The sequence below is a fragment of the Paramagnetospirillum sp. genome (assembly GCF_058402745.1).
In genome coordinates this window covers 1-54,328 of record NZ_JBZVFI010000015.1, presented here as the reverse complement: position 1 = coordinate 54,328, position 54,328 = coordinate 1, and the positions used below count along the sequence as shown (strand labels likewise).

Annotated in this window: 56 protein-coding genes (1 of these 56 cut by a window edge); 34 read left to right on the top strand and 22 right to left on the bottom strand. The window is 66.1% G+C overall.

The genetic code is table 11. The features are described from left to right. From bioB to ACV4UZ_RS12235, 3 genes are all read left to right on the top strand, one after another. Window positions 1–914 carry the 3' portion of a biotin synthase BioB gene (bioB, locus tag ACV4UZ_RS12245; protein WP_491601103.1) on the top strand. Its footprint begins 43 nt before the window's first position, so the window shows 914 of its 957 coding nt (coding positions 44–957); the start codon falls outside the window, past its left edge; its stop codon occupies window positions 912–914. 388 nt (window positions 915–1,302) lie between these two features. After that, entirely contained in the window at window positions 1,303–2,157 is an 855-nt protein-coding gene (locus tag ACV4UZ_RS12240) for a restriction endonuclease (RefSeq protein ID WP_491601102.1), read from the top strand. 64 nt (window positions 2,158–2,221) lie between these two features. Further along, a complete protein-coding gene (locus ACV4UZ_RS12235; protein WP_491601101.1) occupies window positions 2,222–2,623 on the top strand; it encodes a bacteriohemerythrin in 402 nt (133 codons plus the stop codon). Window positions 2,624–2,644: 21 nt separating this feature from the next. On the opposite strand, the gene paaK is transcribed toward ACV4UZ_RS12235, so the two are convergent. The 3 genes from paaK to paaI are packed head-to-tail and all read right to left on the bottom strand — an operon-like array spanning window position 2,645 to window position 5,692. Then, window positions 2,645–3,973, bottom strand: coding sequence for a phenylacetate--CoA ligase PaaK (paaK, locus tag ACV4UZ_RS12230; RefSeq protein ID WP_491601100.1), 1,329 nt, complete (start codon window positions 3,971–3,973; stop codon window positions 2,645–2,647). Between the two features lie 60 nt (window positions 3,974–4,033). Continuing rightward, on the bottom strand, window positions 4,034–5,236 hold the full coding sequence (pcaF, locus tag ACV4UZ_RS12225; protein ID WP_491601099.1) for a 3-oxoadipyl-CoA thiolase: 1,203 nt from the start codon (window positions 5,234–5,236) through the stop codon (window positions 4,034–4,036). Beyond that, on the bottom strand, window positions 5,237–5,692 hold the full coding sequence (gene paaI, locus ACV4UZ_RS12220) for a hydroxyphenylacetyl-CoA thioesterase PaaI (protein WP_491601098.1): 456 nt from the start codon (window positions 5,690–5,692) through the stop codon (window positions 5,237–5,239). 274 nt (window positions 5,693–5,966) lie between these two features. Here paaI and ACV4UZ_RS12215 point away from each other — a divergent pair, with 274 nt between their 5' ends. Further along, window positions 5,967–7,088 carry a GGDEF domain-containing protein gene (locus ACV4UZ_RS12215; protein WP_491601097.1) on the top strand — a complete coding sequence of 374 codons (1,122 nt, stop codon included), beginning with the start codon at window positions 5,967–5,969 and terminating at the stop codon, window positions 7,086–7,088. A gap of 19 nt (window positions 7,089–7,107) precedes the next feature. Here ACV4UZ_RS12215 and ACV4UZ_RS12210 read toward each other — a convergent pair whose 3' ends face one another. After that, entirely contained in the window at window positions 7,108–7,575 is a 468-nt protein-coding gene (locus ACV4UZ_RS12210) for a RidA family protein (RefSeq protein WP_491601096.1), read from the bottom strand. Between the two features lie 165 nt (window positions 7,576–7,740). Between ACV4UZ_RS12210 and ACV4UZ_RS12205 the strand changes: the two genes are divergently transcribed. Beyond that, window positions 7,741–7,974, top strand: a complete 234-nt coding sequence (locus tag ACV4UZ_RS12205; RefSeq protein ID WP_491601095.1) for a DUF1127 domain-containing protein — start codon at window positions 7,741–7,743, stop codon at window positions 7,972–7,974. Between the two features lie 134 nt (window positions 7,975–8,108). Then, window positions 8,109–8,867 carry a substrate-binding periplasmic protein gene (locus ACV4UZ_RS12200; protein WP_491601094.1) on the top strand — a complete coding sequence of 253 codons (759 nt, stop codon included), beginning with the start codon at window positions 8,109–8,111 and terminating at the stop codon, window positions 8,865–8,867. Here the strand turns inward: ACV4UZ_RS12200 and ACV4UZ_RS12195 are convergent. Beyond that, entirely contained in the window at window positions 8,860–10,326 is a 1,467-nt protein-coding gene (locus ACV4UZ_RS12195; protein WP_491601093.1) for a sensor histidine kinase, read from the bottom strand. The genes ACV4UZ_RS12200 and ACV4UZ_RS12195 overlap by 8 nt on opposite strands. Continuing rightward, window positions 10,326–11,060: a substrate-binding periplasmic protein gene (locus ACV4UZ_RS12190; protein ID WP_491601092.1), complete on the bottom strand. Its 735-nt coding sequence runs from the start codon at window positions 11,058–11,060 to the stop codon at window positions 10,326–10,328. Before ACV4UZ_RS12190 ends, ACV4UZ_RS12195 begins: the two co-directional genes overlap by 1 nt. Window positions 11,061–11,322: 262 nt before the next feature. On the opposite strand from ACV4UZ_RS12190, the gene ACV4UZ_RS12185 reads away from it, so the two are divergent. Then, the gene (locus ACV4UZ_RS12185) at window positions 11,323–11,502 is read left to right on the top strand and encodes a hypothetical protein (protein WP_491601091.1); all 180 of its coding nucleotides are present in this window, start codon (window positions 11,323–11,325) and stop codon (window positions 11,500–11,502) included. A gap of 434 nt (window positions 11,503–11,936) precedes the next feature. On the opposite strand, the gene ACV4UZ_RS12180 is transcribed toward ACV4UZ_RS12185, so the two are convergent. Next, window positions 11,937–12,401, bottom strand: coding sequence for a hypothetical protein (locus ACV4UZ_RS12180; protein WP_491601090.1), 465 nt, complete (start codon window positions 12,399–12,401; stop codon window positions 11,937–11,939). A 429-nt stretch (window positions 12,402–12,830) separates the two neighbouring features. Between ACV4UZ_RS12180 and ACV4UZ_RS12175 the strand changes: the two genes are divergently transcribed. Further along, window positions 12,831–13,211 (top strand): hypothetical protein, encoded by a 381-nt coding sequence (locus ACV4UZ_RS12175; RefSeq protein ID WP_491601089.1) that lies wholly within the window; start codon window positions 12,831–12,833, stop codon window positions 13,209–13,211. Between the two features lie 84 nt (window positions 13,212–13,295). On the opposite strand, the gene ACV4UZ_RS12170 is transcribed toward ACV4UZ_RS12175, so the two are convergent. The 4 genes from ACV4UZ_RS12170 to ACV4UZ_RS12155 all read right to left on the bottom strand — a co-directional run bounded on the left by ACV4UZ_RS12170 (window position 13,296) and on the right by ACV4UZ_RS12155 (window position 19,713). Next, a complete protein-coding gene (locus tag ACV4UZ_RS12170; protein WP_491601088.1) occupies window positions 13,296–14,126 on the bottom strand; it encodes a hypothetical protein in 831 nt (276 codons plus the stop codon). A gap of 118 nt (window positions 14,127–14,244) precedes the next feature. Further along, a complete protein-coding gene (locus ACV4UZ_RS12165; RefSeq protein WP_491601087.1) occupies window positions 14,245–15,078 on the bottom strand; it encodes a DUF5677 domain-containing protein in 834 nt (277 codons plus the stop codon). Further along, window positions 15,071–15,790, bottom strand: a complete 720-nt coding sequence (locus ACV4UZ_RS12160) for a hypothetical protein (protein ID WP_491601086.1) — start codon at window positions 15,788–15,790, stop codon at window positions 15,071–15,073. The genes ACV4UZ_RS12165 and ACV4UZ_RS12160 overlap by 8 nt, the downstream gene beginning before the upstream one ends. A 251-nt stretch (window positions 15,791–16,041) precedes the next feature. Then, complete coding sequence (locus ACV4UZ_RS12155; RefSeq protein ID WP_491601085.1) at window positions 16,042–19,713, bottom strand: vitamin B12-dependent ribonucleotide reductase; 3,672 nt, start codon at window positions 19,711–19,713, stop codon at window positions 16,042–16,044. Between the two features lie 357 nt (window positions 19,714–20,070). On the opposite strand from ACV4UZ_RS12155, the gene ACV4UZ_RS12150 reads away from it, so the two are divergent. From ACV4UZ_RS12150 to ACV4UZ_RS12135, 4 genes are read left to right on the top strand one after another with little or no spacing between them, the layout of a single operon-like run. Beyond that, entirely contained in the window at window positions 20,071–20,421 is a 351-nt protein-coding gene (locus ACV4UZ_RS12150; protein ID WP_491601084.1) for an NADH:ubiquinone oxidoreductase subunit NDUFA12, read from the top strand. A gap of 26 nt (window positions 20,422–20,447) precedes the next feature. Further along, window positions 20,448–20,939 (top strand): outer membrane lipid asymmetry maintenance protein MlaD, encoded by a 492-nt coding sequence (gene mlaD, locus ACV4UZ_RS12145; protein WP_491601083.1) that lies wholly within the window; start codon window positions 20,448–20,450, stop codon window positions 20,937–20,939. A gap of 11 nt (window positions 20,940–20,950) precedes the next feature. Beyond that, window positions 20,951–21,442 (top strand): MlaD family protein, encoded by a 492-nt coding sequence (locus tag ACV4UZ_RS12140; protein WP_491601082.1) that lies wholly within the window; start codon window positions 20,951–20,953, stop codon window positions 21,440–21,442. Further along, window positions 21,442–21,867, top strand: a complete 426-nt coding sequence (locus ACV4UZ_RS12135; RefSeq protein WP_491601081.1) for a DUF2155 domain-containing protein — start codon at window positions 21,442–21,444, stop codon at window positions 21,865–21,867. The genes ACV4UZ_RS12140 and ACV4UZ_RS12135 overlap by 1 nt, the downstream gene beginning before the upstream one ends. Here the strand turns inward: ACV4UZ_RS12135 and aat are convergent. After that, complete coding sequence (gene aat, locus ACV4UZ_RS12130) at window positions 21,864–22,496, bottom strand: leucyl/phenylalanyl-tRNA--protein transferase (protein ID WP_491601080.1); 633 nt, start codon at window positions 22,494–22,496, stop codon at window positions 21,864–21,866. The two genes, ACV4UZ_RS12135 and aat, sit on opposite strands and share 4 nt — an antisense overlap. Window positions 22,497–22,620: 124 nt before the next feature. Between aat and ACV4UZ_RS12125 the strand changes: the two genes are divergently transcribed. After that, window positions 22,621–23,076 carry a bacteriohemerythrin gene (locus ACV4UZ_RS12125; RefSeq protein WP_491601079.1) on the top strand — a complete coding sequence of 152 codons (456 nt, stop codon included), beginning with the start codon at window positions 22,621–22,623 and terminating at the stop codon, window positions 23,074–23,076. Then, window positions 23,073–24,479, top strand: a complete 1,407-nt coding sequence (locus ACV4UZ_RS12120; protein WP_491601078.1) for a nicotinate phosphoribosyltransferase — start codon at window positions 23,073–23,075, stop codon at window positions 24,477–24,479. The genes ACV4UZ_RS12125 and ACV4UZ_RS12120 overlap by 4 nt, the downstream gene beginning before the upstream one ends. Here ACV4UZ_RS12120 and ACV4UZ_RS12115 read toward each other — a convergent pair. Next, window positions 24,464–25,924 carry a hypothetical protein gene (locus tag ACV4UZ_RS12115; RefSeq protein ID WP_491601077.1) on the bottom strand — a complete coding sequence of 487 codons (1,461 nt, stop codon included), beginning with the start codon at window positions 25,922–25,924 and terminating at the stop codon, window positions 24,464–24,466. The two genes, ACV4UZ_RS12120 and ACV4UZ_RS12115, sit on opposite strands and share 16 nt — an antisense overlap. 188 nt (window positions 25,925–26,112) lie before the next feature. On the opposite strand from ACV4UZ_RS12115, the gene ACV4UZ_RS12110 reads away from it, so the two are divergent. Next, window positions 26,113–28,203, top strand: coding sequence for an ATP-binding protein (locus ACV4UZ_RS12110; RefSeq protein ID WP_491601076.1), 2,091 nt, complete (start codon window positions 26,113–26,115; stop codon window positions 28,201–28,203). Window positions 28,204–28,351: 148 nt separating this feature from the next. Here the strand turns inward: ACV4UZ_RS12110 and ACV4UZ_RS12105 are convergent, their stop codons facing one another. Then, window positions 28,352–29,629 carry an alpha-glucosidase/alpha-galactosidase gene (locus tag ACV4UZ_RS12105; RefSeq protein ID WP_491601075.1) on the bottom strand — a complete coding sequence of 426 codons (1,278 nt, stop codon included), beginning with the start codon at window positions 29,627–29,629 and terminating at the stop codon, window positions 28,352–28,354. Window positions 29,630–29,659: 30 nt separating this feature from the next. Next, entirely contained in the window at window positions 29,660–30,445 is a 786-nt protein-coding gene (locus tag ACV4UZ_RS12100) for a glucosamine-6-phosphate deaminase (protein WP_491601074.1), read from the bottom strand. A gap of 134 nt (window positions 30,446–30,579) precedes the next feature. Here ACV4UZ_RS12100 and ACV4UZ_RS12095 point away from each other — a divergent pair, with 134 nt between their 5' ends. The 4 genes from ACV4UZ_RS12095 (at window position 30,580) to ACV4UZ_RS12080 (ending at window position 34,149) form a co-directional block, all read left to right on the top strand. Further along, on the top strand, window positions 30,580–31,275 hold the full coding sequence (locus ACV4UZ_RS12095) for a class I SAM-dependent methyltransferase (protein WP_491601073.1): 696 nt from the start codon (window positions 30,580–30,582) through the stop codon (window positions 31,273–31,275). 95 nt (window positions 31,276–31,370) lie between these two features. After that, a complete protein-coding gene (locus ACV4UZ_RS12090) occupies window positions 31,371–31,604 on the top strand; it encodes a FeoA family protein (RefSeq protein WP_491601072.1) in 234 nt (77 codons plus the stop codon). A gap of 2 nt (window positions 31,605–31,606) precedes the next feature. Then, window positions 31,607–33,925, top strand: a complete 2,319-nt coding sequence (feoB, locus tag ACV4UZ_RS12085) for a Fe(2+) transporter permease subunit FeoB (protein WP_491601071.1) — start codon at window positions 31,607–31,609, stop codon at window positions 33,923–33,925. 8 nt (window positions 33,926–33,933) lie between these two features. Further along, on the top strand, window positions 33,934–34,149 hold the full coding sequence (locus ACV4UZ_RS12080) for a FeoC-like transcriptional regulator (protein WP_491601070.1): 216 nt from the start codon (window positions 33,934–33,936) through the stop codon (window positions 34,147–34,149). 37 nt (window positions 34,150–34,186) lie between these two features. Here ACV4UZ_RS12080 and ACV4UZ_RS12075 read toward each other — a convergent pair whose 3' ends face one another. Continuing rightward, entirely contained in the window at window positions 34,187–34,687 is a 501-nt protein-coding gene (locus ACV4UZ_RS12075) for a rubrerythrin family protein (protein ID WP_491601069.1), read from the bottom strand. A gap of 84 nt (window positions 34,688–34,771) precedes the next feature. Continuing rightward, a complete protein-coding gene (locus tag ACV4UZ_RS12070; protein WP_491601068.1) occupies window positions 34,772–35,545 on the bottom strand; it encodes a hypothetical protein in 774 nt (257 codons plus the stop codon). A gap of 125 nt (window positions 35,546–35,670) precedes the next feature. Here ACV4UZ_RS12070 and ACV4UZ_RS12065 point away from each other — a divergent pair, with 125 nt between their 5' ends. Then, entirely contained in the window at window positions 35,671–36,300 is a 630-nt protein-coding gene (locus ACV4UZ_RS12065; protein ID WP_491601067.1) for a ribonuclease T2, read from the top strand. Window positions 36,301–36,460: 160 nt separating this feature from the next. Beyond that, window positions 36,461–37,813 carry a sensor histidine kinase gene (locus tag ACV4UZ_RS12060; protein ID WP_491601066.1) on the top strand — a complete coding sequence of 451 codons (1,353 nt, stop codon included), beginning with the start codon at window positions 36,461–36,463 and terminating at the stop codon, window positions 37,811–37,813. On the opposite strand, the gene ACV4UZ_RS12055 is transcribed toward ACV4UZ_RS12060, so the two are convergent. Both ACV4UZ_RS12055 and thiS read right to left on the bottom strand, forming a co-directional pair. Then, entirely contained in the window at window positions 37,710–38,405 is a 696-nt protein-coding gene (locus tag ACV4UZ_RS12055; RefSeq protein WP_491601065.1) for an alpha/beta fold hydrolase, read from the bottom strand. The two genes, ACV4UZ_RS12060 and ACV4UZ_RS12055, sit on opposite strands and share 104 nt — an antisense overlap. Window positions 38,406–38,513: 108 nt before the next feature. Beyond that, the gene (gene thiS, locus ACV4UZ_RS12050) at window positions 38,514–39,515 is read right to left on the bottom strand and encodes a sulfur carrier protein ThiS (RefSeq protein WP_491601064.1); all 1,002 of its coding nucleotides are present in this window, start codon (window positions 39,513–39,515) and stop codon (window positions 38,514–38,516) included. 227 nt (window positions 39,516–39,742) lie between these two features. Here thiS and ACV4UZ_RS12045 point away from each other — a divergent pair, with 227 nt between their 5' ends. Continuing rightward, window positions 39,743–40,939: a hypothetical protein gene (locus ACV4UZ_RS12045; RefSeq protein ID WP_491601063.1), complete on the top strand. Its 1,197-nt coding sequence runs from the start codon at window positions 39,743–39,745 to the stop codon at window positions 40,937–40,939. On the opposite strand, the gene ACV4UZ_RS12040 is transcribed toward ACV4UZ_RS12045, so the two are convergent. Together ACV4UZ_RS12040 and ACV4UZ_RS12035 are read right to left on the bottom strand one after the other, a co-directional pair. Beyond that, entirely contained in the window at window positions 40,876–42,246 is a 1,371-nt protein-coding gene (locus ACV4UZ_RS12040) for a sensor histidine kinase (RefSeq protein WP_491601062.1), read from the bottom strand. The two genes, ACV4UZ_RS12045 and ACV4UZ_RS12040, sit on opposite strands and share 64 nt — an antisense overlap. Beyond that, window positions 42,246–43,025 (bottom strand): PstS family phosphate ABC transporter substrate-binding protein, encoded by a 780-nt coding sequence (locus tag ACV4UZ_RS12035; protein ID WP_491601332.1) that lies wholly within the window; start codon window positions 43,023–43,025, stop codon window positions 42,246–42,248. The genes ACV4UZ_RS12040 and ACV4UZ_RS12035 overlap by 1 nt, the downstream gene beginning before the upstream one ends. A gap of 184 nt (window positions 43,026–43,209) precedes the next feature. Between ACV4UZ_RS12035 and aroQ the strand changes: the two genes are divergently transcribed. The 10 genes from aroQ to ACV4UZ_RS11985 all read left to right on the top strand — a co-directional run bounded on the left by aroQ (window position 43,210) and on the right by ACV4UZ_RS11985 (window position 51,108). Then, on the top strand, window positions 43,210–43,677 hold the full coding sequence (gene aroQ, locus ACV4UZ_RS12030; RefSeq protein WP_491601061.1) for a type II 3-dehydroquinate dehydratase: 468 nt from the start codon (window positions 43,210–43,212) through the stop codon (window positions 43,675–43,677). Next, window positions 43,677–44,126, top strand: a complete 450-nt coding sequence (locus tag ACV4UZ_RS12025) for an acetyl-CoA carboxylase biotin carboxyl carrier protein (RefSeq protein ID WP_491601060.1) — start codon at window positions 43,677–43,679, stop codon at window positions 44,124–44,126. Before aroQ ends, ACV4UZ_RS12025 begins: the two co-directional genes overlap by 1 nt. 4 nt (window positions 44,127–44,130) lie before the next feature. Continuing rightward, on the top strand, window positions 44,131–45,474 hold the full coding sequence (accC, locus tag ACV4UZ_RS12020; protein ID WP_491601331.1) for an acetyl-CoA carboxylase biotin carboxylase subunit: 1,344 nt from the start codon (window positions 44,131–44,133) through the stop codon (window positions 45,472–45,474). Between the two features lie 169 nt (window positions 45,475–45,643). Continuing rightward, on the top strand, window positions 45,644–45,916 hold the full coding sequence (locus ACV4UZ_RS12015) for a hypothetical protein (RefSeq protein ID WP_491601059.1): 273 nt from the start codon (window positions 45,644–45,646) through the stop codon (window positions 45,914–45,916). A 94-nt stretch (window positions 45,917–46,010) separates the two neighbouring features. Continuing rightward, entirely contained in the window at window positions 46,011–47,366 is a 1,356-nt protein-coding gene (gene hemN / locus ACV4UZ_RS12010; protein WP_491601058.1) for an oxygen-independent coproporphyrinogen III oxidase, read from the top strand. A gap of 5 nt (window positions 47,367–47,371) precedes the next feature. Further along, window positions 47,372–47,794, top strand: coding sequence for a deoxycytidylate deaminase (locus ACV4UZ_RS12005; protein WP_491601057.1), 423 nt, complete (start codon window positions 47,372–47,374; stop codon window positions 47,792–47,794). A 422-nt stretch (window positions 47,795–48,216) separates the two neighbouring features. After that, entirely contained in the window at window positions 48,217–49,596 is a 1,380-nt protein-coding gene (locus tag ACV4UZ_RS12000; protein ID WP_491601056.1) for a ribulose-bisphosphate carboxylase, read from the top strand. Between the two features lie 12 nt (window positions 49,597–49,608). After that, entirely contained in the window at window positions 49,609–50,502 is an 894-nt protein-coding gene (locus ACV4UZ_RS11995; RefSeq protein WP_491601055.1) for a phosphoribulokinase, read from the top strand. Window positions 50,503–50,569: 67 nt separating this feature from the next. Next, a complete protein-coding gene (locus ACV4UZ_RS11990) occupies window positions 50,570–50,818 on the top strand; it encodes a CopG family ribbon-helix-helix protein (RefSeq protein WP_491601054.1) in 249 nt (82 codons plus the stop codon). Continuing rightward, on the top strand, window positions 50,815–51,108 hold the full coding sequence (locus ACV4UZ_RS11985) for a type II toxin-antitoxin system RelE/ParE family toxin (protein WP_491601053.1): 294 nt from the start codon (window positions 50,815–50,817) through the stop codon (window positions 51,106–51,108). The genes ACV4UZ_RS11990 and ACV4UZ_RS11985 overlap by 4 nt, the downstream gene beginning before the upstream one ends. Before the next feature lie 3 nt (window positions 51,109–51,111). Here the strand turns inward: ACV4UZ_RS11985 and nudC are convergent, their stop codons facing one another. Continuing rightward, window positions 51,112–52,032, bottom strand: coding sequence for an NAD(+) diphosphatase (gene nudC / locus ACV4UZ_RS11980; protein WP_491601052.1), 921 nt, complete (start codon window positions 52,030–52,032; stop codon window positions 51,112–51,114). A 90-nt stretch (window positions 52,033–52,122) separates the two neighbouring features. Here nudC and ACV4UZ_RS11975 point away from each other — a divergent pair, with 90 nt between their 5' ends. Beyond that, on the top strand, window positions 52,123–53,769 hold the full coding sequence (locus ACV4UZ_RS11975) for a putative bifunctional diguanylate cyclase/phosphodiesterase (protein ID WP_491601051.1): 1,647 nt from the start codon (window positions 52,123–52,125) through the stop codon (window positions 53,767–53,769). Window positions 53,770–53,912: 143 nt separating this feature from the next. Next, window positions 53,913–54,328 (top strand): 4Fe-4S dicluster domain-containing protein (locus ACV4UZ_RS11970; protein ID WP_491601050.1); only part of this gene is annotated, 416 nt, incomplete at its 3' end.

The window sequence follows — 54,328 nt, the reverse complement described above, 5'->3', positions numbered from 1 at the left end:
AGGAGATCGAGGCGCTGTTCGCGCTTCCCTTCAACGACCTGATGTTCCAGGCCCAGACGGTGCATCGCGCCCATTTCGACGCCAACCGCGTCCAGGTGTCGCGCCTGATCTCCATCAAGACCGGGTCCTGCCCCGAGGATTGCTCCTATTGCCCGCAAAGCGCCCACTACGCCACGGGGCTGGAAAAGGAAAAGCTCCTGGCGGTGGAGGAGGTGGTCGAATCCGCCCGCAAGGCCAAGGAGGAGGGCGCTTCCCGCTTCTGCATGGGCGCCGCCTGGCGCGGCCCCAAGGGCGACGATTTCGAGGTGGCGGTGGCCATGATCGAGGGCGTCAAGGCGCTGGGCATGGAAACCTGCGCCACCTTCGGCCTGCTGGATAAGTGGCAGGCCCAGCGCCTGAAGGAAGCCGGCCTCGACTATTACAACCACAACATCGACACCAGCCCCGAGCATTACGCCGAGGTGATCACCACCCGGACCTTCCAGGACCGCCTGGATACCCTGGACGTGGTGCGCGACGCCGGCCTGCACGTCTGTTCGGGCGGCATCGTCGGCCTGGGCGAGACGCGGACCGACCGCGCCCGTATGATCCAGACCCTGGCCAACATGCCCAAGCATCCCGACAGCGTGCCGATCAACCTCTTGATCCCCATCCAGGGCACGCCGCTGGCCAATGCCGAGCGTCCCGATAATTTCGACTTCATCCGCACCATCGCCGTGGCCCGCATCACCATGCCCAAATCCTTCGTCCGCCTGTCGGCCGGCCGCGAGGGCATGAGCGAGGAGATGCAGTCGCTGTGCTTCCTGGCCGGGGCCAATTCGGTGTTCTGCGGCCAGAAGCTGCTGACCGCCAGGAACGCCGCGCCGGGCCAGGACAAGAGCCTGTTCGGCAAGCTGGGCCTCACCCCCATGTAGCACCGCTTCCGCCTTGCTGCCGCGTCTAGACCCCGCCGGGGAATTCCCGGCGGGGTCTTGTTTTTGGGGTTGTGAAGTTGTCGTGTGGAAGGATGCGCGGCGGCGGCAATAATTGCTAAAAGATGATGTTGTTGTTTATCAATCATCTAATAATAGATTGCGTGTTTACCTTGCGTTGTTAACTCGCTTTATGCTGCAGCATCACCATAATTCCTTCGATATGGCGAAAATGTACTTTTGTCATATCTCGAATTCGTTCTGCGGTAACCTTCTGTTCGCCAAATTTGGTTTATAGAATGCCTTCCATGCATTTTTTGAGAGAAGGCGCATGTGCGGTGATTTGGTGGCCACCTCCCTCAGAAACTGGTTGGTGGAAATTTTCATCAAGATGATCAACGACTTATCCGAAAGTGGCCCGCGGGCCGAGGCGGTTTCGCGTCTGGGGCAGGCGGCGGAGATCCTTGCCTCCTCCGATGGGCCGCTGGAAAAGGCCCGCCATCTCGACCGGGTGCTGCGGTCGAGCCAAGCGGTGCGGCAGGTGGCCGACAGGGTGGGGCGGGCGCTGGGCGATTACCGGGCGCTGCCGTTGCCCCGGCCGGTCAGGGTGGCCTTGCCCATGGGGCTGCTGACCCTGCCGCTGGCGGGCGCCCACGGTCTGGGCATGGCCGCCCTGGGCGGCATCCTGGGCGGCTCCTCGCTGCTGCTGATGTTCCTAGGGGCGGCGGGGATCGTCGCCGTTCTGGACGGCGTGGCGGCGGCAAGCGGGGAACCGGCGGGACGGATGGTCAGCCCCTTGCCGCGCCGGACCGTGCCGGCCGGCCTGCTGGGGGCGGTCGGCCGCGAACTGCCCCGGGACGAGACCCAACTGCGCCGGGCCCTGCAGGCGATGAACCCGTTCGACTTCGAGTGCCACGTCATGAGCTTCTTTTCCCGCAGCGGCATGGAGGCCTGGGTAACGGCCAAGACCAACGACATGGGCGTGGACGGCTTCGCCCGTCATCCGCGCGGGCTGATCGTCGTCCAGTGCAAGCGCCACTCCGCCGGGAATCTGGTGGGACGGCCGGTGGTGCAGCAGATGAGGGGCGTGGTGGCCGAGCACAACGCCCTGCGCGGCTATCTGGTGACCACCTCGCGCTTTTCCGACAAGGCCCGCCACTCGGCGGAAATGACCGATCAGCTGGTGCTGGTGGACATGCCGGAACTGATCCGCTGGCACATGGAGCCGCCCAGCCTATGCGCATAGGCAGTGTTGGAATTGGCCGGGGCGAGGGCCATCTCTGCTATTGGATTCTTGCGGGGAGGTCTCCATGAACTCGGTATCCGGTATGGAGGATGGGCAGGCGGAAATGGACGGCGAGCACCGCGTCCAGGTCGGGCTGATCGCCGCCCTGGAACGTGCGCTGGAAGCGGGGGCCTCGGCCGACGAAATCCGGGCGCTGGTGGATCAGCTGCTGGATTTCACCGACGTGCATTTCATGTCGGAAATGGTGCTGATGCGCTTCGCCGCCTATCCCGACATCGGCGGCCATGAAACCGAGCATGACCGCCTGATGGAGCAGCTGCGCCGCATCCAGGCCGGATTCGACCTGGGCGATTCCGACGTGATGATGGCCGAATCCCAGGTGCTGCGGCATCTGCTGATCGAGCATATCCGCACCCATGACCTGCTGTTCTCGCAATACATGAGCAACCAGGCGGCGTCGGCCTGAGGCCGCGCCGCCCGGCCGGTCTCAGGCCTTGGGCCGCTTGTCGATCACCCGCTTGGCCTTGCCCATGGAGCGCTCGATGGAGTTGGGGGCGAGCACGTTCACCTTGGTGCTGATGCCGATATAGGACTTGATGTGGTGCTGCAGGTCCTTGGAGGCCGCCGCCAGGGCGCTGTCGTCGTAGGGCTGGTCGGCGCGCACCTCCACGTTGACCGTCACCGAGTCCAGGTGGCCGTCGCGGGTGACTTCCAGCTGGTAGTGAGGCGCCAGGCGGTAATCCTTGAGGATCAGCTCCTCGATCTGGGTCGGGAAGACGTTGACGCCGCGGATGATCAGCATGTCGTCCGACCGCCCGGTGATCTTGCCCATGCGCCGCATGGAGCGCGCCGTGCCCGGCAGCAGCTGGGTCAGGTCGCGGGTGCGGTAGCGGATGATGGGCAGCGCTTCCTTGGTCAGGCTGGTGAACACCAGCTCGCCCATGGAGCCGTCGGGCAGCACCTCGCCGGTGTGCGGGTCGATGATCTCGGGATAGAAGTGGTCTTCCCACAGATGCAGGCCGTCCTTGGTCTCGACGCATTCGCAGGCGACGCCGGGACCGATCACTTCCGACAGGCCGTAGATGTCCACCGCCTCGATGCCCATGCGGGCCTCGATCTCCTCGCGCATGGCCCCCGTCCAGGGCTCGGCGCCGAAGATCCCCACCTGCAGCGGGCAGGTCTTGGTGTCGATGCCCATGCGGTCCATCTCGTCGGCGATGGCCAGCATGTAGCTGGGGGTGACCATGATGATCTCGGGCTTGAAGTCCATGATCAGCTGGATCTGCTTCTCGGTCTGGCCGCCCGACATGGGGATGACGGTACAGCCCAGGCGCTCGGCGCCGTAATGGGCGCCCAGGCCGCCGGTGAACAGGCCGTAGCCGTAGGAGACGTGGCACTTGTCCTGTTTGCGGCCGCCGGCGGCGCGGATGGACCGGGCCATCACGTTGGCCCACATGTCGATGTCGTTCCGGGTATAGCCGACCACGGTGGGCTTGCCGGTGGTGCCCGAGCTGGCGTGGACGCGCACCACGTCATCCATGGGCACGGCGAACATGCCGAAGGGGTAGGTGTCGCGCAGATCCGACTTGGTGGTGAAGGGGAACTTGGCCAGATCCTTCAATTCCTTGAAGTCGTCGGGATGGACGCCCTTGTCCTGGCACTTCTTCCGGTAGTGCTCGACATTGTCGTAGGCATGGGTCAGCGACCATTTCATGCGTTCGGTCTGCAGCGCGGTGATCTGGTCGCGGCTGGCGATCTCGATGGGGTCGAGCAGTTCCTTGGCCGGCGGAATCCGGCGGTGCGCAGTCTTGGACATAAGTATCCTCCCGAAGCGGCGAGGCCCTCTGATCGGGGCCTTCGCCAGGACAAAAGCAGATTAAACCTTCTCGATGACCATGGCGATGCCCTGGCCGACGCCGATGCACATGGTGGCCAGGGCCCGCTTGCCGCCGGTCTGGGCCAGTTGCAGGGCGGCGGTGCCGACGATGCGTGCCCCGGTCATGCCGAGCGGATGGCCGAGCGCGATGGCGCCGCCGTTGGGATTGACGCGGGCATCATCGTCGGCGAGACCCAGTTGGCGCGTGCAGGCCAGGGCCTGGGCGGCAAAGGCCTCGTTGAACTCCATGACGTCCAGGTCGGCCATGGAGAGACCCAGCCGGGCCAGCAGCTTGTTGGTGGCGGGCACCGGACCGATGCCCATGATGCGCGGCTCGACCCCGGCGGTGGCCATGCCCAGGATGCGGGCGATGGGGGTCAGCCCATGGGCCTTGGCGGCCTTGGGCGAGGCGATCAGCAGGGCCGCCGCGCCGTCGTTGACGCCCGACGCGTTGCCGGCCGTGACCGAGCCGCCGGCGCGGAACGGCGCCTTCAGCTTGGCCAGGGCCTCGATGGTGGTCTCGCGCGGGTGCTCGTCATTGCTCACCACCACCGGGTCGCCCTTGCGGGCGGGAAGGGTGACGGGAGAGATCTCCAGGCCCAGGCGGCCGTTCTTCTGCGCCGCCGAGGCCTTGGCCTGGGAGCGAAGCGCGAAGGCATCCTGGTCCTCGCGGCTGATCTTGAACTGCTCGGCGACGTTCTCGGCGGTTTCCGGCATGGAATCGGTGCCGTAGGCCTTCTCCATCAGGGTGTTGACGAAGCGCCAGCCGATGGTGGTGTCGTAGATGCGGGCGTCGCGGGAAAAGGCGCTGTCGGCCTTGTTCATGACGAAGGGGGCGCGGCTCATGCTTTCCACGCCGCCGGCGATCATCAGCTCGGCCTCGCCGGTCATGACGGCGCGGGCCGCGTAGCCCACCGCGTCCATGCCCGACCCGCACAGACGGTTCAAGGTGGTGCCGCCGATGGAATGGGGCAGCCCGGCCAGCAGCAGGGCCATGCGGGCCACGTTGCGGTTGTCCTCGCCCGCCTGGTTGGCGCAGCCGTAGACGACCTCGTCCAGCAGGTTCCAGTCCAGCCCGGCATGGCGGGCCATCAGGGCCTTGATGGGGTGCGCCGCCAGGTCGTCGGTGCGCATGCCGGAAAGCACGCCGCCGTAGCGGCCGACGGGAGTGCGGGTGTAGTCGCAGATCAGCGCTTCGGTCATCTATGGATTTCCTTCGACGATATGGCCTTCGAGGATTCGGCACTGGCCGCGGAACAGGGCGACCACCTCGCCGGTCTGGGTGGTGACGGTGCAGTCGTAGGTGCCGTTGCGGCCCTTGCGGAGAATCTCCCGGCATTCGGCGGTGAGACGGTCGCCCTGGCGCGCCGCCGCCGGATAGGTGATGGTGCAAGACAGCGCCACCGCCGGCCGGTCATGGGAATTGCAGGCATAGGCGAAGGCCGTGTCGGCCAGGGTGTAGGTGATGCCGCCATGGCCGATGCCGACGCCGTTCAGCATGTCGGCCCGCACCGTCAGGGTCATGCGGGCATAGCCGGGGCGAATGGCATCCAGCGCGATGCCCAGCAGGCGGGACACGCTGTCCCGCTCGGCCAGTCTCGCCGCGACGCGCTCGGCCAGGGCCTGGCGCTGGGTCTCCTCGGTCGCCCTGTGGGGCATCGTGTTTCACTCCCGTGGGTCTGTCGCCCAATTTGGTATCGTAATACCGAATTAACGGGGGGCGCGTCAATCAGCAGATGGAAGGAGCCCTCAAACCAAAGCATGCCCCCACCCGTTCCGGGGGCATACCCCAAGGAGGTAGTTTTTCTTGCAACGATTCCAGTACCGCATTACCGTCAGCCAATGTGCGCAAAGGGCATAAGGAAGGCGCGACGTGCTTGTTTTCAAAGCCGTTATAAAGAAGGTCCTGGGCATCGTGTTCTCCGGAATGACGATGTCCGAGATTTTCGATCTGTTTCTGCCGACCCGCCAATCCGCCTTCGTGCAGCGCCGCCGCTCGCTGCTGATCCTGTCGCGCGTCCGGCTGGTGGCGGCCACCTTCGCCGTCCTGACGCCCCTGTGGATTCCGGTGGACCTGATCATCTTCGAGACGACGCTGGCCATGTATCTGGCGGCGCTGCGCGTGATGGCGTCCATCGCCTTCGTGCTGCTGGCCCTGTCCTATCGCGGCTCCGACAGCGTTGTCGTGGCCCGCTGGGGGCTGGTGTGGCTGCTGACCATTCCCACCGTGTTCTTCCTGATCAGCCATCCGCTGCTGGCCCAATTCGCCATCAACGACCCGGCCCAGCAGGTGATCGCCGCCGGCTACGCCTTCCTGCCCTTCGTCATGGTGGCCGGGCTGTCGGTGTTTCCCATCACCGCCCTGGAAGGCGCCTTGCTTGGGTTGCCGATGGTGTTGGCCTATTTCCTGACCGGGACCCTGGGCTATCAGCTGCTGCCTTTCGCGTCCCATCTGGGCGCCCAGTGGCTTCTGCTGCTGCTGGCCATGGTGGCGACGCTGTCCGGCATGAGCCAGCTGCATTTCATGAGCCAGCTGGTGGACCAGTCCTCCCATGACGGCCTGACCCGGGCCTATAACCGCCGGGTGGGCGAGGAGATGCTGGTCCAGCAATTCGTCACCGCCATGCGGTCCAAGACGCCGCTGTCGCTGGCCTTCGTGGATCTCGACAACTTCAAGTCCATCAACGACAAGTACGGCCACGAGGAGGGCGACAACGCCCTGCGCGCCGCGTCGGCCTCGCTGCGCAAGGTTTTGCGCCGCGGCGACATCCTGATCCGCTGGGGCGGCGAGGAGTTCCTGGCGGTGATGCCCAACACCGATCCGGCCGGCGCCGCCATCGCCATCGCCCGGCTGCGCTCCGCCGGTCTCGGCATGCGTCCCGACGGTCGGCCGCTGACCGCCTCCATCGGGGTGGCCGAGCGTGTCGCCGACGGCACCGAAAGCTGGAACGAGCTGGTCGAGCGCGCCGACCATCGCATGTATGCCGCCAAGCAATCGGGCAAGGACCGGGTGATCGGCTGCGGCGACACGCTGCTGGCCGAGACCGCCGCCTGATCGGCCGCTTCAGGCCGGCTCAGCCCAGTTCGAAGATTCCCTCGATCTCCACCGCCACGTCCAGCGGCAGGGACGGCGCGCCCACCGCGACGCGGGCGTGGCGGCCGGCCTCGCCCAGCACCTCTGCCATCAGGTCCGAGGCGCCGTTGACCACCTTGGGCTGGTCGGTGAAGGCGGGCGTGCAGGCCACGAAGGCGGTGAGGCGGACCAGACGCCGGATGCGCTCGATGTCGCCGCCGGCGGCGGCACGGGCCTGGGCCAGCAGGTTGATGGCGCACAGCCTGGCCGCCCGGATGCCGTCCTCGATGGAGACGCCGTCTCCCAGCTTGCCGGTCACCGCCAGCTTGCCGTTGTCCAGCGGCAGCTGGCCGGACACGAACACCAGATTGCCGGTCTGCACGAAGGGAACGTAATTGGCCACGGCGGCCGGCGGGGTGGGCAGCTCGATGCCCAGCTGCTTCAGGCGTTGGCTGATGGGGCCGCTCATGCTTCGCTCCTGGCTTGGTGGCGATGGGGCGAACAGACTATCGCCTGACGGCCCGCCTGTCACCCACGCCTGCGTTGCCGGCATGGGGCCATGCAATCATGGAAATTGTTGCGGCGCACAATAGTCCCATATGCTTCTTGAAGTCATTCAAGTACAGGTGTCGCCATGTCCCTTTCCCCCACCGTCCGGCCGTGCGCTCCCTCTCCGGTGTCCGAGGTCCGCACCCTCCTGGGTCTTGCCGCCGGTTTCCTGGGCAGCCGGATCGCCGCGCCCCTGGCCTTGCGCATCGAGCGGTCCCGCCTGCGCGATGAGCTGGCCGGGCTGGACCACCGCGAGCTGAAGGATATCGGTATCAGCAATATCGACAGCTTCGTGGCCGGCTGGCGTCCCGGCGCCTGAGGCATTTCGGGCGGGCACGGCACCCGCCTCAGGGTATTTCGTTCGGTACGGTCATGGGCGTGACGTTTCGTCACGGTTGATCACATCAGGGCGGCGTGCTTCAATTCGCCCGCTCTGTTGGGGAGATGACGTCCATGTGGTTCCGATCGGCAAGAGGCGGTGTCGCCGCGGCGATCCTGCTGTGCCTGGCGGGGGGGCCGCTGCAGGCCCGTGACCTGGTGGTGGGCGTCGAGGCCATCGACTATTCCCCGGTCTACGGCGTCATCGACGGGCAGTTCAAAGGCGCGGCGCGGGAGATTCTCGACGCGTTCGCGGCGGCGGCGGGGCATCGTCTGACCTTTCAGGCCCTGCCGGTCAAGCGTCTGTATGCCGAGCTGAACCACGGCGGCATCGATCTGAAGTTTCCCGATTCCCCCCAATGGCAACCGGCCCTGCGCCAGGGGCGGGCCACCGCGTTTTCCCGGCCGGTCATCAATTACATCGACGGCACCATCGTCCGGCGCGAGGCGTTGTCCGAGGGACCCGAGGCCATTCACAGCCTCGGCACCATTGCCGGCTTCACCCCTTTCGCCTGGGCCGAGCGCCTGAAATCCGGCGCGGTGGAGCTTAAGGAGAACTCCTCGTTCGAGCAGTTGCTGCGCCAGGTGCAGACCAGGCGCATCGACGGCGCCTATGGCAATGTGGCGGTTGCCCTCAACGCCGCCGATTCCCTTCCCGGGCTGGGGGGCAGCGTCGCCTTCGCCCCCAATCTCCCCCACGTGGCCGACAGCTACCGCCTGTCCTCGGTCAAGTCGCCCGAGCTGATCGCCGAGTTCGATGAATGGCTGGGCCGCAATTCCCGTCTGGTGGCGGAGATCATCGCCCGGACCGGGGCCGAGCGGGGCGTCAGGTAGGCGCCATCCCTTTGCCCGGCAGGCTGAAGCGGACCACTCCGCCGGTGGGCGAGGCCTCGATGGCGATCTTGCCGCCATGGGCGCGCAGGATGGCCCGGCACATGGGCAGGCCGAGGCCGGTATGATCCGGTGCCCGGCCGTGGGTGACCTCGAAGACCTCCAGGACCTTGTCGACGATGCCGGGCTCGAAGCCGGGGCCGTCGTCGCGCACCGTGAAGTGCCAGAGGTCATCGGCTTGGACGGCTGAAACCTCGATCCGTGGCACCGCACCCGGTCGGGCATGGCGCAGGGCGTTGTCGAACAGCTCGTCAAAAACCTGGGAGATCAACCTTCCGTCGGCGATCAGGGTGGGCAGGGGGCCAAGCTCGATCCGCGCTCCGGCCGCCTTCTGCTTCTCCAGGGCCTTGGCCCGGGCCTGGGCCGCCAGCTCGGCCATGTCGCAAGGGTCCAGCCTGGGCTCCTCGGTCAGGGCGGCGACGTAGCGCTGGAAGTCGCGCAGCAGGGCGCCGAGATGGGCGGTGCCCGCCGTGATGGAAGCGCACCACTCGGCCAGCTCCGCCCCGTCGGCCGCCACGTGGCGCTGGATGCGCTGGGCGTTGATGGCCATGGGGCGCAACGGTTCCTGCAGGTGGTGGGCGGTGACCATGGCCAGGCGCCGCAGCTCGCCATTGGCCTCCTCCAGCTTGACCGCCCGGATGTCGGCCAGGGTCTGGGCGGCTTCCAGACCGGCATTGCTGCGCGAGACCTGGGCATAGCTCTCATGCAGGTTGACGGTCAGGGCATTGAACGCATCCACCAGATCGGACAGTTCGTCCCGGCGGGGCCGGCGGGCCAGCTTCAGGGGCGGCGCGTCCGCCTCCGAGGTCATGCTGCGGAAATGGGCGGCGATGGCGGTGATGTGGCGGGTCACGACCAGGTGAACGATGTAGAAGATGAAGGCCGATACGATCAGCGTCTTGATGAATTGCGACATCAGGATCATCGACACCCGGTCGACCAGCCGGGCGTAGACGCCGTCCAGGCTGGCGGTGGCCACCAGAACCCCGAGCTGGCGGGTCCCCCGTTCGTCCGTCCGTACCAGCGCCATGGCGCGGCTGAGGACGTGCCCGCCATCGGCGCCGCCAACCCTCAGGACGATGGGGGCGTGCAGGCCGTCCGCGGTTTCCCGCACCTCGAGGGAGTGCATGTCGGGCAGCCGCAACAGGCCTTCCAGCTGGAGCCGGAGATAATCGGTATCCACGTTCCACAGGCTGACCGCGATGCTGTCCAGGCTGCCGTGCTCGATCTCTTTGAGACGGCTTTCGATGGCCACCACGTCGCGGTGGTAGTCCACGTAGATCTGAGCCACCGTCGAGATCAGGGTGACCACCGAGCTGAACCCCAGAATCAGCAGCAGCAATCGGCTGCCCAGTCCCCGGCGGCATGGGCGCGTGGCGGGGGGCGAGGCCGAATCTCGCATCAATGAAAGTCCTTGCTGGCCTTGATGCGGTCGATGGTGCCGTCGGCGATCATGGCCCGGATGGCGGCATCGACCGCCGGCATGATCTCCAGGCGGCGCGATCCCCGGGCGCACTGGAAGCGCAGCTGCATCTCGGTGAGCACCAGCTGATCGCCCAGATGTCTGTCCAGCCGGTTCTGCTCCGCCAGATAGGCGATGGTGGGCAAGGCGCCCGCCACCGCGTCGACACGGCCATGGGCCAGCTTGTTGAGCCCCTGGACGTAGTCGGTGTCGTGCTGCCGGTGAACCGAGGAATCGCCGTCGAAGCGGGCGCCCAGGGACAGGCCGCGCAGAACCGAGACCGACAGGCCGCGCAGGTCGTCGTAGGAACGCAGGCGTACTCCCCTGCGGGCGAACACTCCCACCGGATGGTTGGAGACCATCTCGCCCCGCACCATGAACGTGGCCCATTGCTCGTTCCAGACCAGGATGGAGCAGTCCTGACGGTTGGTCTCCAGTTCGCGCGGGATGCGGGCGAAGGGCTGCAGTTCGATCAGGATGTCCAGGCCGGTCCGCCGCGCCAATTCGGCGACGATGTCGGGAAAGACCCCCTCGGCCCGTCCGGTCCGAGGGTCGTGGCTGGCCCAGGGGGCGGTGTCGATGGTGACGAAGCGTACCGGCTCGGCTGTCGCCGTTCCTCCCGGGAACAGGCACAGGATCAGGGCCGAGATCAACCCGAGAGCTTGAACCGCCATCTCTCCATCCCCATGCGGTCCTGCATCGACATCACCGATGACGCACGACGGGCATGACGGTAGCGAATTTAGGATATAGGTGCAATCGGCTACCTCCATCGTATAGTCGCCTGGGGCCTGGGAACGCCCTACGACATAGGTGCAATCGCCATATCTGCGTACTTTCGTCATAATTGATGTAAATCTGATACGACTTGTGTGGCGAACCCTTCCGCTCCCCGGTGCTAGGATCAAGGGGTGGGCAATCGACGGGAGGGGGGCCATGGCATTCGATCTGAAGGACGTGCGCGCCCTGCTTTCCCAGCTGGAGGCCGAGGCCTGCGGCCAGTCCGTCGATCGCGAGCGGACCAGGGCGGAAGCCCTGCGTCTGATGACCCTCTATCCGGGAATGGCGAATATCCTGGCCCCCATTGCCGAACGCCATTCGCGGCAAGCCGCCTGATCCGGGCGGAAACTCTCTCCCCCCTCGTCTCCGACCCCAGCTCACCCCGGGCTGGGGTTTTTTCTTGGCCCGGCGGCAAAAAATGGGGCCGGCCCCCGGGGGAGGGCCGGCCCTTCGTTGCGCGGACCGAGGAGATTAAGTTCGGGTCCGCGCCGGGTCGTTGTGAGGCACACCATAATATGCCTCGGGTGTCCAGATAACCCATTGATTTTAAACGGTCTGGATGGTGGCCGCGTAGTTAAATCTGGCCGAAACGAATCAACTGACCGCCGCAGAATGCGTCAAAAGGCACGCGGTCGTCCAGCTATATCTGGTATGGGCAAAAAAATAGCGCACCACATATCCATGTGATGCGCCGACTGATGGTACTCGGATGAGATCAGGTCGTGGGCAACTCGGCACGGCGATAGAACGTGGCCCCAACTGCCTTCGGATCAAACGCGGGCTCGATACCGAGGCCACCGCACCAGCGCTTCCTGGTGATTGGCCGGAGGATTTTCATCAAGGACGACTTTTGGCGGACGCTCGAAGATTTCGTCGGTCGCGGGGTCCTTTTCCTCGACCATTTGTGGCGTACCTGCCGCAGCAGCAAGGTAGGTCGACATACCGACCTCGTTGTCCCACCAGAAGGTCTGGCGGAACTTGCTGCGATTAGCGGCGTTGCCGAGGATCGCGGCCACCAGCCCCCACGTTTTCTTAGGGTCATGGAGGGCGTCGGACAGACATGGGAAGTAGCCCAGCCCTGCATCCGCAGCCAACGCATCAAGTCCTGGCAATTCGGCGCTAACGTTCTCCACCGCCTTATTGTTGGAGGATGCCACCAGGATCACCCCGACGGCGGTCAGCGCATCGCGAAGTTCATCCAGGGTGATGTCCTTGCGGGCCTTCCAGATGGCCAAGATGTCCTCACGCCGTTCCTCGATCCGACGCGACCGCATGTCGCCGCCCTGAGGCTTGGGAGCATAGCTGCCGGTGTCTCGGCGCTGACCATGCCACCGGATCGCCGTCGAGGGAGCCACGCCAAACCGGGCCGCCGCCGAACGGCAGCTCATACCCTCGTCAATCGCCGCCAAGACCCGAGACCGCAAGTCCATCGATAAAGGCTGACCCATGCATGCTGGCCTCCTCGCCCCAGCCAGAATCATGAATCAGATTTTCAGCCCATTGGGAATCCCTCACGATTCGCGACGCTCGAAATCCGCTCTAACCTCTATGTCGAGGTGATTCAGGCCTCCGCTGGGTCCCGCTGGGTATGGGCTCTTACATACGCAAGCGCGGCTGAGGGCTTAATCAATCAAATCTTTCCACGGGGCTCGCGCCGCCCAGACATGGATACTAACGCGATCGAGCGGTTGGAAACAGAGGTGGACAAATTCAAAATACATATTGATCTCTGGACTGGAGATCTGCGGCTCAAGGAGCCAGCCAAAAGAGCGGCATCGCGAATATTGGAAACCTCGGCGGCTATCGGCCTTCGTCAACTTCGCAACGCTGGTTGGGTGACGGCAGATCAGTACGAAGCGTGGAACACGCTTCGTCACAGTGTCATGCACGGGGTGTTGGTGTCGCCCTATTCGAGCGCGAAGGACGACAAGCTGCTCCTTGATCTCTCGGGCCTTCTGCACGCATTGACGCGCCGGATCATCGCGAGCGTCGAGCCGGCGACGGGAACGATCTCCGTGCCACTTCCGCCCACAAGTGACCAGTGATAGACCGTCCAAGCCGGCGGACGGCGGAGGCCTAAGCTAGAGCACAGGGACATCAAGCTGATGACCAATGGGCGCTAGTCACGCTTACGAACGACGTTTCGTGTCCTCGATCAACGCATCGCGGCAAATGTTTATCAACCTTTGCCTGGCAGCGTGTTGCTTGGCCAACAGCCGCCCCATCTCTGCAGCTGCAGCTTCCCACGGTGGCGTAGGGTCTCCGGGATCGACACCGACCATCAACACTTGCGGATGCCCGCTAGTTGGCTCGCTCTCACTCGGTTTGATGCGCTTGCCCGTACATATGATGGGCATATTGTCCGAGAAGTCGTAGCCGCTGCCATCCGTCATCAGCGCACGGCTCAAAGGTATGTAGAAGGTGCCGCCCACCTCGACAGGCGCGTTCACGCCGCGCTTCCTGGTTTCCAGCAGGTCGGCTTCGGTCAGTCCCGATCGCCCCTCTCCGATCGCCTCGACAATGCCCGCCTCCGGCCAGTTATCGACGACGATGCCGACCAGCCGCCTTTCAAGCATCCAATCGCCATCATGCGGGATGAGGTCAATGATGCGCGCGACTGCCGAATCGTGGTCTAGATGGGAGAACACCAGTAGGCCGCCACCAGCGGCATGGAAGTGGTGGATGCCCCACTTGTTGAGAACGAGGTCGATCAGCCTGACGTACGCCAACCATGTCCCGCCGGCTATCGCACGCCGGAATGCCCTCTTGGCGGCTTTCATGGGCGAGAGGTGCGGGGCGAGATCGGTTCCATTTTGAAGTGCCGCTAGGATCGGGATGACTGAGTTAAGGCGTGGGTCGTCGATCAGATGCTTGGCGATCTGGACGCTCATCGGCCCATTGAGTATCGGATGGCGACGGGCGAAGTCGCGCTCGTAGATAAGATCGGTACGTTTTCTCATTGGTATCGCCCTCGATGACCAAAGCCGAATCGCCTGCAAGGGTTCAGTCTACGTATTTTCGGGAAAACGCTGAATACGCCGAACCGATATTGCGATTTCGAGCCGTATATTGGGGGCGTCACCCCTCAGGTGCCTCGCTCGTCGTGGTACCGTGACCCGCTTCCGGTTGCGATCTCGGTAGAGAGAGCGCTGCGACCAGCCGCTTTCGGGCGTCGAGCCCGGTCGATGTGAGATGGAACGTGTTGTCGAACGTGCGCAGCGACTTGCCCCAATATTTCGCTGCCAAGAGGAGATAGTTGATATCGGGCTCGAGCAACGGACTGTCAGGGAGGCGATGGTAGCGATGAAGCGGATTGTCGCAGATCTTCAGATTGTAGATTGCGATGTGCTGCCACATTGAGTGTGCACAACCGCTGAGCGGTGAATATACATAGTGGTAAAAGTCAATGCAGCCCGCTTCTTCGGCCATCTGACGCACCGAGAGGCCCGACCATTTGCCGAGGTCGATGTCCTGGAGGAAGGTTGCACGCTGGCTATCGATCCAGGATTCGCGCGCCTTCAGATTTGCACTTTCCTCGGGCGTCGGCGTGCGCGCACCGATCTCCGCCCGGCGGTGCTCTAGTTCCAGCTTCGCTTGCCCTAGTCCGAACGAGATGTATTTGAGGCATCGCTCCGCGGGATCGAGCAGCAGCCAGGCAAGATTGATGTAAACATCTGCCATCGCGCGCAGCATGATGGGTGCACTATGTCCGTTCCACAAGGAGGGGGTGCCAGCGATCTCCTTTGCAAGCGTCGCCTGACGCGCGAGTAGCCCGCCGATGACCTCATGCACCTGGATATGCGCAAAGTCGGGCGGCCAGGCCTTCAGTCGCTCGGCAAGCTCGCTGTCGACATCCGCAAGGTAGGCGAGAATGACCGTTTCGAGATCAATCGTTGCTTCGCATTCAATCATGGTGGATCTCGCAGGCTTCGAGCACGAGGCCCCGGTTCCAGAAAGCGATCGGCCAGGTGCCATCCGATGCCATTTGGTCCTGCTCGCCGAACATCTGATTTAGACTGGCGCGGGTCGATGCGGCGATCCGCTGAGACAGCTCGGTGGTCGGATAGTCCTCGATTCTGGGAAACTGGGCGAGCGATTGACCTGGAGCTACCTTGAGACGGTTGGCATCGAACACCAGCCAAAGCGCGCTCGCTTGCACCATCGTTGCCAAGAGGCTCGACCTGTCAAACAACATCGCGACCGTCGCCTTCACATGCGCCAACATCGCCGGCTGCGCTTCCGGTAGGTTACCGTCGAATAACGCGTTCAGGGGATGGGCGGGATACCATGCAGCGAGGGGTGCCACTGCAGTTCGCAGGTCGTCGGCATAGCTTTCACCCTTCTTGACCAGAAGAGTTGGCAAAACGTCCGGCGGCAGGTCCGCGAACTTGCCTGCGGCTGCCCAGATCGTCCGGTCACGGTCCGGCGAGGTCGCGCGAACGTCCCTGCTGAACGCGGTCACGATCTCGACCGCGCGATGGTCGCCAACTGCATCGTGCAGTAGCGCTAGCCAGAGCAATTCGGGGATCATCATGTTGATCCACGATACTTCACGGATCGGCCCCAGCATGGCGTTAAATGGCGTCACGAGCCGGGAACGTACGCGCTTGTGATCGCCGAGCATCGGAGTTCGCGCCGTCATGAGGCAGGATTCCCGTCCGGTGAAAGGGCCTTGAAGTGCAATGCAGCGCCCACCGTTTTAATTTCACAAGCTAAGGGCCGGCCCTCTTGGAAGAGAGCCAGCCCGTTGCATTGAGGGACCCAAGAGAGGAAAGAACGGTCCCTCAAAATCGGCTGCGGCACGCTGTTGCTTCGTTTGGGTCACACTATGCCGCGCACCGGCCAAACTATGGTGCGCGGCATAGTCGTGTCGGCTTACGAGCAGCCGGTGGTGCCGCCGCAGGTGTCGCACTTCAGGCAGGTGCCGTTGCGCACCAGGGTGAAGTTGCCGCATTCGGGGCAGGCGTCGCCTTCATAGCCCTTCATGCGCGCCGCGCGGATCTGTTCGGCGCGGGCGTCGAACTCCTGGATCAGGGCTTCGGCGTTGACCGCGACGCTGACCGCCGATTGGGCGGCGGCCGCCAGCTGCATGGCGCCGCCCGAGATGTCGGCCGACACCGAGGTCGGGCCGGAGCCCCGCGTCATGAACAGCAGGTTGGACGAGCGGACATAGCCGCGCGACGCCACCTTCTCCACCACCGCCAGCTGCTGGGCGGCGGCGGCGGCCACGGCGGCCTCCGGCAGGTTCTCCTGGGCGCCGCGGCCCACCGTGTCGGGGGTGAGGTCGGCGGGCTCCACATGGGCCAGGTCGTTGCGGCCGAGATAGGAGATGGCCAGCTCGCGGAAGATGTAGTCCAGGATCGAGGACGACATCTTGATGGTGTCGTTGCCTTCCACCATGCCCGACGGCTCGAAGCGGGTGAAGGTGAAGGCCTCGACGAATTCCTCCAGCGGCACGCCGTACTGCAGGCCCACCGAGATGGCGATGGCGAAGTTGTTCATCATGGCCCGGAAGGCGGCGCCTTCCTTGTGCATGTCGATGAAGATCTCGCCCAGCTTGCCGTCCTCGTACTCGCCGGTGTGGAGGTAGACCTTGTGGCCGCCGACGATGGCCTTCTGGATGTAGCCCTTGCGGCGGTCGGGCAGCTTGCGCCGCGCCTGCACCTGCTGCACCACCCGTTCCACCATGCGCTCGGCGACGATCTCGGTGCGGGCCGCCATGGAGGATTCGGCCAGATCGTCGGCCAGTTCGCCGGCGTCCTCCAGCAGGGCGGCCTGCAGCGGCTGGCTGAGCTTGGAGCCGTCGCGGTACAGCGCGTTGGCCTTGATGCCCAGGCGCCAGGACAGCATGTAGGCGTTCTTGCAATCCTCGACCGTGGCGTTGTTGGCCATGTTGATGGTCTTGGAGATGGCGCCCGAGATGAAGGGCTGGGCGGCGGCCATCATGCGGATGTGGCTGTCCACCGACAGGAAGCGCTTGCCGACGCGGCCGCAAGGGGACGCGCAGTCGAACACCGGCAGGTGCTCGTCCTTCAGGAAGGGCGCGCCCTCCAGGGTCATGGCGCCGGTGACGTAGGTGTTGGCGGCGTCGATCTCCTGGCGCGAGAAGCCGAGGAAGGCCAGCATGTCGAAGCTGAAATCGTCCAGCTTGTCCTTGGGGATGCCCAGGGTCTCGGTGCAGAACTGCTCGCCCAGGCCGTACTTGTTGAACACGAACTTGATGTCGAAGGCGCTTTCCAGCTGGGACTCGATCTTGTCCAGCATGGCATCGTCGAAACCCTTGGCCTTCAGGCTGTCGTGGTTGATGTGGGGCGCGCCGCGCAGGGAGGCGTGGCCCACGGCGTAACGGATGATCTCGGCGATGTCGCCTTCGTTGTAGCCCAGGTTGCGCAGGGCCTCGGGGACCATGCGGTTGATGATCTTGAAGTAGCCGCCGCCGGCCAGCTTCTTGAACTTCACCAGGGCGAAGTCGGGCTCGATGCCGGTGGTGTCGCAATCCATCACCAGGCCGATGGTGCCGGTGGGGGCGACCACGGTGGCCTGGGCGTTGCGGAAACCGTGCTTCTCACCCTTGGCCAGGGCTTCGTCCCAGGCCTGCCGCGCGGCGGCCAGCAAGGGCGCGTCGGGGCAATTGGCGGCGTCCAGCGGCACCGGGGTGACCGACAGGCCCTCGTAGCCGGTGCCCATGCCGTGGGCGGCGCGGCGGTGGTTGCGGATCACCCGCATCATGGCGGAGCGGTTCTTCTCGAAGCCCTCGAAGGCGCCCAGCTCCTCGGCCATGTCGGCCGAGGTGGCGTAGGATTCGCCGGTCATCAGGGCGGTGATGGCGCCGATCAGCGCCCGGCCCTTGTCGCTGTCATAGGGAATGCCCGAGGCCATCAGCAGGCCGCCCACATTGGCGTAGCCCAGGCCGAGGGTGCGGAACTCGTAGGACAGCTCGGCGATCTTGGGCGAGGGGAACTGGGCCATCAGCACCGAGATCTCGAGGACCATGGTCCACAGCCGGCAGGCGTGGCGGAAGCCCTCCACGTCGAACGAGCCGTCCTCGTTACGGAAGCACAGCAGGTTCAGGGACGCCAGGTTGCAGGCGGTGTCGTCCAGGAACATGTATTCCGAGCAGGGATTGGAGGCGTTGATGCGGCCCGATTCCGGGCAGGTGTGCCACTCGTTGATGGTGGTGTCGAACTGGATGCCCGGATCGGCGCAGGCCCAGGCGGCCTCGCCGATCTGCTCCCACAGGTCGCGGGCCTTCAGCGTCTTGGCGATCTTGGACGAATTGCGGTGCTTCAGGTTCCATTCGCCGTCCTGCAGGACGGAGTTCAGGAAGGCGTTGTCCACGCGCACCGAATTGTTGGAATTCTGGCCCGAGACGGTGAGGTAGGCCTCGGAATCCCAGTCGGTGTCCAGCACCGGGAAATCGATCCGGGTATAGCCCTGGCGCGCGAACTGGATGACGCGCTGCAGGTAGTTCTCGGGAATCTCGCACTTGCGGCCGTCGATGATGGCCTTCTTCAGGCGCTTGTTGATCTTGGGGTCGAAGCGGGCCTCGCCGTCGGCACCATCCCATTCGCGGCAGGCGGCCATCACCTCGGTCAGGCAGCGCTGGGCGAGGCGGGAACCGGCCACCAGGGCGGCCACCTTCTGCTCCTCGCGCACCTTCCACGAGATGAAGCTCTCGATGTCGGGGTGGTCCACGTCCACCACCACCATCTTGGCGGCGCGGCGCGTGGTGCCGCCCGACTTGATGGCGCCGGCGGCGCGGTCGCCGATCTTGAGGAAGCTCATCAGGCCCGACGAACGGCCGCCGCCCGACAGCTTCTCGCCCTCGCCGCGCAGCCGCGAGAAGTTGGTGCCGGTGCCCGAGCCGTACTTAAACAGGCGGGCCTCGCGCACCCACAGGTCCATGATGCCGCCTTCATTGACCAGATCGTCCTCGATGGACTGGATGAAGCAGGCGTGGGGCTGGGGATGCTCGTAGGCGGACTTGGAGCGGACCAGCTTGCCGGTCTTGAAGTCCACGTAGGAATGGCCCTGGCCGGGGCCGTCGATGCCGTAGGCCCAGTGCAGGCCGGTGTTGAACCATTGCGGGGAATTGGGGGCGCCCATCTGCCGCGCCAGCATGCAGGCCATCTCGTCGCGGAAGGCCAGGGCGTCCTCCTCGGCATTGAAATAGCCGCCCTTCCAGCCCCAATAGGTCCAGGTGCCGGCCAGACGGTCGAACACCTGCTTGGCGCTCCTCTCGCCGACGATGCGCTCCTTCTCGGGCAGCTTGGCCAGGGCCTCGGCATCGGGCTCGTGGCGGCACAGCCACTCGGGCACGCCCTTCTCGGCGACGCGCTTCAGCCTGGCGGGCACGCCGGCCTTGCGGAAGTACTTCTGGGCCAGGACGTCGCAGGCCACCTGCGACCAGTCGGCGGGGACCTCGATGTCGGTGGCGGAGAACACCACCGAACCGTCGGGGTTGCGGATCTCGCTGGACGCCTTGCGGAACACGATTCCGTCGTAGGCGGTTTCGCCGGACTTGGTGTAGTGACGCTGGACGCGCATTTTGGCCCCTCTGCTCCGCTTGATCCCTGATTGATCCTGCCGAAGCGGACACAGAGTCGGCGGCCGGCGCCCCGCTGCGGGCGCTTCTCCCCCTTCTCCCGTGTCGCCCACAATATCTTGTGGTCTTCCCTCGACAGAGACGCAGCCTATGTCACGGGGCTCGGCGGCGTCAATGATTCTTTACGAAGCATTCACATCATATTGTGTTTGAAAACGACGAAACTTGGCACAGGTAGTGGTGCGCCCGGCCGGTTTCCGCCGTTTCGGCCCGAGAGGGCGGGAAACGTGCAACCCCTCTGGACGGGGAGGGTGCCTTTTGCCTATAGTCCGCCCGACATTTGTTTCGCGAGGATCGAGATGGCGACGCTGGGCACCCTGCTTTTCACCTGGGCCAAGGGCAAGCTGGTTGGAACCGATGCCGAGGGCAACCGCTATTACACCGAGCGCAGCGAGGCCAAGGGCCGGCGCACCAAGCGCTGGGTGATCTATAACGGCAAGGTCGAGGCGTCGCGCGTCGCTCCCGAATGGCATGCCTGGCTGCACTACACCGCCGACAAGCCCCTGACCGACGTGGCGCGTCAGCCCTGGCAGCAGCCGCACCAGCCCAACAAGACCGGCTCGGCCGGGGCCTATCTGCCCCCCGGCCACGATCTGGCGGGCGGCCGGCGCGAGCGCGCCACCGGCGATTACGAGGCGTGGCAGCCCTGATATCCGATTGACGGGGGAACGGGGGCATGGTCAGCCGCGTTGATCGCGATACCGTGACGGGCGGCGCCGTCGTTCTGGTCGGCGCCGTGCTGCTGATGCTGGCCTTCGCCGTCGGCGTCAAGGGCAACGAGGCCGGCGACGGCTATGCCCTCAAGGCCCGCTTCAACCGCGCCGACGGCATCAACGTGGGCAGCACCGTGCGCCTGTCGGGCGCCCCCATCGGCAAGGTGGTGGAACAGACCCTGGACGAGCGCTACCGCGCCGTCCTCACCCTGCGGCTGCGCAAGGACATCCAGCTCACCAGCGACACGGCGGCGGTGATCTACACCGACGGCCTGCTGGGGGCCAAGTTCATCGAACTCAAGCCGGGGGGCGACGAGCAGATGCTCAAGCCCGGCGAGGAAATCCAATACACCCAGGATGCGGTGGTCATCGAGGACCTGCTGGACATGATCATCCAGCAGGGCCGCGCCAAGCGCGGCTATCTCGACAAGCCCCTGCCGTCCACCACCAACTGAGCAGGTAGGCCATGGGACGGAATCTGATCGAAACCATCATGGGTGCCGTGGTTCTGGCGGTGGCGGGCTTCTTCCTGGTGTTCGCCTACGGCCACGCCAACATCAAGACCATCGAAGGCTACGAGATCACCGCCACCTTCGCCAGCGTCGGCGGCCTGGACACCGGCGCCGACGTCAAGATCAACGGCATCAAGGTGGGCACCGTCGCCTCGCAGGCGCTGGACCCGGTGACCTACGACGCGGTGGTCAAGCTTTCCATCGCCCACGGCATCACGCTTCCCGCCGACACGGTGGCCAGCGTGTCGTCGGAAGGGCTGCTGGGCGGCAAGTTCGTCAAGCTGACGCCGGGCAAGTCGGCGACCAGGATCGCCGCCGGCGGCGCGCTGGGGCCGTCCAAGAACTTCAAGTCCATCGAGGAGATGGTCGGCCAGCTGATCTTCCTGGCCACCACCGACAACCAGCCGTCCTCGGGGCAGCCGCCGGCCGCCGGGGCCAAGCCCTGATGCGGGCTCGGCTCGCCGCGCTGCTGTTGCCGGCGGCGCTCGCCGTCGTTCCGGCGGCGGCCCAGCAGGCACCTCCGCTCATGCCCGCCGCCCCGTCCCAGACCAGCGGCACCGACCTGTCCTTCGACACGGCGGTGCTGCAGGGCCTGGACAAGGTGACGGCCCGGGTGGTGACGGTGGAGGCGCCGGTGGGCACGCCGGTGCATGTGGGGGCGCTGGAGATCATCGTCAGGGCCTGCAAGAAGCGTCGCCCCGAGGACCAGCCGGAAAGCGCCGCCTTCCTCGACATCTGGGAGCTGCGCAAGGACCAGCCGGCGGCGGCGCTGTTCCGCGGCTGGATGTTCGCCTCCAGTCCGGCCCTTTCGGCCATGGAGCACCCGGTCTACGACATCTGGGTCCTCGATTGCCGGGGCAAGGCGCGTTAGCGGTCGAGCGCCAGTTCCCAGGGCACGATGGCGTCGCGGTCGAAGCGGGCGGGCTCGTCCAGGGCCTCGGCCAGACGCTTCTGATACTCGGCGCGGGGGATTTCCGCCGCGCCGAACTGCTTCAGATGGTCGGTGACGAACTGGGTGTCGAGCAGGCTGAAGCCGCCATGGCGCAGCCGCGCCACCAGATGGACCAGCGCCACCTTGGAGGCGTCGGTGCGGCGCGAGAACATGCTTTCCCCGAAAAAAGCCCCTCCCAGGGCCAGGCCGTAGAGCCCTCCCACCAGTTCGCCGTCCTGGCGGACCTCCACCGAATGGGCGAGGCCCAGTTCGAACAGTTCGACGAACAGCCGGACGATCTCCTCGTTGATCCAGGTTTCCGGACGGTCGGCGGTGGCTTCGCCGCAGGCCCGCATCACCGCCTCGAAGGCGGTGTCGCAACGGATGTCGAAGCGGCCGCCGCGCAGGGTCCGGCGCAGGCTTTTCGAAACGTGGAAGGCGTCCAGCGGCAGGATGCCGCGCCGTTCCGGATCGATCCAGTACAGGCGGTTCTCGTCGCGCGACCGCGCCATGGGGAAAATGCCCGAGGCATAGGCGCGCAGCAGAAGGTCCGAGGTGAGCGGGCGCATGCCCCAGCCTAACGCAATGACGGGGGCGGCGGCAATTCGGCGTCGGGTGCTTGTTGTTGCCCGTCACTGCACATATAATGTGCGAACGCGGCAATAGCACATTTTATATGCACTTGGAGGGCGGATGAAGGCCGAGCGCTTGCACTGGGAGTTCTGGAGCGAGGACCTGGCCATGGGCCACGCCGCCATCGACGATGACCACAAGCGCATCCTGGCCGGCATCGAACGGCTGGCCAAGGCCTTCCAGTTGGGGGAAAGCAAGGAGGCCCTGTCGGACGGCCTGGCCCTGATCGTCGATTATTCCCGCCACCATTTCGAGCGGGAGGAGCGCATGCTTGCCGCCGCCGGCTATGCCCATCTCGCCCACCACCGCGCCCGCCACCGGAGCTTCTGCGATTACGTGGCGCACGCCACCGCCGCCGAGGACGCCATCGACCACGGCGCGTTGCTGTCCTATCTGGTGGATTGGTGGGTGGGGCACATCGCCTCCGAGGACAAGCTCTATCGCCCGGCCCTGGAAGGCAAGGAGGCCGCCATCGCCGCCGCCTTCGCCGGGGATGGCCGAAGGGGCGCGGCATGACGGGCGGGTTCAATCCCATCCTGGCGGTGGACAGCTACAAGGCCAGCCACAAATGGCAGTATCCGCCGGGCACCGAATACGTCTCCTCCTATGTGGAGGCCCGCGCCGACAATAGCGGCCTCGACCTGCCGGGAACCCTGGTGTTCGGCCTGCAGCCGCTGCTGCGCCGGCTGGCCGCCCACCCGGTGACGGCGGCGGACATCGAGTGCGCCGCCCGTCTGTTCGGCGGCCACGGGGTGCCGTTCCACGAGGATGGGTGGCGCCACATCCTGGCCCGCCACGACGGCCGACTGCCGGTGGAGGTCAGCGCCGTTCCCGAAGGCAGCCTGGTGCCGTTCGCCAACGTGGTGGTTCAGGTGGTCAATACCGATCCCGAGGCCTACTGGCTGACCTCCTATCTGGAGACCATGCTGCAGCGGGCCTTGTGGTATCCCTCGACGGTGGCGACCATCTCGTGGGCGGTGAAGCGGATTCTGCGGGAGTTCTGGCTGCTGACCTCGGACGCGCCCGAGGACAGCCTGGACTTCAAGCTGCACGATTTCGGGGCGCGCGGCGCTTCGTCTGCGGAAAGCGCCGCCCTGGGCGGGCTGGCCCATCTGGTCAACTTCAAGGGCACCGACACGGTGGAGGCGCTGCTGGCCGCCGCCGAGCATTACGCCGAGCCCATGGCCGGCTTCTCCATCCCGGCGGCCGAGCATTCCACCATCACCAGCTGGGGCCGGGCGGGCGAGGTGGCGGCCTATGCCAACATGCTGGCCCAGTTCGGCGGGCCCGGCCGGCTGGTGGCGGTGGTTTCCGATTCCTACGACGTCTTCCACGCCGTCGAGAATCTGTGGGGGCGGGAACTGCGCGCCCAGGTGCTGGAGACCGGCGGCACCCTGGTGATCCGCCCCGATTCCGGCGATCCGGTGGAGGTGGTGGCCAAGGTGCTGCGCCTGGCTGCCGCCGCCTTCGGCTCGACCCGCAACACCAAGGGCTTCCACGTCCTCAACCCGGCGGTGCGGATCATCCAGGGGGATGGCGTCAATCCCCACAGCATTCGCGCCATCCTGGCGCGCATGGCCCGGGATGGCTTCGCCGTGGACAACATCGCCTTCGGCATGGGCGGGGCGCTGCTGCAGAAGGTGGACCGCGACACTTTTTCCTGGGCCATGAAGGCCTCCGCCGTCCGGGTGGCGGGCCAGTGGCGCGATGTCTACAAGGAGCCGGTCACCGACGCCGGCAAGGGCTCCAAGCGGGGCCGTCTGGCCCTGGCCGGAGACGGGGCGGGGGGGCTGCGCACCCTTCGGCTGGAAGAGTGCCCGGCGGGCGCCGACCAGCTGCGGCCGGTGTTCCGCGACGGCGCGCTGCTGGTGGAGGACAGTCTGGCCCAGGTGCGTGAACGGGCCTATCGGGGGAGGTAGAACCGACCGGTGATGCCGACCCGCTCCAGCCGGTACGAGCGCTCCAGCTCGTCGAACATGTCGTCGGGGAAGTTGATGAAGCGCGGCGGTATGGACTGGGCGCCCTTGGGGTCGTCGGCCGGGAAGGCGCGGCGGCTGGAGACCTGCACCGCCGCCGCCTCGCCCCGCGCCAGCAGGCCGCTCATGGCATCGGCGGGCAGCCGGCCGTTGATCACCGCCTGGGTGGCGGAATAGCCATCGATCCACATGGGCTTGCCGGCCCTGAGGCACAGCAGCAGCGATTCGCAGATGGCCGGGCCGGGGACCGATTTCAGCCAGGCCACGTCCGCCAGGAACAGGGCCTCGCGCTCCTTCATCTCGCCGCCGGCCATGTCCACGGCGAAGCGTCCCAGGGCGATGGGCATGTGGAAGATCAGGCCGGCATGGAACAGCAGCGCCAGGGCGGCGCAGGCCCGGGGGCCGGTGCCGGGCCGGGCGCGCAGCCAGGCCACCGCCGGACCGGCGGCCATGGCGCAGGCGATCATGGCGTCGAAGAAGATGTTGGTGTCGACTCCGGCCCCGCCCGAGAATCCCATGGCGAGGACCAGGCTGGTGGTCAGATAGGCTCCCACCTTGGTGGCGATGCGAGCCTCCCGGGCCAGCAGGAAATACAGCCCGGTCACGGCGATGGGGGCCTGCAGCAGGTCGAGCATCTCGGTGCTGAGGATGATGCCGCGCGCCGGATCGTAGTGGCGCGACGCCAGCAGGTTCCTGAAGAAACCGGCGCCGAATTTGGCCTCGATGACCGCCAGCGCCAGGGCGGCCAGGGCCAGCCCGGTGCCGAGATACAGCGCCCGTTCGCGGTTGCTTCCCCGCCAGACCAGATGCACGGTGGCCACCATCGGCAGGGCCAGGACGTTGTGCTTGCACAGCAATCCCAAGGCGAACAGCAGGGCGACCAGAGGCAGGCGTGCCGCCCCGCCCTGCCGGCCGACATAAAGGGCGAAGCCGGCGCACAGGAAGCCCTGGGCCAGCAATTGCGGGTCGTTGACTCCCACGTAATCGGTGGCGAGCCCCGACAGCAGGCCCAGTGCCGCTGCGCCGGACAGCACCGCATCGGTCCGCCGGGCGCCGGCGGCGCGGGCCACCATGGCCGCCGACAGCGCGATGACGGCCACGGCGGCCAGCGACAGCAGCCGGCCGGCCAGCACCATGTCGCCCGTCAGGCTTCCCAGCATCCCCACCAGATAGAAGGAGAGGGGAGGGTAGTTGTTGACGAACATGGGGGTGTCGGCGGAATACAGCGACAGGCCGGCCATGGCCCGCATCTGCTGATAGGCGTTCCAACCCTCGTTGTAGTCGATTTCCAGGGCGGTGCCGACGCGCAGACAAGGATAGGCGAACAGGCACAGCGCCAGGAGGGCGAGGCCGGCAACGCTCAGCTTGTAGCTATCGGTCCTGATCACGGCCCCTCGGGGATACGGCTGTGGTGTTGCGGGGGTGTAGCAACAATTTCATCCGTGATCATCCGTTATTTCCTCCCGGCGTCTCCAATTCGGGGATGCCTATGCCTTTGGTCCGGGGGGGCGATAAGGTGATTTCCCGCCTCTCCCGTTCCTGTAAATTCGACTCGCTGGTCATTGTGGAGTGAAGCATGGCTGGGTCCTCTCCGACCGTCAGAATCGGGTCGGACGATTCCAAGGCATTGGGGTTCGGCCGTCTGCGCCGCTGGTTGGTGGCGGCGTTCATTTCCGCCAATCTGTTCCTGGTGGTCGCCTATCTGGTGATGGTGTGGCTGGGGCCGCGCTATACCGTCGAGGAGACGGGGCGGTCCATGCGCACCCTTGCCCTGGCCCTGTCCGAACAGGTGGAGGCGACCATCCGGTCCGAGGCGGCGATCCTGACCTCGCTGCAGCGCGAGATCCGGGCGCGGGGCGGGGTGGCGGCCTTCAGCGAGACCGCCTGGTACGAGATGTTCATGGCCCATCTCAACCTGTTCAGCGACGATCCCGCCGACAAGCCGCTGCACGCCCTGTTCTTCGTCAATACCGACGGAATCGCCTCGGCCAGTTCGGTCAGCAATCCGACCCGGCAGGCCGACGCCTCCCTGCGGCCGTATTTCATCTTCCACCGCGACAATCCGGGCGAGGACCTGTATGTCAGCGAGCTGTCGCAATCCAAGATCACCGGGTTGTGGGTATTCTTCCTGACCCAGCGCATCAGCGGCGCCGATGGCTCCTTCCAGGGGGTGATCGGCATCTCGCTGCGCGTCAACCGCTTCGAGGAACTGTTCGAGCGCCTGCGTCTGCCGGCCGACGGCACCATCGCCATCCATCGCCTGGACGGCGCCCCGCTCTACCGGCACCCCTTCACCGAATCCTTCGCCAAGGCTTTGCCGGCCGCCTTTCCCGGTCTGGAAGCCATGATCGCCAGCCGTTCGGGGCATACCGAGCGGATCAGTCCCCTGGACGGCAAGGCGCGCATCGTCGGCTACAACGCCGGGCGCCGCTATCCCATCCTCGCCCTGGCCACCGTGACCCGCGAGGGGGCGCTGGCCGGATGGCACCGGACATTGTCGTGGTTCACCGGGCTGGGGCTGGCCGCTCTCGGAATGGGCGGGATGCTGTTCCTGTTCTCGCTCCGGCATCTGGGCAGCCTGGAGCGCGAGGCCCGGCTGCGGCATCTGTCCGAGACCGTCGATCAGAATCCCAACATGATCATCACCACCGATCCCAAGGGGGTGATCGACTATGCCAATTCCAGCTTCTGCCGGTTCACCGGCTTTGCCCTCGACGAGGTGATCGGCCGCACACCCGGCATCCAGAAGACCGAGGAAACCCCGCCGGAAATCTACGCCGAGCTGTGGCGCACCATCCTGGGCGGCAACGAGTGGCGCGGCGAACTGCTCAACCGGCGCAAGGACGGCAGCAGCTACTGGGCGTCGGTGGTCATCTCGCCGGTCATCGACGATGGCGGGCACCTGCGCGGCTTCGTCGGCCAGCAGGAGGACATCAGCGAGCGCAAGCGGATCGAGGCGCGGGTGGCCGGGCTGGTGGCGGAGCTGAAGCGGTCCAACGAGGAACTGGAACAGTTCGCCTATGTCGCATCGCACGATCTGCGACAGCCCCTGCGCATGATCAACTCCTACATGGAATTGCTGCGCCGCAAGCTGGCCTCGGCCTTCGACGAGGAGGCCCGGGAATTCTTCGCCTTCGCCACCGACGGGGCGCGGCGGCTCGACCGCATGATCGCCGATCTGCTCGAGTTTTCGCGCATCGGCCGGCAATCGTCCATGGAGCCCGTCGATCTCAACGTGGTCCTGGCCGATGGCGTGCAGAATCTCGGAATCGCCATCCGGGATTCCAAGGCCACCGTCACCGTGGCCGGCGATCTGCCCACCATCCGGGGGGATCGTTCCGAATTGACCCGCCTGTTCCAGAACCTGATCGGCAACGCGCTGAAATACTGCCCCCCGGACCGTGTTCCCATGGTCGAAATGTCATGCCGCGACGGCGGCCGGGAGTGGGTGTTCACGGTGACCGACAACGGCATCGGCATCGACGCCGATTGCCTGGAAAAGGTGTTCGGCATCTTCCAGCGCATGGTCGGCCGCGACCAGTACGAGGGCACCGGCATCGGCCTGGCGGTCTGCCGCAAGATCGCCGAGCACCACGGCGGGCGCATCTGGGTGGAATCGGTGCTGGACCGGGGCTCCACCTTCTTCGTCAGCCTGCCGAAAGTCTAACCGGAGTGGTGCGGGCAGGATGCCCGCGCTCCGAGGGAATGGATTGAGTGCGGGCGAGACGCCCGCGCTCCGAGGGAATGGATTGAGTGCGGGCAGGATGCCCGCGCTCCGAGGGAATACACGGAGCGCGGGCGTCTCGCCCGCAGAATCAAACGCACTTGCGGATATAGGGCTTGTTGATCTCCCACAGCTCGTCCAGCAGCTTGACGGCGGCGTCCGAGGAATTGACCACCGGATCGGCCAGCAGGGCCTGCAGCGCCAGATCCTTCGAGGCGTGAACGGCGGCTTCCACCGACAATTGCTGCACGCCGGCCTGGACCAGGGCCAGCTTGGCGATGGGATCGGGCAGCGGCCCCAGCGAGACGGGATGCACGCCCGCCGCGTCGACGATGGCCGGCACCTCCACCGCCAGGTCGGGCGGCAGGTTGGGAATGGTGCCGTTGTTCATCAGGACGGCGGATTCCAGGTAGTGGTGGCGGTTGTTGATGATGCCGTCCACCACCACGTTGGTGCGCTCGCCCACCGAATGCTTCCACTCGTCGGGCAGCGGGCCGCCCTTCAGCACGCCCTCGATGGTCTGCTGCAGTTCCACCCTTTCCCGGGCGTCGCCGTCGTAATCGTGGCCTTCCTCGCCGCCCTCCCAGCCGAAGGCCAGGTATTCGCCCATGTGGTCGTCGCTGCAGCTGGGCCACAGGCCGTAGATGTTGAACATCTTGCGGCTGAACGGCTGGAAGGCGGGGTCGAAGCCGGGCTCCTTCTCGCGCAGCAGGGGATAGAGGTCCTGGCCGGTCCAGCGGTTGCGGAACTGCAGCATCCACTGGAAGTGGTTCAGCCCGATGCCCCAGCACTCGGTGTCGTGCCAGGACTGGCCGGTGATGTGGCACAGCGCGCCCCTGGCCATGAAGATGCCGTGGCACAGGCCCATGGACTTGATGGGGCTGTACTTACCCAGCGCCAGCACGATGCGGCTTTCCGGGTTGGAGAAGTTGAGGAACAGCGCATTGGGGCACAGCTCCTCCATGTCCCGCGTGATGTCGAAGATCAGCGGCAGGGTGCGCATGGTGAAGAACAGGCCGCCCGGCCCGCCGTTCTCGCCCAGAGTCTGGCGGATGCCGTGCTTCCTGGGGATCTCGAAATCCATCTTCCACAGCCGCATGCGGTCGATGGCCACCGAATTGATCACCACGCTGGCGCCGTCGAAGGCGGCGCGGCGGTCGGTGGTGGCCTCGATGATCATGCCGGCTTTTCCCTCGGCATTCATGCGCTCGGCCAGGGCCTTCATGCGGGCCAGGGCCTCCGGATTATGGTCCACCAGCACCAGGGTGGACCCGGCCAGGGTGTCCGACGAGAACATGTCGCGGAAGGTGGAAAGGCCGAACGACATGCTGCCGGCGCCGAGAAAGGCGATCTTGCTGATGTTCTTCATGGTCCGACCCTCCCAGGTCTCTTCTGATTCTCAGATGGCGGCGAGTCCGCCTCTTTCCAACAGGATGGCGGTTTCGGTCCGGTAGTCCTCGGCCAGGGCCAGGCGCGCCGCCGCCGCCTCGTCCAGCACCACCACGGCATCGGGGTGGAGCTGCAGGGCCGAGGCGGGCACCAGGGCGGTGACCGGTCCCTCGACCATCCTGGCCACGGCATCGGCCTTGGACGGCCCGGTGGCCAGCAGGATGATGCGGCGCGCCTCGAGGATGGTGCCGATTCCCGTGGTCAGGGCCGCCTCGGGCACCGGGGCGGGGGCGAAGATGGGGGCGTTGGTGGTTCGCGTGCTGCGCCGCAGGCCCACCAGCCGGGTGCGGCTGGCCAGCCCGCTTCCCGGCTCGTTGAAGCCCACATGGCCGTTGACCCCCAGGCCGAGGATCTGCAGGTCCAGCCCGCCGGCGGCCCGGATGCGCTCCTCGTAGGCGGCGCAATAGGCCGCGAGGTCGCCCTGGGCCGTGCCGTCGAGCAAATGGGTCCGTGACGGCGATATGCCGGCCTTGGCGATGAAATGGCCGGCCAGTGTCAGGGCGCAACTGGCGGGATGGCCGGCATCCAGGCCGAGATACTCGTCCAGGCCGAAGATTGTCGCCTGCGAGAAATCCAGCCCCCGCCGCCGGTCGGTCAGCTCGGCGTAAAGGGCGAGCGGCGTCGCACCCGCCGCCAGCCCGACCACGCATCGGGGCCTGGACCGTACCAGCCCCTCCACCAGGGAGGCCGCCCGCAGGGCGACGGCCCGCGCATCGGCTTCGATCAGTACCCGCACCGTCTGGCCTCCTGATCACTACTTCACCGCGACCAGTGTACGGGGGCTGGTGGGAAATGCATCACTTATCGCGAGCTTCCCCTTGCGCCGGAGTGGTCTTTGCCGCCAAGATCGTCCAGGAGTTGGGGGCTTGAATGAATCAAAAGAGCGGTTGGATCGATTACTGGGACGGTGATGTCTCGGTTTATACGGGGGTTCGTCATCTCGAGGCCCATTACAGGGAGTTGTTTGCGGGAATTTCACCGCTGCTTCCCGATGGCCCGTTCACGCTGCTGGATTTCGGTTGCGGCGAGGCGCTGATGGCGCCCGACATCGTCGCCAGGGGCGGGCGGGTGTTCCTCTACGACGCCGCCGGCGGGCGGCGGCCCAGGCTGCGCCAGCGCTATTCCCACCTGGACGGCATCGTGGTGCCCGACGATCTGTCCGTGCTGGAGGGGGTGTGCGACGTGGTGCTGCTGATCTCGGTGATCCAGTACCTCCCGCGCGAGGATCTGCCCGCCCTGCTGGCGCAACTGCACCGGACCCTCAAGCCGGGGGGCAAGCTGATCATCGGCGACATCCTCAGCCCGGCCAACAGCGTCATTGGCGACGTCACCGCCCTGCTGGGCTTCGCCTGGCGCGAGGCCTTCCTGGTCGAGGCGGTGAAGGGATTGCTCCGCACCCTCAATTCCAATTACCACCAGCGGCGCAAGACCCTGGGCCTGTCCTCCTACACCATCGAGGAAATCCGGGAGCGCCTGGACCAGGCCGGGTTCGAATCCTCCCTCCTGGCCGGGAATATCGGCCATGCCCGGCACCGGCGCTCCATCCTGGCCTGCCGGCGCGGGTGATATGCGCTCTGTGTTCTTGACCATATTTTTCTAATGGTCTATGCCTGAGAATGAAGATGCGATGCGATCGCATCTAGGCTCGCGAGGCAAGGATCATGGACGTTTCGCTGCAGGAGATGAAGCCCGGTGAGTCGGCCCGCGTGGTGGGCTTCGCCAAGGGCGAGCGCGATTACCGCCAGCGGCTGCTGGCCATGGGGCTGACCCCCGGCGCGGTATTCTCCGTGACCAGGGTGGCGCCGTTGGGCGATCCGGTGGAAATCCGGGTCCGCAACTTCACCCTGACGTTGCGCAAGGCGGAAGCCGCCGTCCTCAAGGCCGAGAGGGTCTGACCATGCGCAACATCGTCGCCGTCGTCGGCAATCCCAATTGCGGCAAGACCACCCTGTTCAACGCCCTGACCGGCTCCACCCAGCAGGTGGGCAACTGGCCGGGCGTCACCGTCGAGAAGAAGGTCGGCTCCTACAAGTTCCGGGGCGAAAGCTACGATCTGGTGGACCTGCCGGGCGTCTACATGATCGGCGGCATCGCCAGGGGCTCCGAGGACGAGCGGGTGGCCCGCGACTACGTGCTGTCGGGCGAGCCGCAGGTGGTGGTCAACATCCTGGACGCCTTCAACCTGGAGCGGAACCTCTATCTCACCGCCCAGCTGCTGGAGATGCGGGTGCCCATGGTGGTGGCCGTCAACATGATGGACCTGGCCGAGAAGACCGGCATCCACATCGACGTCGCCGCCCTGTCCAAGGCCCTGGACTGCCCGGTGGTGCCGCTGGTGGCCAGCCGGCGGCGCGGCATCGACGATCTGCGCGCCGCCATCGCCCAGGCCTGCGCCGGCCGGCATGTGCCCGCCGTCCAGCCCGAGCACGCGGCGGCGGTGCGGGCCGGCCGTGACGCCCTGGCCGCCCTTCTGGCCGAGGCGGCGGCGGCCCGCCAGGTGGAGGCGGGCTGGGCGGCGCTGAAGCTGATCGAGGGCGACAATTTCGCCGAGACCCTGGCGGCGGGCAAGCTGGACGCCGAGGTCGAGGCCCGTCGCGCCGATATCGAGACTCGATGCGGCGAGGAGGCGGACATCATCATCGCCGACGGCCGCTACACCTTCATCCATCATGTGATGGAAGCGGCGGTGCTGCACCACCGCAAGGCCTCGCTGGCGCTGACCCGGCGCATCGACAAGGTGGTGCTGAACCGCTTCCTGGGCGTGCCCATCTTCCTGTTCGCCATGTATCTGATGTTCCTGTTCACCATCAAGATCGGCGGCTCGTTCATCGAATTCTTCGGCCTCGTCGCCGAGGCCCTGTTCATCGACGGCGTCGGCGCCCTGCTGAACGGCGCCGGCGCGCCGGAATGGCTGGTGGTGGCGCTGTCCACGGGCGTGGGCGGCGGCGTCAAGACGGTGGCGACCTTCATTCCCGTCATCGGCTCGCTGTTCCTGTTCCTGTCCTTCCTGGAGGATTCGGGCTACATGGCCCGCGCCGCCTTCGTCATGGACCGCGCCATGCGGGCCATCGGCCTGCCGGGCAAATCCTTCGTGCCCCTCATCGTCGGCTTCGGCTGCAACGTGCCGGCCATCATGGCGACCCGCACCCTGGAAAGCCGCCGCGACCGCGTGCTGACCGTGATGATGGCCCCGTTCATGTCGTGCGGCGCCCGCATGCCGGTCTATGCCCTGTTCGCCTCGGCCTTCTTCGTCGAGAACGGCCAGAACGTGGTGTTCGCCCTCTATCTGCTGGGGATTCTGTTCGCCGTCGCTACCGGCCTGATCCTCAAGACCACGGTGCTGCGCGGCGAGGCCTCGCCCTTCGTGCTGGAACTGCCGCCCTACCATCTGCCCACCGTCCACACGGTGCTGCTGCAGACCTGGCAGCGTCTGCGTGAATTCATCTTCCGCGCCGGCCAGTTCATCGTGCCGCTGGTGGCGGTGCTGAGCATACTCAACGCCCTTGGCACCGACGGCAGTTTCGGCAAGGAGAACAGCCAGGATTCCGTGCTGGCCGAGGCCAGCCGCGTCATCACCCCCGTCTTCCATCCCATGGGAGTCACCGACGGCAACTGGCAGGCGGCGGTGGGGCTGTTCACCGGCATCTTCGCCAAGGAGGCGGTGGTGGGCACGCTCAACGCGCTGTATGCCCAGGCCGACGGCGCCGCCGAGGACAAGGGCGAGGGCGGTATCCCGGCCAAGCTGATGGAGGCCGCCGCCACAATTCCCGTCAAGCTGTCCAAGGTGGCCGAATCCCTGGGCGATCCCCTGGGGCTGGACCTGTCCTTCACCGCCGATTCCCAGGCCGCCGCCACCGAGCTGAAGGTCAAGGGCGACGTGTTCGGCGCCATGACCGCCCGCTTCGACGGCGCGGCCGGCGCCTTCGCCTACATGCTGCTGATCCTGCTCTACACCCCCTGCGTCGCCGCCATGGGCGCCATCAAGCAGGAGGCCGGGCTGGGCTGGACCGCCTTCGCGGCCGGCTGGACCTCGCTGCTGGGATATTGCGCCTCGGTGGGATTCTATCAGGCGGCGGCGGGGCTGGAGCGCGATCCCGGCCGGGCGGCCGTCTGGATCGCCGGCTGCGTGGCGACGCCCATCCTGGCGACCGTATTGCTCAGGCTGTACTCGGCGGTTCAGGGCCGACGCATGCTGGCCGCCGTTCCGGCGGAGTAGCGGCGCCCATGACCCTGGTGGAGGTGAAGGCCTATCTGATGGAGCGCCGCCGGGCCGGGCTGGGCGAGATCGCCACCCGGTTCGAGTCCTCGCCCGATGCGGTCCGGCAGATGCTCGGCCATTGGATCGCCAAGGGAAGGGTCCGGCGGGTGGACGAGGGCTCGTGCGCCGCCGGTTGCCAGTGCCATGTCCGCCGGGACGAGATATACGAGTGGGTGGGGTGACGTTCCGCCGGTTCTGACGTTCCGTCACCCCGCGTTTTCAGGCCACCGCCGAGAACTTCCCCGCCTTGGCGTTGCAGACCGGGCACTGTTCCGGCGCCTCGCCGATCACCGTGTGCCCGCAGATGGCGCAGACGTGGATGTCGCCCCCGGGCAGGTCGTGTCCGGCCTCGATGGCGGCCAGGGCTTCGAGGAACAGGCCGTGGTGGACCTTCTCCACCGCCATGGCGTGGCGCATGGAGAGCAGCGCCTGACGGGCGCCCTCGGCCTCGGCGGTGCTGATGAAGGCGGGATACATCTCCTCGAATTCGTGCTTCTCGCCGGAAATGGCCTCGCGCAGGTTATCGGCCGTCGCCTTGATGCCGCCCATGGCGCGGAGATGGGCGTGGGCGTGAATGGTCTCGGCCGCCGCCACGGCGCGGAACAGCTTGGCGATTTCGGGCAGGCCGTCCTTGGCGGCGGCCTCGGCGAAGGCCAGATACTTCCGGTTGGCCTGGCTTTCCCCCGCGAAGGCCTCGGCGAGATTGTCGTTGGTCTTCATGTGTCGTTCCCCCTGGGTCGGTTCCGTTCGGTGCCGGATCCTATCCCACGACGAAGGGGGAGAAAACAGGGATTGCGGCCGGCGCTAAATGGCGCAGGTGGCCAGATTGACCAGGAAATTGCCGATCAGGTGGTGGGGATCGGTGCCGAATTCCTTGTGGAAGGCGGCCTCGTCCTTGCGGTCCAGGTTCTGCAGCGGATCGAACATGGCGTGGAAGAACATGCAGAACTCGCGCTCGCCGAACTGGATGGGATCGTCGTAGGGGCTGTGCTCCCTGGTGACGAAGGCGTTGGACGCCAGGCTGACCGTGGTGGGGTGGTACTGCATCAGCTTGATGAACCAGTCCTTGCGCAGGTCGTAGCGCTTGAACGAGGCGGCGATCTTGACCAGGACATGCCACAGGATGACCTTGGCCTCGGCATCGGCGTAGAAGGCATCCCAGGTGAAGTGGTCGCCCAGATCGTCCTTAAGGGTCTTGACGATGGCGGCGCAGCGTTCGGCGGCCACCGCCTCCTCGTCGCCCAGCACCATGTGCAGGAACGAGAAGATGTTGGGAACCAGCACCCGGTCCAGCCGGCCCTCCGAGAACAGCCCGGACAGCGGATGCAGCATCAGCCGCCCGAAGGCGTTGGTGCGCCGCTGCTCCATGCTTTCGCCCTCGACCACCTCCATCAGTTCCCGATAGGAGCGGCGGTAGAAATCGTCGAAGGCGATGGAATCCTTGAGTTCGGCCACCAGGGCTTCCAGGGTGCGCATGTCGATGGCGTGGCCGTGCAGCGCCTGTTCCGCCGCGCGGACCAGGGCGTCCAGCACCACGTTGGTGGTCTTGCGCAGATGTTCCGGCCCCCGGCCCGTCATGGTTCGCTCCGCCGATGCTCAATGGTGGATGTTATCATCCATTTCTTAAGAATGTAATTCGCGCTCCGATTGCTTTCCAGGCCTGACCACCGTAAACAGGATGAAAGGATGGTGGATGGCCTGGCATGAAACTTCTTCTGATCATTGCGGGACTTCTCGCCCCGGTCGCCGCCTGGGCCGACCAGTGCGGCCCGGCGCGCGGCACCGTGGGGCGCTATGATTACTACCTGCTCAGCCTGTCCTGGGCGCCGGCCTATTGCGACACGGAACCGGGGCGGCGCAACCGGCAGCAATGCGGCCCCGGCGCCGATTACGGCTTCGTGGTGCATGGGCTGTGGCCGCAATATGCCGAGGGCCAATGGCCGCAATGCTGTCAGGCGGTCGATCCGGTGAAGCCTTCTCCCACGGTGGACGAGGCGTCCAGGGTGATGATCGGCTCTAAGCTGCGGCAACATGAATGGGACAAGCACGGTTCCTGCGTCACCAGCCGCCAGGACGAGTATTTCGGCAAGATCAACCGGGCGGTGGCGGCCTTCGGCCTTGCCCCCTCCATTCCCGCCGGCGGCGCCGGGCGCATCCGGGTGTCCGACCTGAAGCGGCATTGGCCGGTTCCGCCGCAATCGCTCACCGTACGGTGCACGGGAAAAAGGCTGTCCGAGGTTCGTCTCTGCCTGGACAGGACGCTGTCTCCCATTTCGTGCCCGGCGACGGCGGCAAGGAGCGACAATTGCCCGGGAACGGTCAGCCTGGATTGAGGCGCGGTAACCCTCTCCCCAAGAGGGAAAAACCCCGCTATCGTGAGCGAGTCTTGGCGGCCGGGGAGGAACGGGCCTGAACAGGATGGAACAGATCGTCGGGCGACTCCTGCCGGTTCGCCGCGATGACGCAGATGATCAGCTGATTCGGGATCGTCTGATGGTCCAGATCGGCCTGATCACCTCCATCTACTGCGTCGTCTACATCATAACGTCGGCGGGGATCGGCTACCCCGCCGGTGTCGTCTTGATGTCGGCCTGCTTCGTCATCATCCTGATCCTTCTCGCCTTTTTTCGCAGATCGGGCAATTACCGCCTGACCGGCAACCTGTTCCTGGCCGACTGCCTGTTCGTTGCCATCCTCGGCAACAGCGCCCTCACCGGCGGAAGCCAGTCGCCGGTCATCCACTGGCTGTTCCTGGTGCCGGTCTGTTCGGTGATCCTTCTCGGGCTGTCCCGGGACACCCTGGCATGGCTGGTGCTCAGCATTCTGGGGCTGGTGTGCATGCCCACCGCCTCGTCCCTGGGCTACGGCTTTCCCGAGCTCTACGACCTGGACCACAAGGCGATGTTCTCCGCCCTCTGCGATCTCGGCCTCAGCACCATTCTGTTCCTTGCCGCCGCGATCTTTCACGCCAATCGCGGAGCATTGATCAGCCAGTTGAAGCAAGCGGAGCAGGCGCTGCGGGAAACCAACCGGCAGATTCGGAGCGCCCTCGACATTCAGCGCAAGGCGGCCCAGGAGCAGCGGAATTTCATGGCGATGATCAGCCACGAGTTCCGCACTCCGCTCGGCATCATTTCCGGGGCCGCCTCGGTCCTTTCCCTGACCTCAGGGGAAGATGGCGACACGCGGACGGAAACCGAAAAGGTCTTTCGCGCCGTCCGGCGCATGGACCACATGATCGACATGCTGACCGACAACGACTGGCTGGAGATCGCCACCACCAAATTCCGGAGTGATCCGATCGACCTTTTGGCTCTGGTGCAGGCGGCGGCGACCGACATCGCCGATCTCGCCCCCGCGCGGTTGATCCGTCTGTCGTCGAGCGAGTCGGTGGTGGTTTCCGGCGACAGAGATCTCCTGGCAGTGGCGTTCTCCAATCTGCTGGGCAATGCCAGCAAGTACTCGCCGCCCGCCACCCCCATCGAGGTGCAACTGGGACGCCGCGACGACCGGGCCGAGATTCGCGTGGTCGATCAGGGCGCGGGCATCTCGCCGGCCGATCTGCCCCACGTCTTCGAGAAGTACTATCGCTCCAGCACCGTGGAGCATACGCCGGGAACGGGGCTCGGGCTCTATCTGGTCAAGCGGATCGTCGAGCGCCACGGCGGTTCTATTTCGGTGGCCAGCGCCCCCGGTCAAGGCGCCACCTTCACCCTCAGTCTTCCCTTGTGGGGCTCAAGATCTATGGCGACAGCCACGCCAGCAGTTCGGCGCTGTCCGCGTCGGGCCGTTCCATGGGCGACAGGTGGCCGCAATGGGGGATGGTCACCCGCCGCGCTCCCTTGATCAGCGCCGCCATTTCGTCGTGGCGGTCGGGGGGCGTGAGGCCGTCCTCGGCCCCGCACAGCACCAGGGTGGGGCAGGCGATCCCGGAAAGGGATGGCCGCGAATCGGGGCGCGCCATGATGGCGGCCTGCTGACGGGCGAAGGCCTCGGCTCCCACCGCGCGGGCCATGTCCCTGGCCAGCCCGGTGATCGCCTCGTCCTTCAGGTGGTCGGGATGCAGCAGCAGGGGCAGCATGGTGGGCATGATCTTGTCGAAGCCGCCCGAGCGGGCCAGTTCCACCGCGTCCTTGCGCCGCTGGGTCTGTTCCGGCGGATCGGGCCGCGCCGTGGTGTCGAGCAGGGCCAGGCGCTCCACCCGACCGGGCGCCCGGCGCATGATCTCCATGGCCACGTAGCCGCCCATGGACAGCCCGGCCAGGGCGAAGGTCGGGGGCGCCGCCGCCAGCACCCGGTCGGCCATGGCGCCCAGGGAATCGTCCAGGGTGAGGTCGCCGACCATCACCTCGACCCGTCCGGTCAGGGCGGCCGCTTGGCCCGACCACAGCCGGTGGTCGTTGAGCAGGCCGGGCAGCAGGACGAGGGCGGCGCTCATCCGGCCAGCTTGCGGATCAGCCAGGACACGCCGAAGCCCAGGCCGATCCAGAAGCCGTAGACCATCAGGTTGTCGAGAAAGGTCTCCATGTTCATGGCGCGAGGCTCCTCAGATCAGTCCGGACGTGGGCGACGAGGGGTCGGCATAGCTCTTCTTCGGCATGCGCCCGGCCAGATAGGACAGCCGCCCGGCCTCGATGGCCAGTTTCATGGCGCGGGCCATGCGGACGGGGTCCTTCGCATGGGCGATGGCGGTGTTCATCAGCACGCCGTCGCAGCCCAACTCCATGGCCACCGCCGCGTCCGAGGCGGTGCCGACGCCGGCGTCCACCAGGACGGGGACCTTCACGCTTTCCTTGATTATGCGGATGGTGGTGGGGTTGAGGATGCCCAGCCCCGAGCCGATCAGCGAGCCCAGCGGCATGATGGCGACGCAGCCCATGTCTTCCAGCATCTTGGCCTGGATGGGGTCGTCGGAACAGTAGACCATCACCTCGAACCCGTCCTTGATCAGGGCTTCTGCGGCCTTCAGGGTCTCGGGCATGTTGGGGTACAGCGTGGTCTGGTCGCCCAGCACCTCCAGCTTGACCAGATTCCAGCCGCCCGCCTCGCGGGCCAGACGCAGGGTGCGCACCGAGTCGTCGGCGGTGTAGCAACCCGCCGTGTTGGGCAGGAAGGTGTACTTCTTGGGGCTGACGTAATCCACCAGCATGGGCTTGGAAGGATCGGACAGGTTCACCCGGCGCACCGCCACGGTGACGATCTCGGCGCCCGAGGCCTCGATGGCCTGGGCGGTCTCCTCGAAATCCTTGTACTTGCCGGTGCCCACCAGCAGCCGCGAGGTGAAGGTCTTGCCCGCCACGGTGAAGGTGTCGGCCGTGTCGGAGCCGCCGCCGATGCCCGCGGCTGAAGAGCCGCCGCCGATGAAAGCGACGATCTCCAGCCTGTCGCCGTCATTCACCGCCACCTGGGCGTAGGAGGATTTGGGAACGATCTCCAGATTGCGCTCCACCGCCACCTTGCGGGAATCGACGCCCAGCTCGCCCAAAAGAGCCTCGACGGTCATGGAGGCGGTAAAGCTCCGCTCCTCGCCATTGATCACCAGCTTCATGAATGATGTCCCTGCTGCCAAAGGGCCATTCAGCCCCCTCACGGTTCGAGCCTGAAACATGGCACCGAGCCGCCCGCGAGGCAATCCCCCGGCGATGGCGCATCTTTGCCGGTCGGAAGGATTGCATGCAATCATAAGGAGTTATTGTTGCAATAAGACACCCTAAGGATGTTGAAGTTGGAGTCGTATATCGTTTTAATGCTGTCTTGTTTCAGCCGGGGGGCGAGATGGATTCTTCGACGCGGGCCAAGACGTTCGTTCAGCTGGCGGGGTCCATGGCCTGGCTGGCGCTGCTTTACGGAGCGCTGCTCTACGTGGCGGTGGGGGCCTTGGGGGTCAGCGAACTGACCCGGCGCATCGGCGACGAATCCGCCAACGTGATCCACATGATCGAGGTGGGCCGCGACATCCGCAGCGGCGAGGAAGAGGCGCTGGAACGCGAGACCGCCTTGCTGGCGGAAAAGGAGGTGCTGCTGCAGGGCGCCATCTCGGATTTCCGCAATTTCGGCGTGGCGCAAGGACTGGCGTTGCAGGATCTTCAGCCGATCATCGACAATTACGACCTGGCGCCCCGGCTTTCGGCGGCCTTGCGGAAGCCGGTGGACATGGAGACGGAAAAGCAGTGGGCGGCGGTGATGGGCGCCATGATGCAGCTGCAATTCGACATCCGCGACCTCAGGAAGGCCATGGAATCCCGATACGCGGTGCTGCGTTCGGCCTGGTCGGCCCATCCCCAGGTGGCGGCCGAGGCGGCTCGGCTGAAGATCGATCCGCTGACCGTGGACCGGGCCGCCGCCACCGCCGACACCCTGCAGGAACTGGGCTATGCCAGCCTGTTCGCCCTGCCCAGCGAGATTCTGACCTTGCTGCTGGCCCTGTCCATGGGGGCGCTGGGCAGCACCTTGCACGTGACCAAGACCCTGCTGACCGCGTCCGAGGAGCGGCCGGCCTCCTATTACCTGATCCGCCCCTTCCAGGGCATGGTGACGTCGCTGGTGGTGTTCGTGCTGTTGAAGGCGGGACAGCTGACCATCTCGTCGGGAGATTCCGACAATCTCAACATTTTCTTCGTGTCCTTCGCCGGCATTGCCTCGGGCCTGCTGGCGGAAGAGGCCTATCGCATGATCTGCCGGGCCGGGGCGGGCATCATCAAGACCGAGGAAGCCGAATCCCGCTGGGCCTTCAAGCTGAGGGCAGCGTTGAATGCCTGCGGCTCCACGCCGCTCCAACTGGCCGACGGCATCCGGGTTCCCCTGGCCGAGCTGGAGACGTGGCTGGCCGAGACCCACCCGGTGCCGCCCCTGCAGCAGCGGCTGATCGCCGCCTGGCTTCACATGCCGGAGCGGGAACTGTTCACCGCTCAGCCTCCCGCCGAGGAGAGCAGCTCCAGCCTGTCGGCCGCCGCCGTTGCCTCGGCCCCCTGATTTCGCCCGGAAGACTGCCTCGGCAGGGTCAGGCACAGCACCACGCCCCGTCGGTCCTCGCCGTTCTCGGCCCACAGCGCCCCACCCAGCAGGAAGGCCATCAGGCGGGCCGTCGCCAGGCCGGGGCGCATGGTGCCGCCCTCGGCGTGGACCAGCAGGTGGAACATGCGCTCGGGATCGCGCTCGTCCAGGGGGAGGCCGTCGTCACAGAAGCGGATTTCCCACTCGTCCTTCTGGGGACGGGCCTTGACGCATATGCTCGGCTTGGCGTCGGGACGGCGATGACGGACGGCATGGGCCAGCACTTCGGTGAACAGGTCGGCGACCATCTCGGGGTCGGTGGTCACCACGGGCAGCTCGTGCCACTCGGGCGCCACCGCATTGTCGAGCCTCTGCCCGGCGACCTTGAGCACATCCTCGAGGGCGACGGGGATCATGGACAGCGGGCGCTCGCGCAGGCCGAGATAGCGCGACAGCGCCTTCAACTGCGTCTGCATGCGGGAGACGCCGGACTTGAGGAAGTCCAGATAGCCGGCGCCTTCCTCCCCCCCGGCCCCGGTCTCGTGCCAGCGCACCAGCAATTGGGAATAGGACAGGATGGTCCTGAGCGGCTCGCGCAGATGGTGGGTGGTCAGCAGGGCCACATGGGTGATGTCCTGGGTGGCCATCTTCAGATGGGCCGAATGGGCGGCCAGCTGTTGCCGGGCTTCCTCCAGCTCCTCCACCCGGCGCGACAGGCTGTCGGTGGTTTCCTCGATCACCGCCAGCGAGCGGTCCAGCGCCTTGCGCCCGACCATTCGGGCCAGCAGCAGCAGCAGGGCCATGGAACCCAGCCCGATTCCCCCCGACAGAAGGGCCGGCTGCAGCGCGTCGTCCAGGGGCACCTCCATCACCACCCGGCCCACCGGCAGCCTTCCGTCGGTGACCTCGTCCTCCAGCGTCAGGTTGAAGCGGCCCGTCTCGCCCCGCACCGGGAACTCGTTGACCGTGCCGGACCGATCGATGAAGGCCAGCCGCGACGGCGGATTGGTGCCGCCGCGCAGAACGCCCGCCACCACCGAGGGCAGTCGGACGCCCTCGAATTCCCAGACGTCCAGATTGGCGGCGACGAAGGACGACAGGCGGTCGGTCACCAGGCCGAGACGGATCTCGGCCTCGAGCTGGGCCTGGCTGTAGCGCTGCCAGACCTCGAAGACCGGAATGACGAACAGCCACAGGAAGCCCACCGCCACCAGCCCCAGCGTGAACATCCGCCGTACCCGGGCGATGGATTGGATCACCGCCTTGCTGGTTTCGATGGGAGACATCAGTTTCCGGTCACCGGCAGGCAGCCGTTGGCGCGCAGCAAGGCGGCGGCGGGGGGCGAGCGGGCATAATCGACGAAGGCCCGGGCCGCGGCCGAGGGCGAGCGGGGCAGGGCGAGGACCAGCGGCATCTCGGGCAGGGGTGGGCCGTTCTCCAGGGTCTCCAGGCTGGGCGTCACGCCGTCCAGGGGCACGGCGACCAGCTTGCGCTTTTCCGCCAGCAAGGGGGCGAAGGCGCCGAAGGTCACCAGGGTACGGCTGGTTTCGACCGCGTCCATGGCGTCCTGGTCGGTGAGCGCCATGACGGCACCCCGCGCGTCACGGGCCGCCGTCACCGCCGGAACCAGGTCGGGATAGGTCTCCAGCAGGCGGATGAAGCCGGTATCGGTGGGCGGGCGCAGCAGCACCCGCACCTCGCCGCCGGGGAAGGGCGGCAGGGCATTGGCGAACAGCGCGGCCAGGTCGCCGCGCTTCAGCGTCACGTCCCGGCGCCCGGCATTGATGTAGAACACCAGCGGCGTGCGGCAGATGGGGACCGACATGCCGCCCTCCACCTCGCCCGGCTTCAGCGGGCGGGCCAGGATGCCCACGTCGAGCTTGCCCGCGGCCAGTCCCTTGATCGCACCGGCGGTGCCGACGCTTTCCGGAACCCAGATGGGGGTGTCGGGATGGTCGCGGCGGTACTGTTCAGCCAGCAGGCGGACCAGGGCGATGCCGATGCCGGTGCCGGCGGCACGCACGGTTTCCGCTCCGGCCGGCGAGGCGAGAAGGCTCGTCCCCATAAGGAGTGCAAGCCCGAACCTGTACAGGCTCATCATGGTTTTTCCGTATGCGCACCCAGTCCCCTATTCCTTTTGCCAAGCCCCCAGGACTTAGGCAAGGGTGGAAAGCATACCCTGGACGAACGGTGGGGGTCGGTCGCTTCTGTACCTTGCGCCGCGACGGACCCGTGCTATAAACCCTGCCATGGTGAACAACGGACCCGATCCCATAATCAGCATTCTGAACGGTCCCAACCTCAACATGTTGGGCACCCGGCAGCCGGAGCTGTACGGGACCGAGACGCTCGCCGATATCGAGGCCGCCTGCCGCGGCCACGGCGCGTCGCTCGGCATGGGGGTTGAATTCTCGCAGACCAACATGGAAGGCGAGCTGGTCACCCGCATTCAGCAATGCCGCGGCCGCGTCGCCGGCATCATCATCAATGCCGGGGCCTATACCCATACGTCGGTGGCGATCCTCGACGCGCTGCTGGCGGCGGAGGTTCCGACCATCGAGGTTCACCTGTCCAACATTCACCAGCGGGATTCGTTCCGCCATCACTCTTACGTGGCCAAGGCGGCCAAGGGGATGATCTGCGGGCTGGGAAGCCACGGATACATCCTGGCGCTCGACGCGCTGGCCCGCCTGATCAAGGGAAATGCAGAGGCATAATGGGCAACAAGACTCCCATCGACAGCGAACTGGTCCGCACCCTGGCGGCCCTGTTGGATGAAACCAACCTCACCGAAATCGAATACGGCGTCGGCGAGATGCGCATCCGCGTCGCCCGTCAGGCGGCTCCGGTGGCCGTGCATCACGCCGCTCCGGCCATGGTGGGCCATGCCGCGTCCATGCCGGCCCAGGCGGCGGCCTCCGACGCCGACCATCCCGGCGCGGTGACCTCGCCCATGGTGGGCGTCGCCTATCTGGCGCCCGAGCCCGGCGCGGCCAAGTTCGTCAATCCCGGCGACATGGTCGCCGAGGGCCAGACCATCATGCTGATCGAGGCCATGAAGACCTTCAATCCCATCCGGGCGCCCCGGGGCGGCAAGCTGACCCGCATCTTCGTGACCGACGGCCAGCCGGTGGAATTCGGCGAGCCCCTGCTGATCATCGAATAGCATGATGTTCGAGAAGGTCCTCATCGCCAATCGGGGCGAGATCGCACTTCGGATCCATCGCGCCTGCCGCGAGATGGGCATCCGTACCGTGGCGGTGCATTCCACCGCCGACAACGACGCCATGCATGTGCGTCTTGCCGACGAGGCCGTATGCATCGGCCCGCCCTCGGCCCGCGATTCGTACCTGAACAAGGCGGCGATCCTGTCGGCCGCCTCCATCACCGGGGCGGACGCCATCCATCCCGGCTACGGCTTCCTGTCCGAGAACGCCGACTTCGCCCAGATGGTCGAGGAGCACGGCTTCGTGTTCATCGGCCCGACGGCCGAGCACATCCGCATGATGGGCGACAAGATCACCGCCAAGCAGGCGGTCAAGGACGCCGGCATTCCGGTGGTGCCCGGCTCCGACGGTTCGGTCGATACCGAGGAACTGGCGCTGGAAGTGGCGGCGGGCATCGGCTATCCCGTGCTGATCAAGGCCACCGCCGGCGGCGGCGGCAAGGGCATGAAGGTCGCCCGCAACCCGGATGAGCTGGTCGAATCCTGGAAGCTGGCCCGCAACGAGGCCAAGGCCGCCTTCGGCAACGCCGACGTCTACATGGAAAAGTATCTCGGCAAGCCGCGCCACATCGAGATGCAGATCCTGGCCGACAATTACGGCGCCGTGGTGCATCTGGGCGAGCGCGACTGCTCTTTGCAGCGCAAGCATCAGAAGGTGCTGGAGGAGGCCCCGTCGCCGGCGCTCAACGCCGACCAGCGCGCCAGGATCGGCAAGATCGCCTGCGACGCCATCGCCAAGCTGGGCTACCGCAACGCCGGCACCATCGAGTTCCTCTACGAGAACGGCGAGTTCTACTTCATCGAGATGAACACCCGCCTGCAGGTGGAGCACCCCATCACCGAGGCCATCACCGGCATCGATCTGGTGCGCGAGCAGATCCGCATCGCCGCCGGGGCGCCCTTGGGCTACACCCAGGCCGACGTGCGCTTCGCCGGCCATGCCCTGGAATGCCGCGTCAACGCCGAGGACCCGGTGACCTTCACGCCGTGCCCCGGCCGGATCGAGGGCTATCACGCCCCCGGCGGTCTCGGCGTGCGGGTGGATTCGGGCCTCTATGCCGGCTACCGCATTCCGCCGCATTACGACTCGATGATCGCCAAGCTGATCGTGTTTGGCAACACCCGCAACGAGGCGCTGATGCGCCTGCGCCGGGCCTTGGGCGAATACGTGATCGAGGGCGTCAAGACCACGCTGCCGCTGCACAACCGGCTGGTCCAGGACGCCGATTTCGTCAATGGCGATTACGACATCCACTGGCTGGAAAAATTCGTGGCGCAGCATTCTTAATTATATCAGTCAGTTAGCGCCGCCCGCATCATCTTTGGTCGGGCGGCGTATCATTTACCATTCCTGCTTTATTACCGTCACCTCAGTCAGCACCGTTCCGCCCGAGTGACATTTTGGTCGCCGTTCGTGTAGGATTGCGACCGGCAGGAACAGGAGCCGTACGGCGGTCATGGCAACGATCCCCTTCGACACTCTGAAGTTCGTCGAGAAACTTGAAGCAGGCGGGTTCACCCACCAGCAGGCGAAGGCGGCTGCCGAGGCGTTTGCCGAGGCCACCAGCCAGGAATTGGCGACCAAGGGCGATCTTGATCGGGTCGAAAGGTCGCTCCGTTCCGACGTCGAGCTTGCCAAACGCGACCTGAAGATTTGGTTCGGCTCGGTGATGATCATCGCCGTCACCGTCATCCTTGCGGCGATCCGCTACCTGCCGGCAGGGAGCTGACTTTCCATTGCCGCGAATACCCCCACGCCGCCCGGTGTTGCCAATGGCGGGCCGCTGGGAGTAGGTTTGGGCCGAATTTTGCGGGATACCTCAGATGCGCCCCGATCTTGCGGCCAAGTACGACCTTCGCGTTCCCCGTTACACCTCCTATCCCACCGCGCCGCATTTCCATCCCGGCGTGACGGCCGAGACCTATAAGGGCTGGCTGGGGGAAATCGATCCCCAACTGGAACTGTCGCTGTACCTCCACATCGCCTTCTGCGCCGAGATGTGCTGGTTCTGCGGCTGCCACACCAAGATCACCAAGCGCTACGCCCCCGTCGCCGCCTACATGGACGCCCTGTGGCGCGAGGTGGACCTGGTGGCCGAGGCGCTGCCCACCCGCATGACGGCGCGCCACGTCCATTTCGGCGGCGGCTCGCCCACCATCCTCTCGTCCGAGGATTTCGTCCGCACCATCGACCTGCTGAAGAGCCGCTTCATCCTCAAGCCCGATGCCGAGGTGGCGGTGGAACTGGACCCGCGCACCGCCGACGAGGCCTATGTCCAGGCCATGGCCGGGGCGGGGGTGACGCGCGCCTCCATCGGCGTGCAGGACCTGGACGACAAGGTGCAGCAGGCCATCAACCGCATCCAGCCCTACGAGGTCACCGAGCGGGTGGTGGAATGGCTGGGCAAGTACGGCGTGCCCGAGGTCAACATCGACCTGATCTACGGATTGCCGCACCAGACCCTCGACGGGCTGCTGGCCACCATCGACAAGGCGGTGAAGGGCTTTCGCCCCAAGCGCGTCGCCCTGTTCGGCTATGCCCACGTGCCGTGGATGAAGAAGCACCAGCGCCTGATCCCCGAAGACACCCTGCCCGACACCGAGACCCGCTGGCAGCAGTATGAACAGGGCTGCAGGCTGCTGACCGAGACCCTGGGCTATGTCCAGATCGGCCTCGACCATTTCGCCGCCCCCGACGACGAGATGGCCATCGCGCTGAAGAACAAGCGGCTGCACCGCAATTTCCAGGGCTACACCACCGATTCCGCCACCACCCTGATCGGCTTCGGCGCCTCGGGCATCGGCTCGCTGCCCCAAGGCTACGTGGTCAACGACGGCGAGGTCCACGCCTACCAGCGCGCCATGGCCGAGGGCAAGCTGGCCACCTCGCGCGGCGTGGCGATTACCGCCGACGACATCCTGCGGCGCGAGATCATCGAGCGGCTGATGTGCGACCTGGAGATCGACCTGGACAAGGTGGCGGCCCGCCATGGCGCCGACGGTTCGCAGTTCGGCCCCGAACTGGCCTCGCTGGCCCCCTTGCAGGCCGACGGGCTGGTGGAGGTCGCCGGCCACCGCATCCACGTCACCGACGAGGGCCGCACCCTGGTGCGCGCCGTCTGCGCCGCGTTCGATCGCTACCTCAAGGCGGGCGAGCAGCGCCATTCCAAGGCGGTCTGATCACCATGACCATGAGCTGGCACGACTACTTCATGGGCTTCGCCAAGCACGCGGCGAGCAAGTCCAAGGACCCCAGCACCCAGGTGGGGGCGGTGGCGGTGGGACCCGACGGCGAGATCCGCGCCACCGGCTACAACGGCCTGCCCAGGGGCGTGGAGGACAGGCCCGAGCGCATGGAGCGCCCGGCCAAGTATCTGTGGACCTCCCATGCCGAGGAAAACCTGGTGGCCCATGCCGCCCGGGTGGGGGTCAGCCTCAAGGGCTGCACCGTCTACGTCACCCACTATCCGTGCTCGCGCTGCGCCCGCTCGCTGATCCAGGCGGGAGTGGCTCAGATTCACGTGGGCGACGGCACCACCTCCATGCCGGCCGAGGAATTCGACACCGCCCGCGTGATGTTCGAGGAATCCGGCGTCAAGGTGGGCTGAGGTCGTTCTGGCGACGGCTTTGTTGCGGACGCGGTAAATTTACCACAGAGGCACAGAGACACAGAGAAGGCACAGAGGAATAAAGCTAACGAAAGTGTCACCCTGAGCAGCGCGAAGGGTCCTTCAGGCATCTGCGGCGGCCGCTTCAATCTGAAAGATGCTTCGCTTGCGCTCAGCATGACAGTTCATTTTCTCGGTGCCTCTGTGGTTCAATCCACTGTTTCAACGGTCAGGCCGTTGCCGTTGGGATAAAGAAGGGTAGGTTTTCCCACCCGCCCCACTCCCGGCGGGTGGGGGGCTCCCACCCAAGTCATTTTCCCATACTCCCCCTCCGGGTGTTCCGGCGCCCGGCCGCCGCCCTCATAGTAGCGTCCGCGAATACAAGGGCGAATGCCCAGAACCATCCGGGAGACGACGGCGCCATGGACCAGTCGAAGCGCTATGTGAATCTGGGATTGCGCGAGGCCGAGCTGATCGCGGGCGGCCGCCATGTGCTGTGCGCCTATCGCATGCGGCCCAAGGCCGGCTACGGCTATGTGGAGACGGCGGCCCATTTCGCCGCCGAATCCTCCACCGGCACCAATGTGGAGGTGTGCACCACCGACGACTTCACCCGCGGCGTCGACGCCCTGGTCTATCACGCCGACGAGGCGAGCGGGCTGATGAAGATCGCCTATCCGGTGGAGCTGTTCGACCGCAACATCATCGACGGCAAGGCGATGATCGCCTCGTTCCTGACGCTCACCGTGGGCAACAACCAGGGCATGAGCGACGTGGAGCACGCCAAGATGGAGGATTTCTGGGTTCCGCCCGATTTCCTGCGGCTGTTCGACGGCCCGGCGGTCAACATCTCCCACATGTGGAAGGTGCTGGGCCGTCCCGAGGTGAACGGCGGCATGGTGGTCGGCACCATCATCAAGCCCAAGCTGGGCCTGCGTCCCAAGCCCTTCGCCGACGCCTGCCACCAGTTCTGGCTGGGCGGCGACTTCATCAAGAACGACGAGCCCCAGGGCAACCAGGTCTTCGCGCCGTTCAAGGAAACCATGATCCTGGTGGCCGACGCCATGCGCCGCGCCCAGGACGAGACGGGGCGGCCCAAGCTGTTCTCCGCCAACATCACCGCCGACGATCCGGCCGAGATGATCGCGCGCGGCGAGTTCATCCTGAAGACCTTCGGCGAGAACGCCTCCCATGTGGCCTTCCTGGTGGACGGCTTCGTCGCCGGGCCGACGGCGGTGACCACCTGCCGCCGCAACTTCCCCGGCACCTTCCTGCACTACCACCGGGCGGGTCACGGCGCCGTCACCTCGCGCCAGTCCCAGCGCGGCTACACCGTGCTGGTCCACATGAAGATGGCCCGCCTGATCGGGGCCAGCGGCATCCATACCGGCACCATGGGCTACGGCAAGATGGAAGGCGCCCCCGACGAGAAGATGGTGGCCTACATGCTGGAGCGCCAGATGGCCGACGGTGCCCATTACCGCCAGGACTGGGGCGGCATGATGGCCTGCACGCCGATCATCTCGGGCGGCATGAACGCGCTCCGGCTGCCGGGCTTCTTCGACAATCTCGGGCATTCCAACGTCATTCAGACCTCGGGCGGCGGCGCCTTCGGCCACAAGGACGGCCCCGTCGCCGGCGCGCTGTCGCTGCGTCAGGCCCACGAGGCGTGGCAGGCCGGAATCGATCTGGTGGACTACGCCCAGGGCCACCCTGAACTTAAGGCTGCCTTCGAATCCTTTGCGTCCGACGCCGATCGGCTGTATCCCGGCTGGCGTGATCGCCTGCGCATCGCCGCTTGAGTGGGGTACATCGTGTCGAGAAAACATCCGGTCATCGCCGTTACCGGCTCGTCGGGGGCGGGGACCAGCACGGTCAAGGAAGCCTTCGAGCACATGTTCCGCCGCGAGGGCATCAAGCCGGCGGTGGTCGAGGGCGACAGCTTTCACCGCTACAACCGCGCCGACATGAAGAAGGCCATGAAGGAGGCCGAGAAGACCGGCAGCCGGACCTTCAGCCATTTCGGCCCCGACGCCAATCTCTTTCCCCAGTTGGAGGAGCTGTTCGCCTCCTACGGCGATACCGGGCGGGGCAAGCGGCGCTTCTACGTCCACAACGAGGAGGAGGCGGCGCGCTTCGCCCATCTGGGCGTGGGCTCCGGCGAGTTCACCCCCTGGGAGGATCTGCCTGAGGATACCGACTGCCTGTTCTACGAGGGCCTGCACGGCTGCGTGGTGACCCGGGACAACAACGTCGCCCAGCACGTGGACCTGAAGATCGGCGTGGTGCCGGTGATCAATCTGGAATGGATTCAGAAGATCCACCGCGACACCTCGGAACGCGGCTATTCGGAAGAGGCGGTGATGGACACCATCCTGCGCCGCATGCACGACTACGTTCACTACGTGGTGCCGCAGTTCAAGCTGACCGACATCAACTTCCAGCGGGTGCCCATCGTCGACACCTCGGACCCCATCATCGCCCGCGACATCCCCACCGCCGACGAAAGCCTGGTGGTGATCCGCTTCCGCAAGCCCGACCGCTTCCGCGTCGACTTCCCCTTCCTGCTGCAGATGCTGAAGGATTCGTGGATGAGCCGGCGCAACACCATCGTGGTGCCGGGCGGCAAGATGGGACTGGCCATGGAGCTGATCCTCACCCCCATCCTGCGCCGCATCATGGAGGATCGCCGCTCCCTGCTGGGGTAGGCGGGTTGCTTTAAGGCGGGTGATTACCTATGATTACAACGTAATCACGATCCCGCGGAGCCGCGCCATGAGCGGACAGAACTTCTCCATTCGCACCGATGCCGCCAAGCTGAGCGAGATCGACCGCCTGGCCCAGGCCCACAACCGTTCGCGCAATTTCGTGGTCAACGAAGCCATCGATCGCTATCTGGCCGACGAGCGCCGCTGGGCGGAGGCCGTCCAGGCGGGGTTGGCGGCTGCCGATGCGGGGGATTTCGCCTCGACCGACGAGGTCGAAGCGCTTTTCAAGGGATTTGAAGCGGCAGCCAAGGAGTGAGGCTGCGCTGGACCCGGCCGGCTCTCAAGGACCTCGCCGACATCCATGTCCATATCGCCGAGCGGGACCCTGCCGCCGCGTTGCGGGTTGCCCGATTGCTGCGGGCGCAGGCGGAAGGGCTTGCGGTTCATCCCCATATGGGGCGCGAGGGGCGGATCGAAGGAACCCGTGAATTGGTCGTGCCGGGCCTGCCGTTCCTCATCGCCTATCGGGTGACGGAGGATTTCGTCGATGTCCTGGCTCTTCGCCACGGGGCAAGGCTTTGGCCGGGGCGGTTGCCGGCGACTTGACGATCAGCCTTTCAGCCACGCCTCGACCAGCACCCGGGCGATGGAATCCCGGCGCGGCAGGAAGCGGCCTTCGGCGCCCGGACGGTCGGCCTCGCCGAAGGCGCGGACTTCGTCGCGGGAGAACCAGCGCACGTCCTCGATCTCGTGCGGGTCGGCCACCGGCTCGCCTTTCTCCGCCACGGCGTTGAAGCCGATCATCAGGGAGGAGGGGAAGGGCCAGGGCTGGCTGGCTACGTACGTGGTTGAGCGGATCGTGATGCCCGCTTCCTCCCACACTTCGCGCGCCACGGCGCCCTCCAGCGATTCGCCCGGCTCGACGAAGCCGGCCAGGCAGGAATACATGCCGGGTGTCCACGAGGGTTGGCGGCCCAGCAGGGCGCGGCCCGCCGGGTCGGTGACCAGCATGATGATCGCCGGGTCGGTGCGGGGAAAATGCAGGGCGCCGCAGGAGGGGGCGGCGCATCTGGTCGAATGCCCTGAATCCTGGACCAGCAGCGGACCGCCGCAGGACGCGCAGAACCGGGTTTTCTCGCGCCAGACCAGCACGCCCCGGGCATAGGCCAGCAGGGCGGCATCCTGGGCGGGCAGCACCCCGCCCACCGAGCGCAGCCACACCCAGTTGCCCCCCATCTCCGGGCCGTTGTCGCCGCCGTCCAGCCTGGAGACGTCGAGGGCCAGCAATGGCCCGGCCGCATCCTCGCCCAGCAGCAGGCAATTGCCCCCGGTGGCCTCGGCGAGGCGCAGGCCGTAGGCGCGGTCGAGCCAGCGGATGGCGGGCGGGGTGCCGGCCACCAGCTGACGGCCCCGCCAGTAGAGGGTGAAGCGGGCGCCCGGACGGCGCATGAGCTGGGCGATGTCGCCACCCCGGCGGACAGAGTGGGCGCGGTCCAGTCCGAGGCCGGAATAGAGAATGGAGGACGTCATGGCGGCAGCTTGGCATGGTGGAAAGAGGTCGGCGAGAAGAAGATTGCGAATCCCGCGCCGATTTGAAAGATTGTTCCCCCACGGTGACGCATGAATGACATCCAGGCACTTCTCAACGGACTTCTCGATTCCATCCGCGACGCGGTGATCATCGCCGACGGCGAAGGCAACCCCCTGCGCTCGAACCCGGCGTTCGAGACGCTGATGGGGTTCACCTCGGCCAGTGGGGCCGAGGTTTCGCGCCTGGCGGCCGGCATGATCTACCGGGCGCTGACCCCCGGGGCGGGCGGGCGCTGGCAGGGCATGGTCGCCTGTCCCGACGGCAAGGAACGCCCCTTCGAGGTCACCGCCGCCGCCATCAATTCGGCGGCCGACTTTCCCGACCGCTATCTCTGCGTGGTGCGGCCCGCCGTGGCCGACGACGCCAGTGGCGAGGGCGGCAGCTTCGGCTACGATTCCCTGACCGGCCTGCCCAACCGCGACCTGTTCGCCGACCGTATCGGCCAGGCGGTGCTGCAGGCCAACCGCACCGGCGGTTCGGTGGCGCTGATGATGATGGGGCTGGATCGCTTCACCCTGGTCAACGACGCCCTGGGCCACGGCGCCGGCGACCGCCTGCTGATCGAGGTGGCCCGCCGTCTCAAGATGTGCGTGCGCGAGACCGACACGGCGGTGCGCCTGGACGGCGACAAGTTCGCCCTGGTGATGGCCATCGCCGACACCGACGACAGCGTCATCGTCGCCGAGAAGGCGCTGAACGCCGTCAAGGAGCCTTTCGCCCTGGACGGGCAGGAGGTGGTGATCACCTTCTCCATCGGCATCAGCGTCTATCCCCTGGACGCCGATTCCAGCACCCAGCTGGTCAAGCACGCCGAGAACGCGCTGCACTACGCCAAGGTCTCGGGCCGCAACCAGTACCAGTTCTTCTCCAAGGACATGAACCGCAAGGCCAAGTCCAGGCTGGAACTGGAGGGCCGCATGCGCCGCGCCCTGGCCAACGAGGAATTCGTGGTCTTCTACCAGCCCAAGGTGTCGGCCGACAGCGACACCATCGTCGGGGCCGAGGCGCTGATCCGCTGGATGGACCCCGAGCGCGGCATGGTCTCGCCCGGCGAGTTCATTCCGGTGGCCGAGGAAAGCGGCCAGATCGAGGCCATCGGCACCTGGATCCTGCGCGAGTCCTGCGTGCAGAACCGCCGCTGGCAGGATGCCGGCTTCCATCCGCTGAAGGTGTCGGTCAACGTCTCGGCGCGGCAGTTCCGCTCGCGCGCCCTGATCGAGACGGTGACCGAGGCTCTCGATTCCTCCGGCCTCGATCCCAAATGGCTGGAACTCGAGATCACCGAGAGCATGCTGATGAACGACGTGGATACGGCGGTGCGCAAGATGAAGGCGCTGCGCGACCTGGGCGTCGGGCTGTCCATCGACGATTTCGGCACCGGCTATTCCTCCCTCAGCTATCTGGGGCGCTTCCCCATCACCACCCTGAAGATCGACCGCGCCTTCATCGCCGACGTGGACACCAATCCCAAGACCGCCGAGATCGCCCGCGCCATCATCGGCCTGTCGCGCGGCCTCAACCTGGAGGTGGTGGCCGAGGGGGCCGAAATCGCCGAACACATCATGTTCCTGCGCAACAACGGATGCGACACCGTGCAAGGGTTCTACTACTCCCGGCCCGTTCCCGCCGAGGAGTTCGAGCGCATGATGCGCCAAAGGGTCCTGGTTCACGCCTGATCTCGCGTGACGGTAAGTTTTGTCCTCACTTCCATGGGGTCTTTTGACCAACGTCAAAGCGCCCGATCGGGTGCGGTGACATTTTTCCGCCATCTGGCATCACCCCTGGGGAGAGGGGGTGGCCTGCCGAGGGAGGAAATCCGATGTCTGGGCTCATGTCCCGGCGGACGTTGTTGACGAGGCGGACCGAGAACCGGGCGCCGTCGGGCCCACGTCCGCCCTGGAGCATCGCGACTTTCGCCGCTGCCTGCGATGGTTGCGGCGCCTGCCTCGCCTCCTGTTCCGAACACATTCTCGTCAAGGGTGCCGATGGCCGGCCGGTGGTGGACTTCGCCCGCGGCGGCTGCACCTTCTGCGGCGATTGCGACACCGCCTGCGTGCCGCGCGACGGCCGCCCGGCGGCCATCGACCGCAAGGCGTTCGACGGTTTGGGCCGCCTGCCGGTGCTGGCGCGGCTCGGTGCCGCCTGTATTTCCATCCAGGGCGTGACCTGCCGTCTGTGCGGTGATCCCTGCGAGTCCCGTGCCATCAAGTTCCGGCCGTTGCCGGGCGGCCGCGT

Bases quoted from the DNA above. Each gene is read 5' to 3' on its own strand.
- ACV4UZ_RS12240 (WP_491601102.1), top strand. From the start codon at position 1,303: ATGATCAACGACTTATCCGAAAGTGGCCCGCGGGCCGAGGCGGTTTCG.
- ACV4UZ_RS12235 (WP_491601101.1), top strand. From the start codon at position 2,222: ATGAACTCGGTATCCGGTATGGAGGATGGGCAGGCGGAAATGGACGGC.
- paaK (WP_491601100.1), bottom strand. From the start codon at position 3,973: ATGTCCAAGACTGCGCACCGCCGGATTCCGCCGGCCAAGGAACTGCTC.
- pcaF (WP_491601099.1), bottom strand. From the start codon at position 5,236: ATGACCGAAGCGCTGATCTGCGACTACACCCGCACTCCCGTCGGCCGC.
- paaI (WP_491601098.1), bottom strand. From the start codon at position 5,692: ATGCCCCACAGGGCGACCGAGGAGACCCAGCGCCAGGCCCTGGCCGAG.
- ACV4UZ_RS12215 (WP_491601097.1), top strand. From the start codon at position 5,967: ATGTCCGAGATTTTCGATCTGTTTCTGCCGACCCGCCAATCCGCCTTC.
- ACV4UZ_RS12210 (WP_491601096.1), bottom strand. From the start codon at position 7,575: ATGAGCGGCCCCATCAGCCAACGCCTGAAGCAGCTGGGCATCGAGCTG.
- ACV4UZ_RS12205 (WP_491601095.1), top strand. From the start codon at position 7,741: ATGTCCCTTTCCCCCACCGTCCGGCCGTGCGCTCCCTCTCCGGTGTCC.
- ACV4UZ_RS12200 (WP_491601094.1), top strand. From the start codon at position 8,109: ATGTGGTTCCGATCGGCAAGAGGCGGTGTCGCCGCGGCGATCCTGCTG.
- ACV4UZ_RS12195 (WP_491601093.1), bottom strand. From the start codon at position 10,326: ATGCGAGATTCGGCCTCGCCCCCCGCCACGCGCCCATGCCGCCGGGGA.
- ACV4UZ_RS12190 (WP_491601092.1), bottom strand. From the start codon at position 11,060: ATGGCGGTTCAAGCTCTCGGGTTGATCTCGGCCCTGATCCTGTGCCTG.
- ACV4UZ_RS12185 (WP_491601091.1), top strand. From the start codon at position 11,323: ATGGCATTCGATCTGAAGGACGTGCGCGCCCTGCTTTCCCAGCTGGAG.
- ACV4UZ_RS12175 (WP_491601089.1), top strand. From the start codon at position 12,831: ATGGATACTAACGCGATCGAGCGGTTGGAAACAGAGGTGGACAAATTC.
- ACV4UZ_RS12170 (WP_491601088.1), bottom strand. From the start codon at position 14,126: ATGAGAAAACGTACCGATCTTATCTACGAGCGCGACTTCGCCCGTCGC.
- ACV4UZ_RS12165 (WP_491601087.1), bottom strand. From the start codon at position 15,078: ATGATTGAATGCGAAGCAACGATTGATCTCGAAACGGTCATTCTCGCC.
- ACV4UZ_RS12160 (WP_491601086.1), bottom strand. From the start codon at position 15,790: ATGCTCGGCGATCACAAGCGCGTACGTTCCCGGCTCGTGACGCCATTT.
- ACV4UZ_RS12155 (WP_491601085.1), bottom strand. From the start codon at position 19,713: ATGCGCGTCCAGCGTCACTACACCAAGTCCGGCGAAACCGCCTACGAC.
- ACV4UZ_RS12150 (WP_491601084.1), top strand. From the start codon at position 20,071: ATGGCGACGCTGGGCACCCTGCTTTTCACCTGGGCCAAGGGCAAGCTG.
- mlaD (WP_491601083.1), top strand. From the start codon at position 20,448: ATGGTCAGCCGCGTTGATCGCGATACCGTGACGGGCGGCGCCGTCGTT.
- ACV4UZ_RS12140 (WP_491601082.1), top strand. From the start codon at position 20,951: ATGGGACGGAATCTGATCGAAACCATCATGGGTGCCGTGGTTCTGGCG.
- ACV4UZ_RS12135 (WP_491601081.1), top strand. From the start codon at position 21,442: ATGCGGGCTCGGCTCGCCGCGCTGCTGTTGCCGGCGGCGCTCGCCGTC.
- aat (WP_491601080.1), bottom strand. From the start codon at position 22,496: ATGCGCCCGCTCACCTCGGACCTTCTGCTGCGCGCCTATGCCTCGGGC.
- ACV4UZ_RS12125 (WP_491601079.1), top strand. From the start codon at position 22,621: ATGAAGGCCGAGCGCTTGCACTGGGAGTTCTGGAGCGAGGACCTGGCC.
- ACV4UZ_RS12120 (WP_491601078.1), top strand. From the start codon at position 23,073: ATGACGGGCGGGTTCAATCCCATCCTGGCGGTGGACAGCTACAAGGCC.
- ACV4UZ_RS12110 (WP_491601076.1), top strand. From the start codon at position 26,113: ATGGCTGGGTCCTCTCCGACCGTCAGAATCGGGTCGGACGATTCCAAG.
- ACV4UZ_RS12105 (WP_491601075.1), bottom strand. From the start codon at position 29,629: ATGAAGAACATCAGCAAGATCGCCTTTCTCGGCGCCGGCAGCATGTCG.
- ACV4UZ_RS12095 (WP_491601073.1), top strand. From the start codon at position 30,580: ATGAATCAAAAGAGCGGTTGGATCGATTACTGGGACGGTGATGTCTCG.
- ACV4UZ_RS12090 (WP_491601072.1), top strand. From the start codon at position 31,371: ATGGACGTTTCGCTGCAGGAGATGAAGCCCGGTGAGTCGGCCCGCGTG.
- feoB (WP_491601071.1), top strand. From the start codon at position 31,607: ATGCGCAACATCGTCGCCGTCGTCGGCAATCCCAATTGCGGCAAGACC.
- ACV4UZ_RS12080 (WP_491601070.1), top strand. From the start codon at position 33,934: ATGACCCTGGTGGAGGTGAAGGCCTATCTGATGGAGCGCCGCCGGGCC.
- ACV4UZ_RS12075 (WP_491601069.1), bottom strand. From the start codon at position 34,687: ATGAAGACCAACGACAATCTCGCCGAGGCCTTCGCGGGGGAAAGCCAG.
- ACV4UZ_RS12070 (WP_491601068.1), bottom strand. From the start codon at position 35,545: ATGACGGGCCGGGGGCCGGAACATCTGCGCAAGACCACCAACGTGGTG.
- ACV4UZ_RS12065 (WP_491601067.1), top strand. From the start codon at position 35,671: ATGAAACTTCTTCTGATCATTGCGGGACTTCTCGCCCCGGTCGCCGCC.
- ACV4UZ_RS12060 (WP_491601066.1), top strand. From the start codon at position 36,461: ATGGTCCAGATCGGCCTGATCACCTCCATCTACTGCGTCGTCTACATC.
- ACV4UZ_RS12055 (WP_491601065.1), bottom strand. From the start codon at position 38,405: ATGAGCGCCGCCCTCGTCCTGCTGCCCGGCCTGCTCAACGACCACCGG.
- thiS (WP_491601064.1), bottom strand. From the start codon at position 39,515: ATGAAGCTGGTGATCAATGGCGAGGAGCGGAGCTTTACCGCCTCCATG.
- ACV4UZ_RS12045 (WP_491601063.1), top strand. From the start codon at position 39,743: ATGGATTCTTCGACGCGGGCCAAGACGTTCGTTCAGCTGGCGGGGTCC.
- ACV4UZ_RS12040 (WP_491601062.1), bottom strand. From the start codon at position 42,246: ATGTCTCCCATCGAAACCAGCAAGGCGGTGATCCAATCCATCGCCCGG.
- ACV4UZ_RS12035 (WP_491601332.1), bottom strand. From the start codon at position 43,025: ATGGGGACGAGCCTTCTCGCCTCGCCGGCCGGAGCGGAAACCGTGCGT.
- aroQ (WP_491601061.1), top strand. From the start codon at position 43,210: ATGGTGAACAACGGACCCGATCCCATAATCAGCATTCTGAACGGTCCC.
- ACV4UZ_RS12025 (WP_491601060.1), top strand. From the start codon at position 43,677: ATGGGCAACAAGACTCCCATCGACAGCGAACTGGTCCGCACCCTGGCG.
- accC (WP_491601331.1), top strand. From the start codon at position 44,131: ATGTTCGAGAAGGTCCTCATCGCCAATCGGGGCGAGATCGCACTTCGG.
- ACV4UZ_RS12015 (WP_491601059.1), top strand. From the start codon at position 45,644: ATGGCAACGATCCCCTTCGACACTCTGAAGTTCGTCGAGAAACTTGAA.
- hemN (WP_491601058.1), top strand. From the start codon at position 46,011: ATGCGCCCCGATCTTGCGGCCAAGTACGACCTTCGCGTTCCCCGTTAC.
- ACV4UZ_RS12005 (WP_491601057.1), top strand. From the start codon at position 47,372: ATGACCATGAGCTGGCACGACTACTTCATGGGCTTCGCCAAGCACGCG.
- ACV4UZ_RS12000 (WP_491601056.1), top strand. From the start codon at position 48,217: ATGGACCAGTCGAAGCGCTATGTGAATCTGGGATTGCGCGAGGCCGAG.
- ACV4UZ_RS11990 (WP_491601054.1), top strand. From the start codon at position 50,570: ATGAGCGGACAGAACTTCTCCATTCGCACCGATGCCGCCAAGCTGAGC.
- nudC (WP_491601052.1), bottom strand. From the start codon at position 52,032: ATGACGTCCTCCATTCTCTATTCCGGCCTCGGACTGGACCGCGCCCAC.
- ACV4UZ_RS11975 (WP_491601051.1), top strand. From the start codon at position 52,123: ATGAATGACATCCAGGCACTTCTCAACGGACTTCTCGATTCCATCCGC.